At 36.6% G+C, this 57,671-nt stretch carries 54 protein-coding genes, 6 pseudogenes and 1 riboswitch (1 of these 61 cut by a window edge); of the genes and pseudogenes, 19 read left to right on the top strand and 41 right to left on the bottom strand.

Going from position 1 to position 57,671, the window contains the following annotated elements; genetic code table 11:
- Nucleotides 1-218 carry the end of an MATE family efflux transporter gene (locus IGL30_RS00880; RefSeq protein WP_430618423.1) on the top strand. It extends 1,168 nt beyond the left edge of the window, so 218 of the gene's 1,386 nt are visible here — the last part of the coding sequence; the start codon falls outside the window, past its left edge; it ends in the stop codon at nt 216-218.
- Nucleotides 219-340: 122 nt separating this feature from the next.
- Here IGL30_RS00880 and IGL30_RS00875 read toward each other — a convergent pair.
- Together IGL30_RS00875 and IGL30_RS00870 are read right to left on the bottom strand one after the other, a co-directional pair.
- Nucleotides 341-1,198, bottom strand: a pseudogene (locus IGL30_RS00875) (DUF2382 domain-containing protein).
- A gap of 336 nt (nt 1,199-1,534) precedes the next feature.
- Nucleotides 1,535-2,860 carry a hemolysin family protein gene (locus IGL30_RS00870; protein WP_123874912.1) on the bottom strand — a complete coding sequence of 442 codons (1,326 nt, stop codon included), beginning with the start codon at nt 2,858-2,860 and terminating at the stop codon, nt 1,535-1,537.
- A gap of 603 nt (nt 2,861-3,463) precedes the next feature.
- Between IGL30_RS00870 and IGL30_RS00865 the strand changes: the two genes are divergently transcribed.
- Nucleotides 3,464-4,177, top strand: coding sequence for a hypothetical protein (locus IGL30_RS00865; protein ID WP_161299240.1), 714 nt, complete (start codon nt 3,464-3,466; stop codon nt 4,175-4,177).
- A 19-nt stretch (nt 4,178-4,196) separates the two neighbouring features.
- Nucleotides 4,197-4,466: a hypothetical protein gene (locus tag IGL30_RS00860; RefSeq protein ID WP_081128322.1), complete on the top strand. Its 270-nt coding sequence runs from the start codon at nt 4,197-4,199 to the stop codon at nt 4,464-4,466.
- Nucleotides 4,467-4,536: 70 nt separating this feature from the next.
- On the opposite strand, the gene IGL30_RS00855 is transcribed toward IGL30_RS00860, so the two are convergent.
- From IGL30_RS00855 to rpsO, 4 genes are all read right to left on the bottom strand, one after another.
- Nucleotides 4,537-6,531, bottom strand: a complete 1,995-nt coding sequence (locus IGL30_RS00855) for a KUP/HAK/KT family potassium transporter (RefSeq protein WP_010736848.1) — start codon at nt 6,529-6,531, stop codon at nt 4,537-4,539.
- Between the two features lie 126 nt (nt 6,532-6,657).
- Nucleotides 6,658-6,915, bottom strand: coding sequence for a GlsB/YeaQ/YmgE family stress response membrane protein (locus IGL30_RS00850; RefSeq protein WP_010720351.1), 258 nt, complete (start codon nt 6,913-6,915; stop codon nt 6,658-6,660).
- Between the two features lie 234 nt (nt 6,916-7,149).
- Complete coding sequence (gene pnp / locus IGL30_RS00845; protein ID WP_063626433.1) at nt 7,150-9,273, bottom strand: polyribonucleotide nucleotidyltransferase; 2,124 nt, start codon at nt 9,271-9,273, stop codon at nt 7,150-7,152.
- 182 nt (nt 9,274-9,455) lie between these two features.
- Nucleotides 9,456-9,725: a 30S ribosomal protein S15 gene (gene rpsO / locus IGL30_RS00840; RefSeq protein WP_010720353.1), complete on the bottom strand. Its 270-nt coding sequence runs from the start codon at nt 9,723-9,725 to the stop codon at nt 9,456-9,458.
- A 248-nt stretch (nt 9,726-9,973) separates the two neighbouring features.
- Between rpsO and def the strand changes: the two genes are divergently transcribed.
- On the top strand, nt 9,974-10,537 hold the full coding sequence (gene def / locus IGL30_RS00835) for a peptide deformylase (RefSeq protein ID WP_010720354.1): 564 nt from the start codon (nt 9,974-9,976) through the stop codon (nt 10,535-10,537).
- Nucleotides 10,538-10,681: 144 nt separating this feature from the next.
- Here def and IGL30_RS00830 read toward each other — a convergent pair whose 3' ends face one another.
- From IGL30_RS00830 to IGL30_RS00805, 6 genes are all read right to left on the bottom strand, one after another.
- Nucleotides 10,682-11,758 carry a hypothetical protein gene (locus IGL30_RS00830; protein WP_249509787.1) on the bottom strand — a complete coding sequence of 359 codons (1,077 nt, stop codon included), beginning with the start codon at nt 11,756-11,758 and terminating at the stop codon, nt 10,682-10,684.
- A 67-nt stretch (nt 11,759-11,825) separates the two neighbouring features.
- Nucleotides 11,826-12,116 carry a hypothetical protein gene (locus IGL30_RS00825; protein WP_375371601.1) on the bottom strand — a complete coding sequence of 97 codons (291 nt, stop codon included), beginning with the start codon at nt 12,114-12,116 and terminating at the stop codon, nt 11,826-11,828.
- Nucleotides 12,117-12,457: 341 nt separating this feature from the next.
- Nucleotides 12,458-12,763: a hypothetical protein gene (locus IGL30_RS00820; RefSeq protein ID WP_123874911.1), complete on the bottom strand. Its 306-nt coding sequence runs from the start codon at nt 12,761-12,763 to the stop codon at nt 12,458-12,460.
- Between the two features lie 257 nt (nt 12,764-13,020).
- On the bottom strand, nt 13,021-13,542 hold the full coding sequence (locus tag IGL30_RS00815; RefSeq protein ID WP_088775184.1) for a transcription repressor NadR: 522 nt from the start codon (nt 13,540-13,542) through the stop codon (nt 13,021-13,023).
- Nucleotides 13,535-14,386, bottom strand: a complete 852-nt coding sequence (locus tag IGL30_RS00810; RefSeq protein ID WP_081204151.1) for a chorismate mutase — start codon at nt 14,384-14,386, stop codon at nt 13,535-13,537. The genes IGL30_RS00815 and IGL30_RS00810 overlap by 8 nt, the downstream gene beginning before the upstream one ends.
- On the bottom strand, nt 14,376-15,101 hold the full coding sequence (locus IGL30_RS00805) for an NAD-dependent protein deacylase (protein WP_010736844.1): 726 nt from the start codon (nt 15,099-15,101) through the stop codon (nt 14,376-14,378). Before IGL30_RS00805 ends, IGL30_RS00810 begins: the two co-directional genes overlap by 11 nt.
- A 221-nt stretch (nt 15,102-15,322) precedes the next feature.
- On the opposite strand from IGL30_RS00805, the gene IGL30_RS00800 reads away from it, so the two are divergent.
- From IGL30_RS00800 to brnQ, 5 genes are all read left to right on the top strand, one after another.
- On the top strand, nt 15,323-15,625 hold the full coding sequence (locus IGL30_RS00800; RefSeq protein WP_010736843.1) for a hypothetical protein: 303 nt from the start codon (nt 15,323-15,325) through the stop codon (nt 15,623-15,625).
- Nucleotides 15,626-15,950: 325 nt separating this feature from the next.
- A riboswitch (Lysine riboswitch) is annotated at nt 15,951-16,125 on the top strand.
- A gap of 249 nt (nt 16,126-16,374) precedes the next feature.
- Nucleotides 16,375-17,970: an ABC transporter permease subunit gene (locus tag IGL30_RS00795; RefSeq protein ID WP_249509788.1), complete on the top strand. Its 1,596-nt coding sequence runs from the start codon at nt 16,375-16,377 to the stop codon at nt 17,968-17,970.
- Nucleotides 17,971-17,982: 12 nt separating this feature from the next.
- Nucleotides 17,983-18,723, top strand: a complete 741-nt coding sequence (locus IGL30_RS00790; RefSeq protein WP_010720365.1) for an amino acid ABC transporter ATP-binding protein — start codon at nt 17,983-17,985, stop codon at nt 18,721-18,723.
- A gap of 271 nt (nt 18,724-18,994) precedes the next feature.
- Nucleotides 18,995-20,350, top strand: a complete 1,356-nt coding sequence (locus IGL30_RS00785) for an amino acid permease (protein WP_088745049.1) — start codon at nt 18,995-18,997, stop codon at nt 20,348-20,350.
- Nucleotides 20,351-20,757: 407 nt separating this feature from the next.
- Complete coding sequence (gene brnQ / locus IGL30_RS00780; protein ID WP_010736841.1) at nt 20,758-22,113, top strand: branched-chain amino acid transport system II carrier protein; 1,356 nt, start codon at nt 20,758-20,760, stop codon at nt 22,111-22,113.
- A gap of 606 nt (nt 22,114-22,719) precedes the next feature.
- On the opposite strand, the gene IGL30_RS00775 is transcribed toward brnQ, so the two are convergent.
- The 8 genes from IGL30_RS00775 to treR all read right to left on the bottom strand — a co-directional run bounded on the left by IGL30_RS00775 (nt 22,720) and on the right by treR (nt 28,037).
- Nucleotides 22,720-23,055, bottom strand: coding sequence for a hypothetical protein (locus tag IGL30_RS00775; protein ID WP_088775186.1), 336 nt, complete (start codon nt 23,053-23,055; stop codon nt 22,720-22,722).
- 160 nt (nt 23,056-23,215) lie between these two features.
- Nucleotides 23,216-23,590 carry a hypothetical protein gene (locus IGL30_RS00770; RefSeq protein ID WP_010720369.1) on the bottom strand — a complete coding sequence of 125 codons (375 nt, stop codon included), beginning with the start codon at nt 23,588-23,590 and terminating at the stop codon, nt 23,216-23,218.
- Nucleotides 23,591-23,726: 136 nt separating this feature from the next.
- The gene (locus IGL30_RS00765; RefSeq protein WP_123874909.1) at nt 23,727-24,191 is read right to left on the bottom strand and encodes a low molecular weight protein-tyrosine-phosphatase; all 465 of its coding nucleotides are present in this window, start codon (nt 24,189-24,191) and stop codon (nt 23,727-23,729) included.
- A 13-nt stretch (nt 24,192-24,204) separates the two neighbouring features.
- The gene (locus IGL30_RS00760; RefSeq protein ID WP_010720371.1) at nt 24,205-24,786 is read right to left on the bottom strand and encodes a TetR/AcrR family transcriptional regulator; all 582 of its coding nucleotides are present in this window, start codon (nt 24,784-24,786) and stop codon (nt 24,205-24,207) included.
- 92 nt (nt 24,787-24,878) lie between these two features.
- A complete protein-coding gene (gene ruvB, locus IGL30_RS00755) occupies nt 24,879-25,880 on the bottom strand; it encodes a Holliday junction branch migration DNA helicase RuvB (protein WP_010720372.1) in 1,002 nt (333 codons plus the stop codon).
- 12 nt (nt 25,881-25,892) lie between these two features.
- Nucleotides 25,893-26,495 (bottom strand): Holliday junction branch migration protein RuvA, encoded by a 603-nt coding sequence (gene ruvA / locus IGL30_RS00750; RefSeq protein WP_010720373.1) that lies wholly within the window; start codon nt 26,493-26,495, stop codon nt 25,893-25,895.
- A gap of 307 nt (nt 26,496-26,802) precedes the next feature.
- Nucleotides 26,803-27,246: a peptide-methionine (R)-S-oxide reductase MsrB gene (gene msrB, locus IGL30_RS00745; RefSeq protein WP_034698687.1), complete on the bottom strand. Its 444-nt coding sequence runs from the start codon at nt 27,244-27,246 to the stop codon at nt 26,803-26,805.
- Between the two features lie 77 nt (nt 27,247-27,323).
- Nucleotides 27,324-28,037 (bottom strand): trehalose operon repressor, encoded by a 714-nt coding sequence (treR, locus tag IGL30_RS00740; RefSeq protein WP_010720375.1) that lies wholly within the window; start codon nt 28,035-28,037, stop codon nt 27,324-27,326.
- Nucleotides 28,038-28,270: 233 nt separating this feature from the next.
- On the opposite strand from treR, the gene treP reads away from it, so the two are divergent.
- The 3 genes and pseudogenes from treP to pepG1 all read left to right on the top strand — a co-directional run bounded on the left by treP (nt 28,271) and on the right by pepG1 (nt 31,280).
- The gene (gene treP, locus IGL30_RS00735) at nt 28,271-30,256 is read left to right on the top strand and encodes a PTS system trehalose-specific EIIBC component (RefSeq protein WP_034698684.1); all 1,986 of its coding nucleotides are present in this window, start codon (nt 28,271-28,273) and stop codon (nt 30,254-30,256) included.
- A 465-nt stretch (nt 30,257-30,721) separates the two neighbouring features.
- Entirely contained in the window at nt 30,722-30,844 is a 123-nt protein-coding gene (locus IGL30_RS00730; RefSeq protein ID WP_374220257.1) for a putative holin-like toxin, read from the top strand.
- A gap of 291 nt (nt 30,845-31,135) precedes the next feature.
- A pseudogene (gene pepG1 / locus IGL30_RS00725) lies at nt 31,136-31,280 on the top strand (type I toxin-antitoxin system toxin PepG1).
- A gap of 215 nt (nt 31,281-31,495) precedes the next feature.
- Here the strand turns inward: pepG1 and IGL30_RS00720 are convergent.
- From IGL30_RS00720 to IGL30_RS00690, 7 genes are all read right to left on the bottom strand, one after another.
- A complete protein-coding gene (locus IGL30_RS00720; RefSeq protein WP_088745053.1) occupies nt 31,496-32,053 on the bottom strand; it encodes a Maf family protein in 558 nt (185 codons plus the stop codon).
- A 28-nt stretch (nt 32,054-32,081) separates the two neighbouring features.
- Nucleotides 32,082-34,181 (bottom strand): DNA mismatch repair endonuclease MutL, encoded by a 2,100-nt coding sequence (mutL, locus tag IGL30_RS00715; protein ID WP_088745094.1) that lies wholly within the window; start codon nt 34,179-34,181, stop codon nt 32,082-32,084.
- Between the two features lie 63 nt (nt 34,182-34,244).
- Nucleotides 34,245-36,857, bottom strand: coding sequence for a DNA mismatch repair protein MutS (gene mutS / locus IGL30_RS00710; RefSeq protein WP_088745054.1), 2,613 nt, complete (start codon nt 36,855-36,857; stop codon nt 34,245-34,247).
- Nucleotides 36,841-37,215, bottom strand: a complete 375-nt coding sequence (locus tag IGL30_RS00705) for a YlbF family regulator (protein ID WP_010720380.1) — start codon at nt 37,213-37,215, stop codon at nt 36,841-36,843. Before IGL30_RS00705 ends, mutS begins: the two co-directional genes overlap by 17 nt.
- Nucleotides 37,216-37,230: 15 nt before the next feature.
- Nucleotides 37,231-38,028, bottom strand: a complete 798-nt coding sequence (locus IGL30_RS00700; RefSeq protein ID WP_010720381.1) for a TIGR00282 family metallophosphoesterase — start codon at nt 38,026-38,028, stop codon at nt 37,231-37,233.
- A gap of 167 nt (nt 38,029-38,195) precedes the next feature.
- Nucleotides 38,196-38,969, bottom strand: coding sequence for a Cof-type HAD-IIB family hydrolase (locus tag IGL30_RS00695; protein ID WP_088745055.1), 774 nt, complete (start codon nt 38,967-38,969; stop codon nt 38,196-38,198).
- 21 nt (nt 38,970-38,990) lie between these two features.
- Nucleotides 38,991-39,626 (bottom strand): DNA alkylation repair protein, encoded by a 636-nt coding sequence (locus IGL30_RS00690; RefSeq protein ID WP_088745056.1) that lies wholly within the window; start codon nt 39,624-39,626, stop codon nt 38,991-38,993.
- Nucleotides 39,627-40,073: 447 nt separating this feature from the next.
- Between IGL30_RS00690 and rpsD the strand changes: the two genes are divergently transcribed.
- From rpsD to IGL30_RS00675, 3 genes and pseudogenes are all read left to right on the top strand, one after another.
- Nucleotides 40,074-40,685 (top strand): 30S ribosomal protein S4, encoded by a 612-nt coding sequence (rpsD, locus tag IGL30_RS00685; protein WP_010720384.1) that lies wholly within the window; start codon nt 40,074-40,076, stop codon nt 40,683-40,685.
- A 324-nt stretch (nt 40,686-41,009) separates the two neighbouring features.
- Nucleotides 41,010-41,558, top strand: coding sequence for a biotin transporter BioY (locus IGL30_RS00680; RefSeq protein WP_010736828.1), 549 nt, complete (start codon nt 41,010-41,012; stop codon nt 41,556-41,558).
- A 260-nt stretch (nt 41,559-41,818) separates the two neighbouring features.
- Nucleotides 41,819-41,956 (top strand): annotated as a pseudogene (locus IGL30_RS00675) (transposase); the annotation flags it as partial.
- A gap of 187 nt (nt 41,957-42,143) precedes the next feature.
- On the opposite strand, the pseudogene IGL30_RS00670 reads toward IGL30_RS00675, so the two are convergent.
- The 6 genes and pseudogenes from IGL30_RS00670 to IGL30_RS00645 all read right to left on the bottom strand — a co-directional run bounded on the left by IGL30_RS00670 (nt 42,144) and on the right by IGL30_RS00645 (nt 46,524).
- Nucleotides 42,144-42,653: pseudogene (locus IGL30_RS00670) on the bottom strand (QueT transporter family protein).
- A 192-nt stretch (nt 42,654-42,845) separates the two neighbouring features.
- Entirely contained in the window at nt 42,846-43,607 is a 762-nt protein-coding gene (locus IGL30_RS00665) for a 3-oxoacyl-ACP reductase (protein WP_010736826.1), read from the bottom strand.
- Nucleotides 43,604-43,825: a DUF2829 domain-containing protein gene (locus tag IGL30_RS00660; RefSeq protein WP_010720389.1), complete on the bottom strand. Its 222-nt coding sequence runs from the start codon at nt 43,823-43,825 to the stop codon at nt 43,604-43,606. Before IGL30_RS00660 ends, IGL30_RS00665 begins: the two co-directional genes overlap by 4 nt.
- A complete protein-coding gene (locus tag IGL30_RS00655) occupies nt 43,815-45,350 on the bottom strand; it encodes a helix-turn-helix domain-containing protein (RefSeq protein WP_010720390.1) in 1,536 nt (511 codons plus the stop codon). Before IGL30_RS00655 ends, IGL30_RS00660 begins: the two co-directional genes overlap by 11 nt.
- 63 nt (nt 45,351-45,413) lie before the next feature.
- Entirely contained in the window at nt 45,414-46,115 is a 702-nt protein-coding gene (locus IGL30_RS00650; protein WP_010720391.1) for an LrgB family protein, read from the bottom strand.
- Complete coding sequence (locus tag IGL30_RS00645; protein WP_010720392.1) at nt 46,108-46,524, bottom strand: CidA/LrgA family protein; 417 nt, start codon at nt 46,522-46,524, stop codon at nt 46,108-46,110. The genes IGL30_RS00650 and IGL30_RS00645 overlap by 8 nt, the downstream gene beginning before the upstream one ends.
- A gap of 314 nt (nt 46,525-46,838) precedes the next feature.
- Between IGL30_RS00645 and IGL30_RS00640 the strand changes: the two genes are divergently transcribed.
- Nucleotides 46,839-47,573: an MIP/aquaporin family protein gene (locus tag IGL30_RS00640; protein ID WP_088745058.1), complete on the top strand. Its 735-nt coding sequence runs from the start codon at nt 46,839-46,841 to the stop codon at nt 47,571-47,573.
- A gap of 148 nt (nt 47,574-47,721) precedes the next feature.
- On the top strand, nt 47,722-48,858 hold the full coding sequence (locus IGL30_RS00635) for a hypothetical protein (RefSeq protein WP_123874906.1): 1,137 nt from the start codon (nt 47,722-47,724) through the stop codon (nt 48,856-48,858).
- Between the two features lie 152 nt (nt 48,859-49,010).
- On the opposite strand, the gene IGL30_RS00630 is transcribed toward IGL30_RS00635, so the two are convergent.
- The 3 genes from IGL30_RS00630 to IGL30_RS00620 all read right to left on the bottom strand — a co-directional run bounded on the left by IGL30_RS00630 (nt 49,011) and on the right by IGL30_RS00620 (nt 50,934).
- Nucleotides 49,011-49,910 carry a metallophosphoesterase gene (locus IGL30_RS00630; RefSeq protein WP_088745060.1) on the bottom strand — a complete coding sequence of 300 codons (900 nt, stop codon included), beginning with the start codon at nt 49,908-49,910 and terminating at the stop codon, nt 49,011-49,013.
- Nucleotides 49,911-49,935: 25 nt separating this feature from the next.
- Nucleotides 49,936-50,292 (bottom strand): iron-sulfur cluster biosynthesis family protein, encoded by a 357-nt coding sequence (locus IGL30_RS00625; protein ID WP_010736822.1) that lies wholly within the window; start codon nt 50,290-50,292, stop codon nt 49,936-49,938.
- Nucleotides 50,293-50,364: 72 nt separating this feature from the next.
- On the bottom strand, nt 50,365-50,934 hold the full coding sequence (locus IGL30_RS00620; RefSeq protein ID WP_088745061.1) for a GNAT family N-acetyltransferase: 570 nt from the start codon (nt 50,932-50,934) through the stop codon (nt 50,365-50,367).
- Nucleotides 50,935-51,171: 237 nt separating this feature from the next.
- Between IGL30_RS00620 and IGL30_RS00615 the strand changes: the two genes are divergently transcribed.
- Nucleotides 51,172-51,468, top strand: coding sequence for a hypothetical protein (locus IGL30_RS00615; RefSeq protein WP_010736821.1), 297 nt, complete (start codon nt 51,172-51,174; stop codon nt 51,466-51,468).
- A 324-nt stretch (nt 51,469-51,792) separates the two neighbouring features.
- Here the strand turns inward: IGL30_RS00615 and IGL30_RS00610 are convergent, their stop codons facing one another.
- The 5 genes and pseudogenes from IGL30_RS00610 to IGL30_RS00590 all read right to left on the bottom strand — a co-directional run bounded on the left by IGL30_RS00610 (nt 51,793) and on the right by IGL30_RS00590 (nt 56,901).
- Nucleotides 51,793-52,998, bottom strand: a complete 1,206-nt coding sequence (locus tag IGL30_RS00610) for a hypothetical protein (RefSeq protein WP_123874905.1) — start codon at nt 52,996-52,998, stop codon at nt 51,793-51,795.
- 278 nt (nt 52,999-53,276) lie between these two features.
- Nucleotides 53,277-54,229 (bottom strand): annotated as a pseudogene (locus IGL30_RS00605) (siderophore ABC transporter substrate-binding protein).
- A 21-nt stretch (nt 54,230-54,250) separates the two neighbouring features.
- Nucleotides 54,251-55,006: an ABC transporter ATP-binding protein gene (locus IGL30_RS00600; protein WP_123874904.1), complete on the bottom strand. Its 756-nt coding sequence runs from the start codon at nt 55,004-55,006 to the stop codon at nt 54,251-54,253.
- Nucleotides 55,003-55,958 (bottom strand): annotated as a pseudogene (locus IGL30_RS00595) (iron chelate uptake ABC transporter family permease subunit). Before IGL30_RS00595 ends, IGL30_RS00600 begins: the two are co-directional and overlap by 4 nt.
- Nucleotides 55,951-56,901 carry an ABC transporter permease gene (locus IGL30_RS00590; RefSeq protein WP_010736816.1) on the bottom strand — a complete coding sequence of 317 codons (951 nt, stop codon included), beginning with the start codon at nt 56,899-56,901 and terminating at the stop codon, nt 55,951-55,953. The pseudogene IGL30_RS00595 and the gene IGL30_RS00590 overlap by 8 nt, the downstream one beginning before the upstream one ends.
- A 145-nt stretch (nt 56,902-57,046) precedes the next feature.
- Between IGL30_RS00590 and IGL30_RS00585 the strand changes: the two genes are divergently transcribed.
- Entirely contained in the window at nt 57,047-57,493 is a 447-nt protein-coding gene (locus IGL30_RS00585; RefSeq protein ID WP_010720405.1) for a YueI family protein, read from the top strand.
- Nucleotides 57,494-57,671 lie beyond the last annotated feature (178 nt).

Here is a 57,671-nt window from a genome sequence, read left to right as displayed (position 1 = left end):
GAATGATGGAATTAGTCATGCGTTCATTTGCAGCAATCATTTTAACTGGTTTACTTGGTTATACGGGTGCTGCAGCTGCTTCACCACTTGCTTGGGCAGGATCTGTCGCTGTTCTACTATACTCTTACTTGCGTTCAATGAAACAACTTAAATCTTTCGAGAATGAACAACAATACGCTATGGATGATCCTGAAATCCAGTACAATAGTATCCAATAAAAGAAAAAAAGACATTTCTCTCATCGATCAGATAAGCAGAAATGTCTTTTTTATTAGCAATTTACATGATGTTCCGTTCAAAAAACGAAGGAGTCTGGTTAGATGATTTTAGCGATCAATTATTATATATGATCATTTTTACGAGTATTTTCATCCGTATCTTCTACTCGAACATCTCCTTTTGTATCAATATCCAACTCTTCACGACTTACTTCTTCCGTCACTTGTTTCATATCTTCATGCTCTTTTTTGTGAATACCTACCTCTTCACGTACTACAGTATGTTTATTGACATCAATTTGTTCTTCTTTAAGAGGAATTGTAATCGTTTCGTCTTCCAAAGAATCATCTGAAATATTATCGCTTGCTTCAGCATTTACTGGTTTTCTTTCGATAACGATTTCTTCACGCTTTACAGGGACTTCCACTGTTTTAGTATCATTAACAACGTGTTTATGGATATCAACTTCCCCAGTTGTCACGTCATGGGTATTGACATCTAACTGTTCTTCTTTGAGTTGAATATTTTCATTATTTGTATTTAGTGTATCCGTTGGATCGGGCATATTTTGAGTCCGATCGTTTTCAACAACTGCTTCATTTGGCGCTTTGTAATCTTTAACCGTAATCACTATTTTCCCAGCGGCAGTATCCTCTTTGTATGAATACAATGGATCATCGTTAACAGAATCATCCGCTTTTTCTGTATACGAATCTTCCTCATAGGTGTTAGAAGTGAACGTATCTTTGATCCGTTCCCATAGCGAGCGTTCTTCATGCGTGCCTTCAACCTCATCCACATTCGTTTCTACATCAATTCCTGATAAACCAGAAAAACCAAAATTTTGAGCAGCATCTTTTGTCATATAGATAATGATATCGTCTCGATCGTATCCTTCATCACGCAATTATTCGATCACTGATAAAGCTTCTTCCCTCGTACTGTAACTACCAATAACTGTTAGATTTCTTTCATTCATGTGAATCCCTCCTGTTAATAGTATGTCTGTATTTAGTGATTCCGCTTACAGGTCTATTCTATCGGATATTTTTTTTTAGAACAAATATATGGTTTACAAAGTAAAAAAGATGCCAATCCATTCAGCTAAGTCGAATGGATTGGCATCAGTTCTATCGTTTAAAATCTTATGATCAAGAGATCCGTCCACCAAAATGAGTAGGAAGCTTCCGACTAAGGGACAAAAAGAAAGTATAAACATCGGTTTATTCGTTTTTGGTAGTGGTTAGAATGTTTTGTCTTACTTCTCTCATTTTTTTTGATCGTGAAATGTAGGATTTTGTTTATCCCAGATTCTTCATTCTGTTTTATTCGAATCGATACTGTTTTCTGCTATTTCTTGTTTTTTGATTTTAAAATAGTCCACATGCGTATGGTTATATTCTAACACCGTAAATTGAAAAGAATCAATTTGGATCACTGTACCTGTCTTGATGTTTTTTTCATGGTTCGACATAAATCCAGATAGTGTGATAAAAGTAGACTCTTCAAATTCAGGGATCGTAACGTGGAAATAACGACCAAAATCATCTAACGTCAATTTTCCTGAAACAATATAGCTCCCATCTGCTTGTTTCGCTATCAATGCTTCATCCAAATCCGTTTCATCCCGAATTTCCCCTACGATTTCTTCTAAAATATCTTCAATCGTCACTAAACCACTCGTTCCCCCGTATTCATCTTTTAAAATAGCAATATGTTTTCCTTTTTTACGCATGATCGTCAACAGTTTTTTGATGGGAATCATTTCCGAAGTAACGATTGGTTCTTCCACCAACTCATCCACTGTTAATTGATCGTCTTTAAACGACTGCTTAATCAAATCTGGTAAAGTAACATAACCAAGGACGTGATCCTTTGACCCAGAAATAACGGGGTAGCGGGTATGACCTCTTTGAATAGAAGCTTGAATCGCATCTTTCACTGTCTCACCAGCTTCAAAAACCTGCATAGAGGTTCGATCCACTTGGATATCTTTTGCCAACGTATCATCAAATTCAAAGACATTTTCTAAATAATAGTACTCTTCTTTCGTCAACTCTCCTTTTTCATAAGAATTCATAGCCACTAACGTCAATTCTTCTTGAGATAATGTCTCTTCTCCTTCTGAAACTAATTTCACACCTAATACTTTTCCTAAAGCCGCAGCAGAATGATTCAATACCCAAATAAAAGGAAACATTGCTTTATAAAAATAATGCAACGGACGTACAACAAATAAGACCACTTGCTCTGTATTCACGATACTATAACTTTTAGGTAAAAGTTCTCCGATCACCACATCGATATATGTCACTAAGATAAACCCTAACGCGACAGAAATCGTTCCGCTCAATGCTGAGCTAAACGGCAATCGACCGATCCAAGGCTCTAGTAACGCCGTCACTGAGCCTTCGCCAACCCAACCAATGATCAACCCAGTCAAGGTAATTCCTAATTGACTAGCCGACAAGTAGTTATCTAAATGATGCGTGACATGTAATGCTAATTTGGCATTCTTTACATTTTCTCTTTCTAATTGTTCTAAGCGTGAACGTCTGATTTTAACTAATGCAAATTCACTAGCTACAAAAAAAGAAGTCACCGCAATCATCAAAAATAATATGGCAAAATTAAGTACCATAACTTCCCACCTCTCTTCTCTCCCCTATTGTACCTCTTTTCGAAAAATAATTTAAATCAACGATCCACGATCACATCGGAGGTTGAGACAAAAGTGTTTAGCATCAAGAAATAAGAAGAAATTTCCGAAAATTGACAAGAAACACAAATACTTGTTTTTGATGTTGATTGTTACCTACTCGGTGCTTCTCAAATTTTTGGTAAATTCCGGCTTATTTCCGAAGATGCTGCTTTTGTCTCACCGTGAACAAGAGGTCGTGAAAAGAGTGTTTTGACCTGAGCGTTAAGGATGGAAATCTCGAAACAGCTCCCCATGTTTTGAGATTTTTTGACTTATCGCCGAAGGTCAGCTCTTTGAACACCGTTTATTCGTTTTCAGAGATACTAGAAGAGACTGAGACAAGTTTTGTCCCAGTCTCATCTTGAACAACAAAACTCTTTTAACTTAGCAAGCTTTGTCAAGCTTTTATCCAAAACTAAAATTTCATATAGCCGAAAAAAGAAGACTCTTTGTCTGATCGATTCCTTTACAATAGTTCTAGTAAAAAAATCAAAAGGAGATTATCTTATGCCCCTTAGTCAAGTTTTGAAAGAACACAAGTTAATGAAAGTATCAGAAAATAGTATTCACTTGTGGAATCGAATGTTGAAAATTCACGGCTTAAGCCAAACCTTAGCCTATTTAACTACATTTAATTATGAAACTGAAAGTATCAAAAATATTATAAACAACCTTCATTTGCCAGCAGGAACAGATAAAGAACAGATTGAAACCTTGTTAAATGTTCTGGGCAAAACGGTGGTGGAATCAGGTTTTTCATCTGATCAGGAGTTACTAACCACAATTGACCAGTGGAACGCAATGCTTAAACTAAACGGTGCTGATGAAACCTTCGCTTTTCTAGCTACCTGTAACTATAATGATTCAATGATCAAATTTATCATAGCGAATCTTTACTTACCAGAAACGATAAATCCAGTCATTGAATCAGATAAAATCATTACGGCAGAGCGATCAACTATCACTTCAGATTTTCAATCCAACCAAGAACTACTAAATACGATTGACCAGTGGAACACGAGGTGTAAAGAACGTGGCCCAAACGAATGCTTAGCATCTTTGTCTAAATTAAACTATAAAGCCAGAAGTATTAAATTTATTATGGCTAACCTCCAGTTACCAAAAACAATGGACCGATTAGCCAACACACAAAAAATAGTTGAAGCAAACAAAATGAATATAATATCGAATTTCAATCAAAAAATAAAAATAATCGCAAAAAAAAAAAACGTTACACAGCCTAAACCACATCATTAATAACCTTGAATTACCAAAGTTGGATGCTGAAATACTAAGAAAAAAAATCATTCTAAAAACTCAAAAAGTAATCGAAATTGGTGTTAAAAAACACCTCGCTAAGATGAATTTCGCATATAAAAAGACGCAAACCCAAGTTTACATAAAGCAAATGCAACAAGAACCAAATGAAATTGGCATCTACCTAGGAAAATCTCACCTAAAAGATTTAAAAAGAAAAGCAATCAATAGTATTTCAAATAAACATCTAAGCGAGCCTAAAAAAGCTAAACTCTCTTTGCAACGCTAAATAGCCCAAAAACAATGGGAGAAACATTCCAAGAAATGTCTCTCCCATTGAATACTTTATTCGCTAAAGTTTAATTTTTCCGTTCTTTTAACCACGTTTTTCTTGTTACACCAATTAGTAACGGTACTGTTTCATGCTTTACTTCACTATACTCTAAACCAAACCAAGTTTCTGGCGTGGTCGCAATTTTTTTAATTGCAAGTTTTGCTTGCATGATTTGTCGTTCCCATTTGCTGAGAGTCGTCACATTTGAGATCACTTCATCAATCAAGATAAATTGGAAATCACCGACTTCTCTTCCCGGAGTTAACGAGTAAGTCTGCGGTTGTTTTGGTAATCTTCCTTGTTTCATCAAATCATGAATGATTTGACGAACATAGACATTGATTTCTTGTTGTACTCTGAATCCTAAGAAGAGATTCACTTGTACGACAAAATCAGTATCCATCATATCGATTTGGTATTCTTTCGTATAAGGTTCATCCGTCACTTCCACATGTACGAACCAATATACACGTGCTCTTTTTGGTCGTTTGTCCAGAATCGAGTAGACAAATTGTCTACCAACTTTTCCTTCGGCCATATCTGGTACTAAGAACACCACATTAGTTTGATAAAGTGGCAATGAGTGATCATCTCTTAATTCCGCTAATTGTGGAATGTAATCTTTTAATGCCACATCTTCCGCAGCAGACTCACGGATGATATTTCCTTGTTCCCAAATAAACATGACAGCTAAAATAATGATCGCCATCAACACCGCAACAAATCCTCCGTGGAAAAACTTCACGATACTTGAGATGAAAAAGATGATCTCGATCGCACCAAAAAAGAAAGACACAATCCAGGCGAACCATTTGGAATAGTTGCTTTGGATCAAATAGAAATAAAGAAGTACCGTCGTCATCAACATCGTGACAGTAATTGAAAGTCCATAGGCTGCTTCCATATGATGTGATGTTCGGAAAGTAACCACGATCAACGAACAAGCCAACCATAAAATCAAATTAACCGCGGGAATATACATCTGACCGATACTGTTTCCTGGATACATGATTTTCAAGCGTGGTAAGAGTTTTAACTTAATCGCCTCTGATACCAATGTAAATGATCCAGTAATCAAAGCCTGTGAAGCAATGACCGCAGCGATCGTAGCAAACCCAACGCCAATAATCAACCAACCTTTAGGTAACATTTGGAAAAATGGATTGAGATTATTGATTTGTTGCACCTCTTGATTTTGATAAATATTCAGTAACCAAGCCGCTTGTCCGAAGTAATTCAATACTAAGCAAAGTTTAACGTAAGGCCAACTTAAACGGATATTTAATTTCCCCACATGCCCCAAGTCAGAATACAATGCTTCCGCCCCTGTCGTAGCCAGAAAGATGTTTCCTAAAATAAAGAGACCTAATCGATTGTCTGGACTAAAAAGTAGGCGAATCGCGTAGTAGGGGTTCAACGCTCGGATCACCGTCCAGTCTTGGCTGAAATTTATTAAACCCATCACACCTAAAAAAGTAAACCATAAAAACATGATCGGGCCAAACGCTTTTCCTACTATCTCGGTACCGAATCGTTGAACCATAAATAATACGAAAATGATGACTAATGTAATAATGACAATAATATTTTGATTGTTACCGAATCGATCAAAAAATTGTGGGATACCTCTTAACCCCTCGATTGCTGTCGTGACAGTCACCGCTGGGGTCAATACTCCATCAGCAAGTAAAGCAGCTCCACCGATCATTGCCGGAACGATCAAGTATTTGCTCCCTTTCCTGACCAGTGTATATAAAGAAAAAATCCCACCTTCACCGTGGTTATCTGCATTTAACGCAATCACCACATACTTGATTGTGGTAAGTAATGTTAGTGTCCAAAAAATCAATGACACCGAACCAAGGACAAATTCAGGATTGATACCTCGTAGTCCTCCGTTATCTTCTACGATGGCCTTCATTACATATAGTGGACTCGTTCCAATATCTCCGTAAACTACGCCCATCGCAACTAATAGACCAGCCATTGAAATTTTTTTAGTGTTGTGTTTTGTTGTCAATTGTCCCCCTCTTTTCTACTTTCGTTCACTATCGTATTTTCTTCACAAATCATTGATCTTTTATTTCATGTGATTTACTTAACTAGAGACCCCTACGAAGTGTCAAATCATTATACAAGATTTCATTTAGTAATGTCGACGGATATAGTCTGCTAAAAATGAATACACACCGAGACAAAAAAGAGCTCCTAGCAATGAAGGGATGAGGTAGAATCCTTTGATCGAGGGACCTAATTCACCAAGAACAAATTCTCCTAACCAGCTTCCTAAAAAACCGATCACTACATTTCCAGTGACACCGCCAGGTACATCCTCATTTAAGATCAATCCAGCGAACAGACCTAAAACGCCACCAACGATCAAAGTCAGAAAAAAATAAAGCATCTCGTTCCCTCCTTAAAAAATATACCTTTATTTTACGTTATTTTGAAAATTAGACCAAAGATTATGAATAGCTTTTATCCAAGTAAACTTTCCATAGGGATTTTAGCTATAAAAAGAAGGAGTAAGACATTGTCTCACTCCTTCTTTTTCAATGTAGCAAAAACAAGTATTTTTCACTGGCGTAGGCATTTCACCCTTCAGATTACTCTTTTTGCTATTTTATCGCTTAAACGATTATTTTGTTTCTTTTTCAGAACCATCTTCTGTTAACATCGCTTTTCTAGAAAGATTTACGCGACCTTGTTTGTCAATCTCAGTTACTTTGACAAGGACTTCATCACCCAATTTGACTACATCTTCTACTTTATTGACACGGTCATTTGAAAGTTGAGAGATGTGAACCAATCCGTCTTTTCCTTTGATCAAGTTAACGAAAGCACCAAATTTTTCAATACGAACTACTTTTCCTAGATAAACCTCACCGACTTTTACTTCTTTGGTTAAGTCTTCAATGATCTTGATTGCTTTTTGGATCATTTCTTTATCAGATGAAGCAATACTTACTTTACCATCTTGATCGATATCGATTTTCACACCAGTTTCTTCAATGATACCATTGATTGTGTCGCCACCTTTACCGATCACATCTTTGATCTTCGCAGGGTCGATTTGGATCATTTCGATTTTCGGTGCATATGGGCTTAATTCTTCACGAGGTGCTGCAATCGTTGAAGTCAATTCTTCTAAGATTTCCATACGTGCTTGTTTTGCTTGGGCTAGCGCTTCTTTTAGGATTTGTTCCGTAATCCCTTGGATCTTAATATCCATTTGTAGAGCAGTTATCCCGTCTTTAGTTCCAGCCACTTTAAAGTCCATATCTCCCAGATGATCTTCTAATCCTTGGATATCTGTTAAAATCGTATAGTTTTCGCCATCTGAAACAAGTCCCATTGCAATCCCTGCAACTGGTGCTTTGATTGGTACACCGGCATCCATCAATGCTAATGTCCCAGCACAGATACTTGCTTGTGAAGAAGAACCATTCGATTCTAAAACTTCTGCCACTAAACGGATTGTATAAGGAAAATCTTCTTCTGAAGGAATCACTTGTGCTAGTGCACGTTCACCTAAAGCACCATGTCCGATTTCACGACGACCAGGTGATCCCGCACGCCCTGTTGAACCAACAGAAAATTGTGGGAAGTTGTAATGGTGGATAAATCGTTTGCTAACTTCTACTCCCAGTCCATCAATAATTTGGTGTTCACCTAGTGGCGCAAGGGTACAAGCAGATAATGCTTGAGTTTGTCCTCGAGTAAACAAACCTGAACCATGCACCCGTGGCAACAAGCTTACTTCTGAAGCTAGTGGACGGATTTCGTCCAATTTACGCCCATCAGGACGGATCTTGTCGATCGTGATCAATTCACGAACTACATCTTTTTCTAAGTCCTCAGTAATTTGTTTTACTTCTTTTAGTAATTGATCTTCCTCTTCATGCCCGATAAATTTTTCGGCATAAGCTTCACGAATATCGATTTTTACTTGTTCGATATTGTCTTCACGAGCTAGTTTTTCTTCTGTCATAACAGCCGTTTTCATCGTTGCATAAGAAGCATCAAAGATTTCTTTTTTCAAATCTGCATCTACTTGTAACAAAGAAACTTCCATTTTCTCTTTGCCGACAGCTTGGACGATTTCTTCTTGGAAAGCAACTAATTCTTTGATTGCATCAAAACCAAATAGTAATGCTCCAAGCATATCTTCTTCAGAAACTTCTTTCGCACCACTTTCAACCATGTTGATTGCTTGTTTTGTACCTGCAACACTTAGTTCAATATCTGTTTGTTCCGCTTGTTCAACTGTTGGATTCAAGACATATTCGCCATTCACACGGCCGACTTCGACACCAGCAATTGGTCCATCAAATGGAATATCTGAAATTGATAATGCTAAAGAAGAACCTAGCATTGCAGCCATCGCAGGTGAACAATCTGTTTCAACACTCATCACGATGTTGGTTACTTGAACTTCGTTACGGAAGCCATCCGCAAACATTGGGCGGATCGGACGGTCGATCAAGCGAGCCGTTAAAGTTGCTTCTGTACTTGGACGACCTTCACGCTTGATAAATCCTCCAGGAATTTTACCGGCAGCATACATCTTTTCTTCATAGTTGATCGTCAACGGGAAGAAGTCAGTATCTTTTGCTTCTTTTGAAGCAACTGCCGCACTTAAAACTACAGTATCTCCATAGCGAACTAAAACTGCTCCGTTCGCTTGTTTTGCTAATTGACCGACTTCGATTTGTAAGGGACGGCCTCCCCATGTCGTTTTGAATATTTGTTTTTCTGACATAATTACTCCTTTTCTTTCTCGTGAAAGCAAGACGCTACTAAACAAATGAAAACCGCCAAACGTCGCTTATCCAGCTTTCATTTGGTTAGTAGGAGTCTATCATGCTTTTTTCGAGAATGGTTGTATTAGGTATTACAGTAAAAAAAGTGAGATTCATTTGAACCCCACTCTTTTTGTCAAAATTAACGGCGTAGACCTAAGCGTTTGATCAATTCGCGGTAACGTTGTACATCAGTCTTACGTAGGTAAGCTAACAAGTTACGACGGTGACCAACTTTTTTCATTAGGCCACGGTATGAATGATGATCTTTTTTATGCATACGTGCATGTTCATTCAAGTGGTTGATTTCTTCCGTTAATACAGCGATTTGTACTTCTGGAGAACCAGTATCCCCTTCATGGCGTGCATAGTCTTTGATGATTTCATTTTTACGTTCTTTTGAAATTGCCATTTCTTTCACCTCTTTCGATTATTCCCCTGTGACTGAGTAAAACGTTGGTGATTCGCTTAACCAAGTAACAGGCGATATGCCTTACGCATACAGCTATACTTTACCTGAATCTACGGGAGAAATCAAGTGAAGAATCATTAAGAAAATTTAGTTTTTAAACAAACTTTCTCCTACTTTTTAAATTTTATGTTAAACTATAATGCGAAAATAGACGTATAACTGTCTAAAAAGAAAGGGGTACATATTCCATGATCACAATGGATAATATCATCCGTGAAGGAAATCCTACTTTGCGGGAAGTAGCTGAAGAAGTTGCTCTCCCATTAAGCAAAGAAAATATCGACCTAGGAAAAGAAATGCTCGAATTCCTGAAAAATAGCCAAGATCCAATCAAAGCGGAAGAATTAAACTTACGTGGAGGGGTTGGTTTAGCTGCTCCTCAACTAGATATTTCTAAACGCATCATTGCTGTACACGTGCCAAGCCCTGATCCAGAAGTAACAGAACCCACGCTAAGTACGGTAATGTATAATCCAAAAATCCTTAGTCACTCAGTTCAAGATGCTTGCCTTGGCGAAGGAGAAGGCTGTTTATCTGTTGACCGAGAAGTACCTGGCTACGTAGTCCGCCACGCTAAGATCACGGTTTCTTATACAGATATGAATGGCGAGAAACATAAAATCCGCTTGAAAAATTATGAGGCAATCGTTGTCCAACACGAAATTGATCATATCAACGGCGTGATGTTCTACGACCATATCAACGAAAAGAATCCATTTGCCCTTAAAGAAGGCGTATTGGTGATTGAATAAAAATGATTGAAAGTTGTATTTCAATCTAAATGACTCGTAAGAAATTGAACTAAAAAGCAACATCTTCGGAAATCGCTACTCATTTTTTCGAAGATGTTGCTTTTTGACGTGGGGAGCCCCACTCCTTTTTTATATTACTAAGAATCAGCGATGTGTTCGTTGTCCATTAAACTGGTTTCTGTCTTTACTATGTCTATTTTCTCCCAACTTTTCTTCTTGTCGTTCAAGTTTACCTCCCGCTCTAGTTGTGCCTTCTACTATCTTTTTCTGCCCTAGATTCTCTGGAGATGGGCTTAACGTCAGATTCTTTTCCAACTCCAATAGGTCTATCTTGTTTGTTTTTGCCCAACGTTTTATTTCACCAATCATTTCCATCCATTTGTCTAACTGTTGTTCTCCGTTCTGTTGCGCATAGCATTGATTCTCTCGCTGAGCACGAAGTTGCTGAGTCAAGATTTTTAATTGATCTTTGCGTTCTCCTATTAGCTCATCTTTTTGCATTAATTGATTTTTAGTAATTTCTGTCTCTAATTCAGAATTTGATACTTTTAATTTATTGATCCCAACTTTAATTTTTTCAATTTGACCTTCTATTTTTTTTAATACATGTACTATTTCTGGAGTAGTTTTGCATTTTATATTTTCAATTATTGTTTCTGCTTCAGATCGTAACGCAAGATCTTTCTCGCATCTTTTTCTAGCCATCAAATTAAAGAGCGTGGCATTATTACTCGGCAATTGTTTTATTTTATCCTCAACTGTATTTTTATCATATAGATCAGGTTGTATCAGAACAGCCTGCGACTTGTATATTTCCACCACGAAACTTTTCCACTTCTCTAATTCTTTTTTTGCAGAATCTAGGTCCCGCCAGTCAAATTCAGAAGAGTTTAATTCGATTTCTTGTAGTTTTGTTTGTATTTTAACTATTCGTTCTGCCACTGCTCTTAAAAATGCATTTATTTCTGAAACAGGTCGCTTATTCACCTCATCTTGTAATTTATCTGCTTGTGCTCTAAATTCTAGATCCTCTTGACAAATGGTAAGGTTCTTTGTTAAGAGAGCCTTTCTACGCCCACTTCTATCGAAATCCGATCCCCAGTTTTCATCGAACCAACTGATCGTTTGTTCAACGGTGCTTTGTTCGTATAAAAAGGGGAATTCTATTATATTTCTTTTCCGCTTTTCCAACATTTCAATACTCTTTAATTCAGATAGCAACTTTATTGTACCCCTTCCAAAAACTAGCTTGTTGTTCCAGTACTTTATCTCCAGAATTCTTTGTCTTTCATTCGATGATTCGCTGTTCTGCTATATTTGCATATTCAGCAAGCTTTTCTTTCGATAGATAACTAATATCTTTCTGTGCATAAATTTTCATAGACAAGCGTTGAGATTGTTCTTTTATTAGCTTAGATTGAGCATCCTCCGATTTATTTAGGAGGCTTATTTCAGTCTGATTTTTATTTGAACATGCATTGAATGTTGCTATTCGTAAGTTAGCTTGCTTTAAATTTACGCTAATTTCATCATCCAAAAAGAGAATCACGTTTCCAAACTGATAGATCCATCCTATCATGCGCTTCAACTCCTATATTTTATTTATGTCACGAATGCTTCTGTAAGAAGTAGTATCAAAAAACAAATTCAGCTACAAAACTTCCTATTGTCCCATTTTACTTAGAAAATGAAACTAGTTTCTTCCTTCTTTTTCCCAAAAATAAAATAACTGGTACGATTCGTAAATGGATAAATCATACCAGTTATTTATTATTTAATGTTCTTATATATTCAGCCCAGGCAACTCTTTTCCTCGCTAAGCCGTTCTTTGTTTCATTAGTTTCAAGTACGTAAACTCTTGTACTACAATATTATTCTCTTAGTGTAACGATCTTGGATTGACTATTCCACTTGTTTTGTTTAACTCGTTGAATTTGTTACTAATTTCCTCAATATTCTGATTCTGATTTTTTTACAGAGGCTAATGAAGCTTTGTTTTGCTGCTAATTCTTGTTCTAATCTTTGTTCTAATTTTTGTTCTAATTTTTGTTCTACTTCTTGAATTCCCCATTGTAAAGTGAAAATTTCTTCTATTTTTTGCTGGATAAAAGGCATATTGGAATTTACTTCTTTTTGGTCTTTCACTTCTGCGTTTTCTTGGATGTTTGCTGTGACTTTAGCCTTTTCACCATTTCCTTGTACTGTTTTGCTAGTGAATTTATCCATTTGGTTTAACTCCTTTACTTTAGTATGTATTAAAAACATCTATTGCTAAACTTGGTTCCCACTATTTTTTTATTATGTAGAAGAATAGTGCTTGAATTATTCATATTCCGTATTATTGTAATTTATAAATAAAATAGTCGAACGCTTATTTTTTCAAAAAAATAAAATAACTGGTACGATTCATAAATGGACAAATCATACCAGTTATTCACTATTTAATGTTCTTATATATTCATCCCAGACTACTCTGCTCTTCATTAGCCTTCATAGAGAATTCCTGCTTTTATCAACTGTTGCTTAATCGTTCTCAACACATTAGTATCTGGATAACGGATGGTATGCAGATGAATCCCATCGGTCAGCTCAGATAACAACGTAGCATTACTTTTTTTATAGCGTTTCATAAACAATTCAATTTCTTGAGTTGTTTGGATATGAAGCATGCCTGTCAACTCACCATATAAGGGATGTTCTACAATGACATCTAAAACTTCGCCACCAGCTTCAACGATCAAGCGCAACTCTTCTTCTGTTTGCTCACGACCATGTTGGACAGCAATCTTGCTCACTAAGCCGTTCTGTGTTTCATTGGTTTCAAGAACGTAACCTCTTACCGTTGCAATAATAGTCGCACCTGATGCTCTCAACAACGCAATATCTCCGACAATGATTTGACGGCTCACTTGAAAACGTGAAGCGAATTTGCTGGCACTGACCGGTTTTTCTTCATTTGCCAGGGTATGCAGAATCTCTTTGCGCCGTGCTTCTCCATCAATCATCCACTTTCTCCCCATTCAATTCATTTTGATAATCACGAGAATGTTTCATAAGATCGATATATGTCGCTGTGATCGTTTCTTTATATTTCGTATTTTCTAACCGACTAGCGATTTTTTCTAATACTTCTTGCTCCCTTTTTTCGTCATAGACTGCTTTTTTCGATGCTTGTTTGGTTTCGCCAATTTTCGTTACCGTGTCCATACGTTTTTCTAGTAATTTGACGATTTGTTGATCAATCTGATCGATTGTTTGACGTAAGTCTTCAAGTTTTTCTGGTTGTTGATCTTCTAATATTTTTTTGATTACTCGAGCAGGATTACCTGCAATCACTACATTATCAGGAAAAGATTTAGTTACAACAGAACCCGCTCCAACTACGACATTGTTTCCTAACGTAACACCTGGCGTAACGATCACACCACCACCAAGCCAGACATTATGACCAATTTTGATTGGTTTCGCATATTCTAAGCCACTATTTCTTTTCACTGGATGAAGTGGATGAGTGGCTGTATAAAGTTGAACATTTGGCGCAAACATGCAATTGTCGCCGATTTCGATCGTACTTACATCTAAAAATGTACAGTTGTAGTTCGCATAGAAGTTTTCACCTACACGAATATTGTAACCATAATCAAAATTGATCGTTGGCTCCATGTAGATTTTTTCTCCCGTTTTTCCAAAGGTTTCTTTTAGTAATTGAGAACGTAGCTCTGCTGTTTCTGCTTGGTTGATGATCGTACTTTGGCTTCTTGCGTATTGACGATCCGCTACCAATTCCGGATCATTAGCAAAATATAATTCGCCAGCAATCATTTTTTCTTTTTCTGTTCTAATGGTCATAATTTGCTCCTTTTGATAATTTTTCAAATACTATAGCACCGTCCGTTTGCAGAAAATCATATTCTTGGTCTAACTGGATTGGCTCTTGGTTGATTACTAAGATTTGAGACTTCGTATTACGAAATTGGATTAAGTCACAAAACGGGTGTACTTGAAAACTCGTTCCGACGATGACGATCAACTCTGCTTGTTGAACAGCCGATGTTGCTCGCTCTATGACTTCATCATTAAATCCCTCCCCATACAACACGATATCTGGTCGAATTTGTCCCCCACATGTTGCATGTTGATCTGTTTGTAAATAGGTTTCCCAAGAAACGGTGTTCCCACATTTCCTACAATAGCAATGATAAAGATTTCCGTGAAAATTCACAAGTTTTGGACTTCCCGCTTTTTCATGTAATCCATCGATATTTTGGGAAACTACCCAAACTTGCTTTTTTGAGGCTAACTTTGCCATTTCTAAGTGAATAATATTTGGTCTTGCTGTTGGATGATAGATTTTTTTCACAAATGAATAAAATTTTTGTGGCTCATTGTTCATTGCTTCATGACTTAGAAGGTATTCGGGTTGTTCCAATCCATGATAGATTCCTTTTAACGATCGATAGTCGGGAATACCAGAAGGCGTTGATACCCCAGCGCCAGTTAGGAAAGTGATTTTTGAACTAGTGGCTATTGTTGCTACCGCTTCTTCAACGGTTACTTTTTTCATTTCCTTTCACCTCTCTCTTATTATACATCTATCTTTCGTTTATTGATTGATCGTACTTTTTATTCAAACGATTTCATTTTTTGAGAAACATCTCACAATATAGACTGACAAACCAATGAAAACGTGCTACAATACTGCTAGATTCTTCGGTATGATCATCACTATTGCTATCTAATAGTACGATAAACCAAGCATATAGAACAAAAGTGAGGTGAGTTGGTATGGTACCATCCATTATTTACTGGGGCGTGATTTTAGCTTGTATCGCCTGGTTAGCATTAAGTATTTATTTTTCAATTTTTTACCTTGCTCGTAAAGAAAATGGAAATCTTTGGGCATTTGCATTTTTCAATGTACTTGCTGCGATCGTTTTAGCGATTACCTTAGTTATTTTCCGAACATGGGGTTGGGGAATCACTCAATATTCAAGTCTGATTTATCTAATATTGGCTATTTATGGCGTAACGATTATTCTTCAAGCAATCTTAGGTCGTGAAAAAAAAGTAGTTAGTAAAACAGCATAATATACAGAAAGTCAGGATCGAAAATGATTGATTGGGTCAGCTATTGCTAAGCAGCTCATCTTTTCGACTGCTTTATTTTATATAATAAGTAGGAATTAGGACACTTAAATAGATTCGTGTCCTAATTTTTATTTATTTAATGAATAATTATTCTTTTACAACTCTCGCTCTTTTTGAATATCATTTTTCTTATTTTTTGTATAATTATAGAAATTTTCTATAGCTATCAATACTTCACAAGAAAACTTCTGTTATAGATTGACAAAGTGCTTTGTCTATCGTAAACTATTTTTTGTATAAATAACTGAATACGAGATACCTCAATCAATGAGGTAGAGGTCGCGAGAATCATTAACCCTGTGGAGTGAAGCAAACACTGTGAAGCAGGACTAGGGAAGATCGCCGAAATGTACTCTTCTTTGCTTGAAGTTTACGTTGGGACACAAGTTAAGAGCTTGTGGACTGTCTTAGCAGTGATGCTAAGTTGCGCTATGTTTTGTGAGAGGTTTATCACTTTTGTGAAATGTTAGCGACCCTTTTATATTCTTGAAGAGGTCGTTTTTTATTTCTCCTGATAAGCTACTGCAACGCATTTGTTTAACCGCTCGTAAAAAAATTATGCGTAAACAGTTAATTTGATAAGTACGTCTATCTGACAGTAAAATTAAGTTAGCTGAAGCGGAACTTCGCCCGTTTCATTCCTGATGAAATCGTCGAGCCGTATGTGTAAAAAGAAAAGGAGAAAGATTATGAAAAAAAGTTTAGTTACACTTACCCTATTGATGGCATTTATTTTTTCATTCTTCCCTGTAGGAAGTTTCGTGAATGCCGATGAGAAAACACCAACAGATGAGTTCCGTGTAGGTATGGAAGCGGGGTATGCCCCTTTCAACTGGTCACAGCAAACAGATGCCAACAACGCTGTACCGATCCAAGGTCAAAAAAGCTATGCTGGTGGTTATGATGTCCAAATTGCCAAAAAAGTTGCGGATGGATTAGGGAAAAAATTAGTCATCATGCAAACCAAATGGGATGGATTAGCCCCTGCGTTACAATCTGGCAAAATCGATGCGATCATTGCTGGGATGAGCCCCACAGCAGAACGTAAAAAAGAAATTGATTTTACCGATCCTTATTATGAATCACAACTTGTTGTAGTCGTCAAAAAAGATAGTAAATATGCCAATGCAAAAAGTTTGGCGGATCTATCAAATGCTAAGATTACTGCTCAATTGAATACTTTCCATTATAATGTCATCGATCAAATTCCTGATGTGCAAAAGCAACAAGCAATGGATAACTTCTCTGCGATGCGTACCGCTCTTGCTTCAGGTATGATTGATGGTTATGTCAGCGAACGACCTGAAGGGGTAACAGCAACTAGCGTCAATAAAGATTTAAAAATGTTAGAATTTACTGGTCAGAATGGTTTTCAAACAAATCCTGAAGATGTCCAAATCGCTATTGGAATGCGTAAAGGTGACCCAGATATCCAAAAAGTTAACCAAATTCTTAGCGGTATCTCTCAAAAAGAACGTACAGAAATTATGGATCAAGCAATCAAAGATCAACCCGCTTCAACAAATACAGAGGGAGAAAAAGCTGGCTTGTTCACTGATTTCAAAACGATTTGGGATCAATATGGGAATATGTTCCTTCGTGGTGCAGGACTTACGTTATTTATTGCATTGATTGGGACAGTTATTGGAACTACCTTAGGCTTGTTGATCGGTGTTTTCCGTTCTATTCCTGAGTCTGACAATGCCGTGACACGTTTCTTCCAAAAGTTAGCAAATTTACTACTATCGATTTATATTGAAATATTCCGTGGAACACCAATGATGGTTCAAGCTATGGTCGTCTTTTACGGATTAGCATTAGCCTTTGGAATCTCCCTTGATCGTACAATTGCTGCCTTATTCATTGTATCGATCAATACTGGTGCTTATATGACTGAAATCGTCCGTGGTGGTATTTTCGCTGTCGATGAAGGACAATTTGAAGCAGCGCAAGCAATTGGTATGACACATGGACAAACAATGCGAAAAGTAGTTGTTCCTCAGGTCTTACGTAACATCTTACCTGCGACCGGGAATGAATTTGTTATCAATATCAAAGATACAGCAGTCTTAAGTGTTATTGGTGTAGCTGATCTATTCTTCCAAGGGAACTCTGCTGCAGGAGCAAACTTCCAATTCTTCCAAACATTTACAATCGTAGGTATCATTTACTTGGTTATGACCTTTACGATTACCAGAATCTTGCGTGTAGTGGAGAAAAAAATCGATGGTCCTTCAGCCTATACAAAAATTGAAGAAGTTGACAACGCCAACTTGCAGGAATAAGGAGGAAGAATCATGAGTGAAGAAATCATTAAAATCAATCATTTAAGAAAAAGCTTCGGTGAAAATGAAGTATTAAAAGACATCAGCATGGATATCCATAAAGGTGAAGTTGTAACCATCATTGGTTCTTCTGGCTCTGGTAAATCAACTTTCTTACGCTGCATCAACCTTTTAGAAAAACCTACTGGTGGCGAAATTATGTATAATGGTGAAAATATTCTTGCGCCAAAATATAACTTGCCTAAATATCGAACAAATGTCGGAATGGTATTCCAATCGTTCAATCTTTTCAATAACATGAATGTCTTAGAAAACTGTATGTCTGGTCAGACGACTGTCTTAAAAAGAAACAAAGACGAAGCTCGTAAAGTCGCTCTTGAAAATCTAGAAAAAGTTGGAATGGAACGTTATATTGAAGCCAAACCTTCTCAATTATCAGGTGGTCAAAAACAACGTGTGGCAATCGCTAGAGCCCTCTCAATGGACCCAGATGTAATGTTATTTGATGAACCAACCTCAGCACTTGATCCTGAGATGGTCGGAGAAGTATTGAATACCATTCAAGACCTAGCTCACACTGGTTTAACGATGATTATCGTGACACATGAAATGGAATTTGCAAAAGATGTTTCTGATCGTGTCATCTTCATGGATAAAGGTGTTGTTGCTGAAGAAGGAACCTCTGATGATATTTTTGTTCATCCAAAAGAAGAACGTACCAAAGAGTTTTTATCACGTATCTTAAAAAAATAGAAGAAAGCCTTTATCCGAAACGACAGGTTCGTTTTGATAAAGGCTTTTCCTTTTTTGGGAAATGATTCACTATTTTCTCATGTTTATCTGCAATCTATTTGAACACCATTCATTAATTCATCAGTCGATCAGTCCTCTCCTCTTAGATTGATTGGTCTGATTGCATTTGTTTGAAAATGAATTTTTGAATATTTTCTGAATTAAGTTGTAATTTTTAGAAAATTCTATTAATATAGAAATTATCAAATTTTTTAGTTAGGATGATTAAACAATGGTTGAAGAGCAACAAGAACTACAGCGTGGACTTAAGAATAGACACGTTCAATTGATTTCGATTGGTGGTGCGATCGGAACAGGTCTTTTCTTAGGAGCAGGAAAAACGATTCAATTAGCTGGTCCCTCTATTTTACTGGCTTATCTTATTACCGGGTGCGTTTGTTTCTTTATTATGCGTGCCTTAGGTGAACTTTTATTATCTAATACAAATAATCATTCATTTCTTGATTTTGTTGCAGAATATCTTGGAAAAAAAGTTGCTTTCGTAACAGGTTGGACTTATTGGTTTTGTTGGGTTGCGATCGCCATGGCGGATTTGACAGCGATCGGGATGTATGTCCGTTACTGGGTTCCAGGAGTCCCACAATGGCTTCCTGAATTGATCGCTCTGATTTTACTGCTTGGTTTAAACATGGTGGCTGTTTCACTATTTGGTGAATTAGAATTTTGGTTTGCTTTGATCAAAGTCGTTTCCATTATTGCATTTATTATCGTTGGTATTTACATGATTCTTACCCATTACAAAACAAGTGCTGGACCTGCTAGTATCACCAATCTCTGGTCACATGGCGGCTTTTTCCCAACTGGTACGAAAGGATTCATTCTTTCCTTTCAGATGGTCACATTTGCCTTTACAGGAATCGAATTAGTCGGTTTGGTTGCTGGTGAGACCAAAAACCCTGAAAAAGTCTTACCCGAAGCTATCAATAATATTCCTATTCGAATCATTCTTTTTTACCTTGGTTCTTTGTTCGTTATCATGTCTATCTATCCTTGGAATAGCTTAGATGCGAACAACAGCCCATTTGTCGAAGTGTTTTCAGAAATTGGGATCACCGTAGCCGCTTCTTTGATTAATTTAGTCGTATTGAGTGCTGCGGCTTCTGCTTGTAACAGCGCGATCTACAGTACAGGACGTATGTTACGCTCTCTTTCACAAGAAGGTAGCGCGCCTAAAAAATTCCGTCAGTTGACTTCTCACCGTGTACCAGGAAATGCGTTAGTTTTTTCAACTATTGTGATTTTTATTTCCGTTCTCCTAAATTATGTGATGCCTAGTGAAGTATTTACACTCGTCAGCAGTATTGCGACTACTTGCTTTTTATTTATCTGGGGAATACTCGTTTACACTCACTTAAAATATCGTAAAAGTATGTTAGGTAAAAAAGAGCATACGTTCAAAATGCCTTTTTATCCTTATAGTAATTTTCTTGTTTTTGCCTACATGATTTTCATTTGTCTAGTTTTATTTCTTGGCAAAGACACACGTATTGCCTTACTCTTAACTCCTGTTTGGTTTATTGGGTTATTGATCATTTATCGAATGAAATACGAGAAACAATCACTTTGAAATACAGACAACAATCCATACTAAAAAAAATAGATTGATAAAAGTATGTTAGGACTCTCTTTTTTATAAGCCGCAAAAAATCTTTAGAATATGAGATTGAGACAAAAGTGTTTCGCATCAAGAATAAGAAGGAATTTCCGAAGATGCCACTTTTGTCTCACCATTTATTCGGTTTTAGAGCTTCTAGAAGCGACTGAGGCAAGTTTTGGCTCAGCCTCCAGATTTTTTGGTCAATTACTTATAGAACATCTCCCCTTCAATTACTCTCTCACAGAACCACTCAGGATATAATGATTATTTCAACTCAAGATCAATACTTTATACTCATTATTTGATTAGAAAAACATTGCTAAACTACGTTATTTTTGTTACTTTAAAAAAAGTATAAATAAGTAAAGGAGAAATCTATGACAAAAAAATTGACGTTCAAAGAAAGTATGTTTATCGGTTCAATGTTATTCGGTTTATTTTTTGGTGCTGGTAATTTGATTTTTCCCGTTCACATGGGACAAGAATCTGGCTCTGCCGTTTTCTGGGCCAATCTTGGCTTCTTAGTAACTGGGATCGGACTACCTTTTTTAGGTGTAATTGCCATCGGTGTTTCAAAAACATCAGGGGTTTATGAATTAGCAGAACGGATCGGCAAAAAATATGCTTTGGTTTTTACTGTTTTGCTTTACCTCGTCATCGGACCGTTTTTCGCCTTACCAAGATTAGCAACTACCTCTTTTGAAATTGGTTTAGCTCCATTTATCCAAGCCAAGCAACAACATGTATTTTTAGTTATTTTTAGTATTTTATTTTTCTTCACTGCTTGGTGGTTATCCAGACGGCCTACTAAAATCCTTGATTATGTAGGAAAATTCCTTAATCCTGCCTTTTTGATTTTACTAGGAATCTTGTTGGTACTTGCTTTTATTCATCCATTGGGTGCAATCGATCAAGCTACTGTCCAACCTAGTTATCAAGAACATGCTTTCTTTACTGGTTTTACCCAAGGATATAATACGTTAGATGCACTTGCTGCCTTAGCATTTGGTATCCTTATTGTTACTACGATTCGCAATATGGGTGTAACAAAGCCTTCTGAGATTGCTAAGGATACGATCAAATCTGGTGCAATCAGTATCGTTTTGATGGGAATCATCTACACATTACTTGCTTATGTGGGAACAATGAGTCTCGGTGGATTTGCTTTAAGTTCAAATGGCGGGATCGCCTTAGCGCAAATCGCAGATCATTATTTAGGAACTTATGGCAGCATCTTGCTCGCTCTTATTGTGATCCTTGCTTGCTTAAAAACAGGGATTGGACTAATCACTGCTTTCGCAGAAACCTTTACCGATCTGTTTCCTAAAAGAAATTACATTGTATTTGTGACACTAGCTAGTGCACTTGCTTGTTTGGTCGCTACTGTGGGATTGACAAATATCATCCAAATTTCATTACCTGTCTTGATGTTTATTTATCCTTTAGCAATGACCTTGATCTTACTCGTTCTTGTGGGTCCATTGTTTAAACAACGTCCTGCTGTTTACCGCATGACCACTTATTTTACACTAATTGCTTCAATTTTAGACGGTTTAAATGCTTGCCCAGACGGAATCAAGCAAACCAGCTTTGTCAAAACGTTGTTAGACTTCGCAACGAATTATCTGCCATTCTTTAAATTAGGAATGGGTTGGATCGTCCCAGCATTGATTGGTTTAGTAATTGGCTTGATTTGGAGTATGGTTAAAAAAGAAACACCTGTTGTAGAGTAACGGCATCTAGAACGATCATTCTTCTAAAAGAAGGAACGGTGTGCTATCATCACTTCTGTGAAATGAACAGAGCATATTTGAAGTAACTTTCCATTATTAGATTGCATCTAACAGTGGAAAAGTGCTTCAAATATGCTCTATTTATATATACAAGAAGGAACCTGTGTATTTTACTTCTATTTTCGGCTCTGAATTTTTTACTAAGTCATTAGAATCAACAGATAACTGACAAAATTACTTTTTGAATGAATCCATTGGATGTATTTAACTATTTAGTCAAATGGCTAGCAGAAATATATTTTCCTAAAAAAATTACCAACTTCCAAAAACTTTCGTCACAAAAAATTCACAACTCCTGAGTAATATATAAGCATACCAACAAACAACCCTAACAACACTTTTTCATTTTTAACTCCTTATCCTGCTAGCTCCCCGGCTAGCAGGACTTTTTTATTGAACTAGAAATGGCTGAGACAAACCTGAAAAATAGTTTTGTCTCAACCATTTTGTGTTTTAGTTTATCTATCACCAACCAGCCAGCTTTTGTCATTCCTAGTAGTCTTGCCAAATTTTCAAAGTATCATTCTTGTTTTTCGTTTTATCGTATCAAAAAAACTGCCAATTCATCCAAGTAGGATTATGAAAACCTGTAAAGTAATAGAGGCAGAAATAAATTACCCAAACACTGCCAACTAAGACATCGATTCGTTTTCCAACTTTAGATTTTACTGATTCTCCCAAGCCAACAAACACCATCATCAGACCAATCAAAAATAAATTTAATGCGTTTGTATAATAGTTATCCAAATCTGGAAATAGGACGAACACTATATTTAAAGAAACAACGATTGCAGCTACAGAAAGGAATAAAGAATCAAATATATTCCATCCGGCTATCTTCCAATTTTTGGTCATATAATTAATCAAACGATTCTTTGGCACCCATAACACCTCTCTATTGATTGATAAAATCCATCTATCCTCATGACTTAATTATGTACTGCTCTAGTATTGATTTTAAGTTTTCTCTTCGCCAACATCATATGAAAAAAAGCAAAAAGCGACGGAAAATGAAGAATCTATTCCATCGCTTTTTTTGCTTCTATTTAGATAACCGCTCTTGATCTCCTGCTGGAGAAAGACTGGTGATTTTTTCGATTTGATCAATTGGAACCATTCGTATTTGTTGTTCCTTGTTTTGTAGGCGAATCATGACTACTTCTTTTTCAACATTTTTTGTAGCTACCCAGCCTGAAATCGTTTCGTACTTATTACTTTTTCGATTGGCTCTTACTTGTAAAATCACTAAACTATGTTGAGTAGCTGCTTTTTGCAGCTCTAAAACAAACTTTCCTTGCAAACGTACATTCTCTGCTATTTTTTCAGTGTCATTTACAAAAGAATCAAAAAGCTGATACGACGTATGCGTGACTAACTTGGTCAATTTCTTCATTGGTGATACTGTTTCTTCGTTCATTGAATGCACTCCTCCTTTAGCTAAGAAAGTGTTACTTAATTAACTATATTCTACCTAAGATTTAACGAAATAACAAGAATATTATCTATACTGAGCAACCAAAAGAAAGCGTTACCTATATAGATATATTGTTATTTTATTTATCTTTTTTCCATTCTTGCATCCAATACTTGAGCCCTTCAGTCAATAATTGGTAAGTTTCGTCAAAGTTATCGGTATAGTATGGATCAGGAACATTTTGTGTTTCTTTTCCAGGAACCCGACTTAAAAATAAATGGATCTTATGTTGTGCGTCGGTCGGTGCCATCCGTTGTAAATCCTCTACGTTAGATTGATCCATGCCAATGATCCAATCAAATCGTTGAAAATCTTCTTCTGTGATTTGGCGTGCAATCATTTGACTCGTATCTACGTTCTCATTTTCTAAAATTTTCTTTGTTTCTTTATGAGGTGAACGCCCCACTTCATAAGTGCTTGTCGCTGCAGAATCAATCAAAAATCGATCAGATTGTCCGTCTTCAGCTACCATTTTCTTCAACAAACCTTCTGCCATTGGTGAACGGCAAATATTTCCTAGACATACAAATAAAACTTTCGTCATGTTTGCTCTCCTTCTAATCATTCGTTTCCAGCTCTTCTTTTGCATACAACCGATAGGAATATAATTCTGTATCTTTGGCTAAGCGGAACAATTGGACGGCGATTTCTAGAGGCGTCTCTTCGTAATCATGTGTAATCCAATTGATTAGAACCCCACTACATCCATAAGAAAAAAAACGAGCATAAAACAATTTGTCCGCTTTTGATAACTGCTTTTCTTCATCCATTTGATCAAAAATCTTAATAAATGATTGCTGGATAACAGCAGTAAACTCTTTTTGTAGTATTTCTTGGTCAGATGTAACAGTGTTCGCATAAAATTCTTTTTGTGCAGCAATTGCCTTCAACATTTTTAATGCTTGCTCTTCCCAGTTGTCTAAAGAAAGCGAATGAGGATCTAAATAGCATAAACAATCTTCGTAATACACCCATCGCAACAAATCGTATTTATCTGTAAAATGGTAGTAAAATGTTTGGCGATTGATGCCTGCCTCATGGGCGATTTTCTGTACACTGATCTTTTGAAAAGACTGCTTTTGACATAAATCAATCAATACGTTTTTAATCAATTGCTTAGTATGCGGTGTATCGCCCATCTCATCATCTCCTATCTTCTTTACAAAAACTTCTCATTCTACGATTTTTTTGAAAAAGTATTTATATGGACAGTCGATTCAAGTATCACTTTTTATACTTGATAATCATAACCAAAATGTTCATAGGCATACGGTGTGGCGATCCTTCCACGAGGTGTCCGTTTCAAGAAACCTTTTTGGATCAAAAAAGGTTCATACATATCTTCAACAGTTTCTCTTTCTTCACCAATATTGACAGATAATGTACTCAATCCAACTGGTCCGCCACCATATAATTCAATCATCGTACGTAATAGTTTCTGATCGACATAATCCAAACCTGCCTGATCGACTTGTAACAACGTTAATGCTTGATCGGCAATAGTTTGATTGATCTTGCCATCTCCCTGTACTTGTGCAAAATCACGTACCCTTTTTAACAAGCGGTTAGCAATCCGTGGTGTTCCTCTTGAACGTCTAGCAATTTCCAGTGCACCTTCTTCAATGATCTCTGTTTGAAAAATATCAGCAGAACGAATCACGATTTCTCTTAAATCAGCTTCTTCATAATATTCCATATGAGAAATGATCCCAAATCGATCACGAAGTGGCGCTGAAAGCATACCTGCACGAGTTGTTGCGCCAATTAATGTAAAAGGTGGTAAAGGAAAATGAACAGGATGAGCAGTTGGTCCTTGTCCAACCATAATATCAACGTAAAAATCTTCCATGGCAGAATAAAGCATCTCTTCTGCTACACGAGGTAATCGATGAATTTCGTCAATAAATAAAACATCGCCAGCTTCTAACTCATTTAAAATAGCAACCAGATCTCCTGGTCGCTCGATTGCGGGACCACTAGTTGTTCGTATATTGACTGCCATTTCATTCGCAATCACCATTGCCATTGTCGTTTTCCCTAATCCCGGCGGACCATATAACAAAACGTGATCCAACGGCTCTTCCCTGTGACGGGCAGCTTCAATATATATTTTGAGTTCCTGTTTCACTTTCTTTTGACCAATATATTGGGAAAGTAACCGTGGGCGGAGGGTCTTCTCTAAACTTAATTCATTCTCGCCCGTTTCAGGGGATAATAACTGTTCATCGGTCATCATTTTCCCTCCTTATTTTTTCATCATTAATTTTAAAGCTTGGCGTAAGTATTCATCTGTTGTGAGATTTTCTACTTCTTTTAGTTGTTTCTCGACCCGCTTGACCTCTTTATCACTATATCCAAGTGCTGATAAAGCTTCCATTGCTTCTGATAATGCCGTCGCATCTTGTGCTGTACTTTCATCAAATAAATTGAAGGGCGTATCGATACTTAATTCGCCAAATTTTCCTTTTAAATCTAAAATCATTTGTTGAGCTGTTTTTTTACCCACACCAGGGAATTTGGTCAGATAAGTCACATCCCCTGTTTCAACCGCTTGAATCAATCCTGAATGATCATCACTAGCCATAATCGCTAAGGCACTTTTTGGTCCAATTCCTGAAACACTAACTAACCTTAAAAATAATTGTTTTTCTTCTAAAGAATCAAATCCGTACAGAAGATGTGCATCTTCTCGAATGACCTGATGGACGTAAAGTTTGATTTCTTTGTTTAGCTTACTACTATAACGATAGGGATTGCCTAATGCAATTTGATAACCGATCCCATTTGTTTCGATTACTAAATAATAAGGATTGATAAAGGTTACTACACCTGTAAGATATTCATACATCTGTTATCCTCTTTCTTTCACACACATATGTTCGCATATTTTCTTCCATTGTAGCATACTTTTTCTTTTGAAAAAAGAGAACAGAAGATCGAGCTACGCTTCTCCTTTTTAACGTAAGTTTATCAAGGTTTTTAGGATAAACATTTTTTGCAAGAGATTTTAATTTGAACGATCAGAGTTTCAGCACTTTCCTCAAAACAAAGGATCAATATTCAGGAAACAACGCTTCAATAAAGATAAATAAGAAAAAACCTTGAAACAATCAAAAATTGTCTCAAGATTTTTTACCCAAAAATAAAGCTCTTCCTTATTCAACTTGTGATAGATATTCTCCATATCCTTGTTCTTCCATTTCTTCATATGGAATAAACTTTAAAGCCGCAGAATTGATGCAATAACGTAGTCCGCCTTTTTCAGCAGGACCATCATTGAATACATGCCCTAAATGAGAATCTGCTTGACTGCTTCGCACTTCCACTCGGTGCATACCATGAGAAAAGTCGGCCTTTTCTTTAATATCTTTTCTAGTGATTGGTTTACTGAACGCCGGCCAGCCACATCCCGCATCGTATTTTTCGGCTGAGCTAAACAATGGCTCCCCACTGACAATATCGACATAGATCCCTTTTTCATAGAAATCATCATATTTCCCACTAAATGGTCTTTCTGTTGCGTTTTCTTGCGTCACAGCATATGAAATTGGAGATAATTCCTCTTTTAAATCACGCTCATTTTTCTTGAAATCGCCCACTAAAAACGCCTCCTTTTTCTTTTAATCATAACGACAAAAGTATCAGAAGCAAACATTCTGCTCATAGTAATAATTGCTTAGACTTTACGACGTCTAGCAAACTCGACGAAACGAAATTTATCTAAACGGTGAATTGATTCTGTATACTCGAAACACCTTGTATCTTCGAGGTGAACCAGTCCTCTTACTACCACGACATAGCGATCTCCATGTAGATCCATCATCTCTTCGATTTCAGGAGTTACTTCTTCAACGGTAATTTCTTTCTGGGCGTAAGCAATCGTTAGTTGCAATTCATTTTCAAAGTATTCGTAGATCGAGCCAGCAGCTTGTGTTGCTGTTAAAGTTGGTACCACATTTTTTAATAAATAATCACGATCTAATATGACCACTTCTCCATTGATTTTCCTTTGACGAATCAAATGCCAAACCGGCGTTTTTTTCTTCCAGCCTGTTATTTCACTCAATGATTGGTCCACTTCTGTTTCTTCGATTAATTGAACGATGGTTTCACTTGGGATTCGTTGTGTTTCCTGTAATTCTTTGTAGCTTGTTAATCCTGCAATTGGAAAATCAAATCGATTGCGATCTAAAACAATCGAACCCTTTCCTTGTTTCTTTTGGATATAACCTTCAGTCGTTAACAGGTTAAGCGCTTTTCGAATTGTTTCTCGTGAAACACCATAAATTTGAATCAGCTGATTTTCACTAGGGAGCAAAGTATGCGGAGGATATTGTTGATCCAAAATTTTTTGCTCTAAATCTAAAAAAATTTCATTAAATTTATTCATTACATTTCCTCCACTTAATATTTAATTTCTTTTATTCGCATATAAACTATACTACAGCTTTTTTGTTATTTCAATCGCCCCCTCTTTTCACATATCCCTACACTAAGCCAAGTGTAACGATTACATTTTTTCATTTTTCGCTTGTAAAACGCTTGCAATAGTAGGAAGAAACAAGTATAGTATGGATAAGATAACTTGTGTATACAAGTTTAAAAAGAAAGGGGTTTATTCCTATGGCAAAGTACCAAGCAGATGCTGAGAAACTGTTAAAGGAAATTGGTGGAAAGGAAAATATTGCTGCAGTTAGTCATTGTGCCACTCGGATGCGCTTTGTCTTAAATGATCCAAAAAAAGCCAATGAAGAAGCAATCGAAGATATTCCTAGTGTGAAAGGGATGTTTACCAATGCTGGGCAATTCCAAGTCATTATTGGTAACGATGTTTCAACCTTTTACAACGACTTCGTTGCTGTATCAGGTGTTGAAGGCGTATCCAAGGAGCAAAGTAAAGTTGCTGCTAAACAAAATCTCCACCCTGTCCAACGAGCAATCGCTGTTTTGGCAGAAATTTTTACACCATTGATTCCAGCCATTATCGTAGGGGGACTGATTTTAGGTTTTCGGAACGTATTAGAAGGAATCCAATTTGAAAGTCTTGGTGGAACAATTGTTGAACACTCTCAATTTTGGAACGGCGTAAACGGCTTTTTATGGTTACCTGGCGAAGCAATTTTCCATTTCTTACCAGTTGGTATCACTTGGAGTATCGCGAAAAAAATGGGCACTACACAAATATTAGGAATTGTTTTAGGGATTACGTTAGTTTCACCGCAATTATTAAATGCCTATAGTGTCGCATCAACAGCTGCGGCTGATATTCCATTTTGGGATTTTGGTTTTGCTCAAGTTGATATGATTGGTTATCAGGCACAAGTCATTCCAGCGATGCTTGCTGGATTTATGTTAGCTTATCTTGAAATTTTCTTCCGTAAATATATTCCACAGTCGATTTCTATGATATTTGTTCCATTGTTCTCTCTACTCCCAACAGTCTTAGCTGCCCATGTCATCTTAGGGCCTGTGGGTTGGACAATCGGTAGTTGGATCTCAAATATTGTTAATACTGGCTTGACTTCTTCAATTAGTTGGTTATTTAGTGCCGTCTTTGGTTTCTTATATGCACCTTTAGTAATCACCGGCTTACACCATATGACGAATGCAATTGATATGCAATTGATTGCCGATTTCGGCTCTACGAATCTTTGGCCAATGATTGCTTTATCAAATATCGCACAAGGTTCGGCAGTTCTTGCGATCATCTTCTTACATCGCGGAAATAAAAAAGAAGAACAAATCTCGATTCCAGCAATGATTTCTTGTTATCTAGGGGTAACTGAACCTGCAATGTTTGGGATCAATCTAAAATATGTTTACCCATTTGTTGCCGCAATGGTTGGTTCAGGTTTAGCTGGAATGTTTGCCAACTTGATGAATGTACGTGCTAATGCAATTGGTGTTGGTGGACTACCTGGTATTCTAGCTATCCAAGCAGAAACTTGGGTTCCGTTCATCATTTCTATGATCATTGCAGTTATTGTTCCATTTGGTTTAACCGTAATCTTCAGACGTCAAGGGATCTTAAATAAAATCGATCCTGCTGTACCCGTAGAAGACACAACTGGCTTACAACTACAAACAGCTGATGGAAACAACGTTTCACCACAAAAATTTGAAGCTGCCAATGCAACAGCAGTTTCTGCTCCGACAGAAGAGTTATTCGCTGTAGCAGATGGACAAATCAAGGAAATCACCGAAGTAGCAGATCCTGTTTTTGCTCAAAAAATGATGGGTGAAGGTTATGCTGTACTACCTTCCAACGAAAAAGTTTATGCTCCAGTCGCTGGTAAAGTAACAAATATTTTTGATACACAACATGCGATTGGTCTTTTAACTAATGAAGGTCTGGAAGTTCTCGTTCATATGGGTCTAGATACTGTCGAATTGAATGGGCTACCTTTTACGATCCATGTAAAAGAAGGCGATTCAGTCACGCCAAAAACACAACTAGCCGACATGGACCTCACAGCAATTGAGCAGGCTGGGAAGAAAACGGACATCTTAGTTGTATTAACAAATAATGAAAAAGTTGCTGCCTTAACATTAGATCAAACAGGTCTCGTTCGTCATAGCGAACAAATTGGAAAAGCGCAACTAAAATAAAAAATACTACTGTATAAAAATAACCTGAAAAAATTCTTCTAGTGAATTTTTTCAGGTTATTTTTCACTCTTTAAGCATTGGTACTTTCATCAACACTTTAGTCAGTTTGATCGTCACTATGCTTAAAAACGACAAAAAGAAATAGCCGTCACTTTAACCGAAGTCTGGCTATTTCTCTTTGAAATATCTGATTAAACGGTCACCGTCTTTCGCGGTGCTGTCCAGGGGAGTTGTTGGTCGCAACTCCTCTTTCGTTTTCATTATACCAATTACTTCAGGTATTTACAACTTTCGCAAAGATAGAATTCCTCTTAAAAAACCCTAAATAAAAATAACATTTTTATGTTTTAAAAAACACATTTCTCGTGGCGATAATATGCTACAATAAACTCGACAGTAAAGTGGATCGACGGTGGCAACTTCTCACAAAGGTGGTGGTGCTTATGGGAATAAGTACTAAAATCTATGAAAGGAGTTCGCTTTTTGTCTGCATATGAGATCGTTCAAACGATGCTTGGCTTTGGTACTTTCACCATCGCTTTAGTCAGTTTGATCGTCACTATGCTTAAAAACGACAAAAAGAAATAGCCGTCACTTTAGCAGAGTATGGCTATTTCTAAACCAAAATAAAACTTTGCCACCGTCTTTCGCGGTGCTGTCTAGAGGAGTTGTTAGCGCAACTCCTCTTTCATTTTCATTATACCAATTACTTCAGGTATTTACAACTTTCGCAAAGATAGAATTCCTCTTAAAAACCTTAACTAAAAATAACACGTTTATGTTTTAAAAAACACGTTTCTCGTCGCGATAATGTGCTACAATAAACTCGACAGTAAAGTGGATTGACGGTGGCAACTTCTCACAAAGGTGGTGGTGCTTATGGGAATAAGTACTAAAATCTATGAAAGGAGTTCGCTTTTTGTCCGCATATGAGAACGTTCAAACCATACTTGGCTTTGGTACTTTCACCATTGCTTTAGTCAGTTTGATCGTTACTATGCTTAAAAACGACAAAAAGAAATAGCCGTCACTTTAGCGAGTATAGCTATTTCTTTTTGAAATATTAAACTAATTCGCCACCGTCTTTCGCGGTGCTGTCTAGAGGAGTTGTTGTCGCAACTCCTCTTTCGTTTTCATTATACCAATCACTCATACACTTTGCAATTCTAAATATGACTGAAAGTAGTGGACACAAACTTGAACGTTCCTATCTCAATTTCTGATTTCCGTCAACTGCAGCTACATAAATTTTTTCAAACCTTGGTAAACTGGACCGATTGGAAATCCAACAATACTATAATAGTCGCCTTGGATCTCTTTAACAAATGCACCTGCAAAACTTTGAATACCATACGCACCTGCTTTATCCATATAATCACCGGTTGCTAAATAGGCTTCGATATCCTTAGTTGTCAAAGGATAAAAGGTCACCTTAGCTTGTGCTAAGATTTTTTCTTCTTGATCACCTTTCGTCAGCACCACGGCTGTATATACTTCATGCGTTTTCCCACTAAGTTTTTGAAGGATAGCTTTTGCCTCTTGTTCATCCGCTGGTTTACCGATGATCTCATCATTGAAAACAACTGTCGTGTCACTTGCAATCACCAATACATCATTATCGTATTGATGTTTGACTACTTTTGCCTTTTCAGTTGCCATTCGCTCAACATAATTTTTAGGTTTTTCTTGAACAAAAGGTGTTTCATCGATATCAGCCGGATGAACATCAAATGCACTAACCAGTCGCCCTAATAATTCTTTTCTTCTAGGGGACTGCGAAGCTAACACAATTTTCATCTGTTTCTTCTCCTTTTCATGAGGCTCATTAATGTGGATCTTGGATGCGTTTAAACATTCTTTCCATATCTGAATTAGTAAAATGGATCAACACAGGGCGTCCATGAGGACAATTAAAAGGATTTTCACATTGGGCTAAGTCCTTCAATAAAACCCTCGCCTGAGCTTCATTCAAATAATGATTTGCCTTGATTGAACGTTTACAGCTCATCATGATTGCTGTGGCTTCTCTAAATTTCTTCACGCTAACACTACCCGTTGTTAATAACATATCGATCATTTCTCGAATAATCGCTTCTTCCTCTCCAGCTGGATACCAAGTAGGATGTGCTCTGACGATAAAACTATTTTGACCGAATTCTTCTAGATAAATACCTGCTTCTTCAAGCAATTGTTTTTTCTCTTTCAGTTTCAAAGCATCACTATTGGGATAATCTAATACAAACGGCACAAGTAGTTCTTGTAGATCGTTAGAAACTTCGCCAATTTTTTCTCGAAAATATTCATACTTGATTCGTTCTTGCGCTGCATGTTGATCAATAATGTATAAGCCATCCTGACTTTGAGCAAACAAGTACGTTCCATGCATTTGTCCAAAATATTCTAATTGTGGAAAGCGTTGTGTTACCTGCTCATTTTCTAATTTCTGAATCGCTTGATCTAATGAGCGCCCATTTTGACTTAAATCAAACTCTGGATGTAGCGCTAAATCCTCACGATAAACTGTTTCTGAAGAAGTTTCTTCTTCAGCTGTTGTTTCATGCTCGTTGGAAAAGTTTTCAACAGTGGATAACTCATTTTCACTCTTATCCACTGGTTTTTCTACATAGTTATCAACAATATCACCAGAGTTATCCACTGTTTTTCTTTTGCTTTCTGGATAACTAGTAGTTTCTTCAGAAAACACAGGAGAGTTTTCAACATTATCCACAGACTTATCAACAGATTCATGCACAAACTCGCTTTGTTCTTCCGCTACAAAAAATGTTCCGGTTGTTTGATCAAAATTCAAGCTTTGCGGTTTCTTAGGTTTCGCTTCTTCAAAAGCGTAAGATAAATCAATTTCGATTTGTTCCGCTTTTGGTTGATCAGCAACCTTTTTCTTGAATCGCAAATTGTCAGCTGCACTGGGAATTAAGTTCTCCTGTACCAATGCTTTTTGAATCGCTTGAGTAATTAGCTCAGTTAATTCCTGTTCCTTCGATAAACGAACTTCTTGCTTTGTTGGATGGACGTTCACATCCACTAACAATGGATCCATTTTGATTTCCAGTACAGCGATTGGAAATCGCCCTACCATTAGTTTTGAACCATAGCCGGCTACAATTGCTTTATTCAAGGAAAAATTTTTGATAAAACGTCCATTAATGATGGTTGAAAGATAATTACGACTAGCACGAGTCACTTCAGGTAAAGAAATATAACCGAAGATTTCAAAATCTAAATCTTTCGCTTCAATCTTCAACATTTTCTTTGCTGTATTCAACCCATAGATTCCGGCAATCGTTTGTTTCAATTCGCCATTTCCTGAAGTTGCTAACATCTTATTCCCATCATGGACTAATCGAAAAGCAATTGCAGGGTGACTTAAGGCTAAGCGATTAACAATATCACCGATATTCGCCAATTCAGTATGCAACGTTTTGACATATTTTAAGCGTGCTGGTGTATTAAAGAAAAGATTGCTGACTGTGATTTTCGTTCCTTGCCTTAAAGGAGCTGGGCGGTGTTCCATTACCGCACCCCCCTTAAGCTCTAAATAGGTTCCTTGCGTTTCTTCTTGATTGGCTGTTTCTACCGTCATCTCTGAAACAGAAGCAATACTAGGCAATGCTTCTCCTCGAAACCCAAGCGTACGAATTCGGAAAAGGTCGTCACGATTGTGGATTTTACTTGTTGCATGACGTTTAAAGGCGTTCTCAACATCTTCTGTCAAAATACCTTCTCCATTATCAATCACTTGGATCGTTTTTAATCCTGCTTCTTCAACTAAAATATCGATTTGACTACTTCCTGCATCTATGGCATTTTCCACAAGTTCTTTGACTACCGAGGCTGGACGTTCGACAACTTCACCGGCTGCGATTTGATTGGCTAAGCGTTCTGATAATTCTTGGATTTTCGCCATCATTCTACGCCTTCTTCCTATATAGTATTTATAGTTAGCTTACTCTTCTTATTTATCGTTGATTTACAGCTGTTTTTTCAATTCATATAGTTGATTCAATGCATCCATTGGTGTCATTTCTAACAGATTCATTTGTTTCAATTTAGAAATAACTGCTGTTTCGGCATCGCTTAATTCACTGAACAAGGACAGTTGTTGCGTTTCTTCTTGTTCTATCGATACAGTATCAGTTACTGGTTGTGCTATTGCTTCAAGCGGCTCACTTGTAACAGCCACGGAATGATGGCTCACTTCTCCTGATTCTAATGTATGCAAAATATCTGCAGCTCTTGCTAATAAATTAGAAGGTAGCCCTGCAATTTTCGCTACATGGATCCCATAGCTTTTATCAGCTGGGCCATCCATCATCTTATGCAAAAATACTACTTCGCCGTCTTTTTCAACAGCTCCTACATGTACATTTTTTAATTGAGGTAATTCTTCCTCTAGAACTGTTAACTCATGGTAATGTGTAGAAAAGAGCGTTTTTGCTTGTACATGTTGATGGATATATTCAATGATCGCTTGAGCTAATGCCATTCCATCATAAGTCGCAGTTCCTCTACCTAATTCATCAAAAAGAATTAAGCTGTTTGGTGTCGCATGCCGCAACGCTTGATTGGCTTCCATCATTTCCACCATGAACGTACTTTGTCCAGCAATCAAGTCATCACTTGCACCAATCCGAGTAAAAATCCGATCAAAAATTGGTAAGATCGCTTTTTGCGCAGGGACGAAGCACCCCATTTGAGCCATTAAAACAGTTAATGCTAACTGACGCATATACGTACTTTTCCCTGACATATTCGGTCCAGTTATCAATAAAATCATTTCGTCTTCAGCCATATCCACACTATTGGGAATATATTCTTGATGTCCTAATACTTTTTCAACGACTGGGTGCCGACCTTCTTGAATCAGTAATTGGTGTCGATCCGAGACCATCTCAGGACAAACATATTGGTATCGCTCACTGATCGTAGCAAAACTTTGCAGAACATCGGCTGTACTGATTGATTTTGCTAAAATTTGTAATGGTTTGATCGCTTTTTTGACTTCTTCTCTCACTGCTAAAAACAGCTGATATTCCAAATCAACAGACTTTTCTTCTGCTTCTAAAATTTGCGTCTCTAACTCTTTTAATTCTGGTGTGATAAAGCGCTCTGCATTGGCCAATGTTTGTTTACGTTCATATTTTTCCAGTTCAACATTTGCCAGATTCGCTTTAGTGATTTCGATATAATAACCAAATACACGATTAAAGCCAACTTTTAAATTTTTGATCCCAGTCTGCTGACGTTCTCTTGCTTCTAACTCTGCTAGCCACTGCTTCCCATTAGTCATCGCAGAACGGTACGTATCTAACTGATCATTAAAACCATCTTTAATGATATTCCCCTCAGTAATTTGTAGGGGCGGGTCTTCTTGAATTGCTTGATCAATCAAATGAACCAGGTCATCCATCGGTTGCATTTCCTTCAATAAGTCAGTCCACTGACCTTGATCGATCCCTTCGATCAGTTGACGAATCAGCGGTACTTGTTCTAAAGAAGTCTTTAATTGAATCAAGTCACGCCCATTGACATTTCCAAAAGCCACTCTTCCTGCTAGGCGTTCTAAATCATAAACCTTCGTCAATGCACTTTGTAGATCAAGTCGTTCAAAATAGCTATTCAAAAGAGAAGCTACCATTTCTTGTCGTGCCTTGATTTGATTGAGTTGAATCAGCGGACGGTCAAGCCATTGTTTCAGTAAACGCCCGCCCATAGCTGTTTTCGTTTCATCTAGCAACCATAAAAGCGTGCCGTGTTTTTTTCCTGTACGTATGGACTGGCTTAGTTCGAGGTTAAACTTAGAATAGTAATCCATTTTCAAATAGTGATCCGGTTGATACTCGATCGCTTTTTGGATATGCGCAAGACTTCTTTTTTGTGTCACTGCTAAATAAGTAAGTAATTTTCCGGTCACTTCTTTTTCAAGTGGATCGGATAGCTCACTGGTTAAGAAATTAAACTCTGCATTTTCTTCACTTGTTTCTTGTTTTGAGAAAACTAATCCTAATCGATTCTTTAATTGCTCAGCAAGTTTTTCACTAATTTCATTTCCTAAAACAAGTTCTTTTGTTTGCAAAGCCGTCGTTTCGTTCAGTACAGCTTCTTCATCAAACAAATGAGCAGTTTTTAACTCCCCTGTGCTTAAATCAGCATAGGCAAATCCAAATTCGTTGCCTTGGCTAACAATTGCTGTCAAAAAATTATTGTCTTTAGCAGATAGTCCCTTACTATCCATGACTGTTCCAGGTGTCACTAATTGAATCACTTCACGTTTAACCATCCCTTTGGTGGTCTTAGGATCTTCTACTTGTTCACAAATAGCCACTTTGTAGCCTTTTTCAATTAAAATATCAATATAGCCTTGTGCTGCATGATGGGGTACCCCACACATTGGGATTGGTTCGTCTGCATTACGATTCCTGCTGGTTAATGTTAACTCTAAAATTTGAGACGCATTGATGGCATCTTCATAAAATAATTCATAAAAATCACCTAAACGATAGAACAAAAAAGCATCTTGGTATTGGGCCTTGATGCTTAAATATTGTTCCATCATTGGAGTATTCTTAGTTTTTTGAGGCATTGTCTTCCTCCTCTATCCAATTATTGATTTCATCTTGCAGCATTTTCGTCAAATGATGCAATAAATCATTTGCTTCAAGCAATTGTTTCCGATAAGCTACTACGATCGGATGTTGATCAAATTGTTTCGTCAATTGTTCGATCCGACCATTCGCTTCTTTTTCTGCTATTCTTTTCCCATAATAAGCATAATTTGCTGCTTCTTTTTGTGCAGATTTGATATCTTCCGTTAACTTTTCTAAATAGGAACTAGTTTGTACTTTTCGCTCTAGTTCGTGGTAGCGGATGATCGTTTCATGTTCACTTAAAAGTTGAGCTAATTTATCCGCTTCTCGTTGAATATTCGGCTCTTTATGCAAAAGATGTCTCACTTTCTATTCTAAAAATGGACGGTCCTCGTTGATCTGGATTAATTGGATGGTTTTCGCTTTACCAGTTGCATCATCAAATTCCAGTAAACAGCCACTCAAAATACCTCGTCCTCGTTCAACGACTTCAAAACGTTTCGGCAAAGCTGTTAAAAATTTTTCGATAACTGGTTCTCGGCGCATACCTAAAATTCCGTCATAAGGACCTGTCATACCTACATCAGTTAAATAGGCAGTTCCCTGCGGTAGAATCCGAGCATCATTGGTTTGTACATGCGTATGGGTCCCAATGACCGCTGAGACTTTTCCATCTAAGAACCATCCCATAGCTTGTTTCTCACTTGTCGTTTCTCCATGAAAATCAACGAAAATGATTGGCGTTCTTTTTTTTGCTTCGGCAATCAAGCGATCCATCTTGCGGAATGGATCATCTAAGTCGACCATAAAAGAACGTGCTTGCATGTTGATTACAGCTAGTTCTACTTGATTGACTTTCACGAATACCATTCCTTGACCTGGCGTTCCTTCAGGAAAGTTTGCTGGACGAACGATTTTTTTTGCTTGATCGATAAATTCAAAAATATCTCGGTTGTCCCAAGTATGATTGCCCATCGTGACAACATCTACACCGTCTTGTAAAAACTTTTTATAAATTTTTTCAGTTATTCCTCTTCCAGAAGCTGCATTTTCTCCATTTACAATTGTGACCTGTGGTTGATATTTCTTTTTTAAACGAGGAAGATAGGTTGTAATCATATCTCTTCCCATTGAACCTACTACATCACCAATAAATAAAACCCGCACACGTTTTCCTCTTCTCTTTTAACATCATTCTATATTATAGTTGTTTTTTTGTAGAAAGAAAAGGGCAGAAAAATCCTCTGCGTAACCCTCATCTGAAACTACTAAAAAACTAGCTGAAGTCAGTCTCCAACTAGTTCTTTTTACTATCCTAGATTATACTTGTTTATTTAAATCATGGAAAGTTGCTTCAATGCTTTCCAAATTCCATCTTCATCATTTGTATCAGTAACCAACTTCGCTTCTGCTTGTACCTCTGGAACTGCATTTCCCATTGCAACACCAATGCCTGACATACGCAGCATCTCCCGGTCATTTTGGCCATCACCGAAACTAATGATATCTTCTTGCGCAATTCCGACTTGTTCTGCTAGGTGTAAAATCGTGGCTGCTTTTGAACCGTCATGTGGAACAACATCCACACTTTTTTCATGCCAACGAACAAATCGAATCTTATCGTAACTAGAAAAATGATGATCGTAATTCTGATCAAAAAATGCTAAAGCTTGATAGATATCTTGTTCTTCCACAAAGTACTGATCAAGTTCAGGTAAAACAGCACCAAAAGAATGCATTGCCTCTTCCATCATTCCCACATGATTGGAAGAATAACGTTTGATATTATCTAGACTCACAAAAGCAGTATCGATATTTTTATCTTGTGCTTCTTTGACAAAATTGTCTAATTGTTCACGGTCAAGCAAATTTTTATAAACTTGTTCATGATCTAAAAAACCAGCAGCGCCATTACATAAGATATAATTTGTAAATGCTAGATCTCGGATAACCTCTTGCGCATGGAAACGACTACGCCCAGTAGCAATCGTTACCAAATGTCCTGCTTTACGTAACTTATCCAAGGCTTCTCTTGTGCTGTCTAATGCTTGTTTATTTGTGTTCAGTAGCGTCCCATCAATATCAAAAGCAAATAATTTACGTTTCATTTTTTTAGTCGACTCACTTTCTTATAAATACTTGCTTGCTTCTCTTCTTGTCAAAGCAGACCATTCTTTTGTCAATTGTTCTTTTACCCAAGAAACATTTGTCTTGCTATAATCGCGCAATGCCCACCCAATCGCCTTTTGAATAAAAAATTCCTTTGAGGAGCGATCTTCAGTAATCACTCGATCCAGCAACAGCTGATTGGTAGCTTCTTTAAATCCTAACTGTAACGTAATTGCTATTCGCCGAAGCCAAAAATCTTCTTTTTTTTCAAACAAAAGAGAAACCGTCTCTAATTGTTCCATATGAAGTTTACACCATGTAGCATAAACTTTCCGCCAAGTATCAATCGTATCCCACCATGCTTTTTCCGGTACCAATACAGACAATTCGACCAACTCATCCAATGATAAACGTTTGATGTTTTGTTGAATCAAATCAATCGCCAGGTACTGATACTCCCGTTCTTTTTTTTCATAATAATAGAAAACAAGGAAAAAAAGGTCTGGAACATCAAGCACTTTGCTTTCACGCAAAAGTGTTTGTTGCAATTTCCAACGTTCTGGTTTGGGCACACCTGCAAATGAGAACTGATTTCTCATATACATTTCCATTGGATGTGCTTTTTCTTCATTTTTTTGAAAAACTAAAAGTTCCAAGACAGTCCTCCTTGAAAAATCAAGCCCGTATCTTAGGTGACAGCTGAAAAATCACTGTCACTACCTTTTAGTGGCTCTGTAGGTTGAAAATAGGCTGTGCTTAAACAAGCATGATCCTTCATTTATTTCTTTTTAAGATTGGTACGTTTATTTTTCATTCTTTTAAAAGATACCCTCTTATTTTATAGAGTGAAACAAGGTTTGTAAAGCGTTTTTAAAGAGAAACGTACTTGACAGTTTCACCTTGTTTCCCTTATACTGGACTTTGTGTAAAATAATGCAGCGGAAAAATAATAATTTCGTCCCTAGTTCATTGCCCCGATTCGGGTTCAATTGCGTAACCGCGGCTGCAAAGGTGAAGATTGAAGAATGGACTACACGATTATGAATTTTTTATCGGATTATTTTACTCCAAAAACTAAATTTATTTTATTGGAGGAAATTTTAATGTCTCGTTATACAGGACCATCATGGAAAATTTCTCGTCGTCTAGGTATTTCATTATCAGGCACAGGAAAAGAATTAGCACGTCGCCCTTACGCTCCAGGTCAACATGGACCAAACAGCCGTGGCAAACAATCAGAATACGGTATGCAATTAACTGAAAAACAAAAACTACGTCACATGTACGGAATGAACGAACGTCAATTCCGTAACTTGTTCGTTAAAGCTAGCAAAATCAAAGAAGGTAAACACGGGGTTAACTTCATGATCTTACTAGAACAACGTTTAGACAATGTTGTTTATCGTCTAGGTCTTGCAACTACTCGTCGTCAAGCTCGCCAATTAGTTAACCATGGTCATGTGATGGTTGATGGCAAACGCGTTGATATCCCTTCATACCACGTTGAAGTTGGTCAAGTGATCTCAGTTCGTGAAAAATCACAAAACATGACAACAATCAAAGAAGCTGTTGAAGCAACTGTTGGTCGTCCAGCATTCGTAAGCTTCGATGCTGAAAAATTGGAAGGTTCATTAACTCGTTTACCAGAACGTGACGAACTATATCCAGAAATCGACGAAGCTCTTGTCGTTGAATACTACAACCAAAGCCTATAATTTTCAAAGCTTTGGCTTACAAGCCCACTATCTATTCGATAGTTGGGCTTTTTTTATGTAGATTTCCCTCTCTCTTTTCTAGCTCTCTTCTTTATTTGAATTTGATTCGCCTGTGTCACTTCTTGGAATCATGTATTGAGACCTGCAAAAAAGTTCAAAAATAAAACAACGTTTAAATGAACATATAACCTATCCTCAAAGGGAGACAGACTAATGTTTTGAAAGAATACTTCGTTTATTTAAAAAATATACTTTACAAAAAATAATTTTTCTTATACAATTTCGTTAACTTAGAAAATAAAAATGGTTAACAAAGGAGAACTTATGACAAAATCACTCAAAGAACTCATTCTTGCTGCAGAATTTGCAGCGATCATTGCCGTTCTTTCACAATTCACTTTCCCTTTAGGTCTAATTCCTTTGACTGGACAGACTTTTGCCATTGGGTTAACTGCTACTTTCCTTGGTAAGAGAACAGGAACTGTCTCCGTCTTGATCTATCTTTTATTGGGTCTTATTGGGTTACCTGTTTTCTCGGGGATGTCTGGAGGGATTGGTGTATTATTTGGTCCTACTGGTGGCTATCTAGTTGGTTTTATCCTCCAGTCTTGGCTAATTGGATTTATCATGGAGAAAGTCGGTTCTCGCTATCCTCTGACAATATCCGCAAACTTAGTTGGTTCAGCAGCCGCATTATGCTGTGGCATGCTTTGGTTAATGATCAGTAGCAGTCTTTCTCTTCACACTGCATTTTTAAGTGGATTTCTTCCTTTTATAATCCCTGAAGCAATCAAATCGATTGCTGCCGCTTCGGTAGGTTTGTTTCTAAAAAAACGTTTGTCTCGACTTCAGTTGTTTAGTATGGATAAATAACTAGACAAAACAACTACTACGTTGTATTCCTTTACGAAAAATTTTTTAAAATAAAATCGTCACTGATTCAAACTGATTGTGACATTACCTAAATTCCTTGAATTGTTGATAAATAAAAAAAGCTTACAATCGTAAGCTTTCAGACTATAGACAAAGTGCTTATTTATAGTGCTTTGTCTTTTTTATACGTTAAAACAGAATGATAAATTGGAGCTGTACCCTATGCTTTCAAAACAAAGTAAGTTTAAAGATCTCTATAAAAAAGAGAAGAAACGATTGAGCGAATATTCAGCACCACAAAAGAATTTCATGGGTTACGTTATACCAATCAAATAGGAATTGTAAAAATGCACATGAAAATCGGGCTTACTTTTGCTTGTCTAAATATGAAAAAGCTAAATCAAAAAATATCAAGCAAAAAAAGAGTATTTTTCTAAAGAAAAGAAGACAAATTTTTCTTTTGTTTTTGAAAATAGACATAAAAAAAAGACAAACCTTATTTTTACATAAGGATTGTCTTCAATCTGAAAGCTTTCAATCGTAAGCTTTTTTATCTTCTATTTTTAGCCTTAGCTAAATCGTCGTTTATTTTTTTAGATCTACTTTTTGTCCGACCCAATAAATGATGACTCCTCCCACTAGCATGGAAGCTAGCTCACCCAAAGCAACAGTTCCCCAAGTGAAGAAAAAGGGTAATTGATAGAATAGCTTCAATTGTCCAGCAACTGTAAACATAGAAAATGCAAAGACCAAAGCTGTAATCATCATTTTTATTTTCATGTTTCTTACTCGTTTTGTTATCTCATAGTTAATCAATAAGACGAGTAAGGTGCTGATACTACCAACTACTACATCAATCCATCCCAATGGTGAGGAAAGATTGGCTAAAGCAACGCCTAGCGTGATAGCCAAAATATACTTTTTATTATAGAGCGACAAATAATTGAACATTTCGGAAAGACGTATTTAAATAGCACCAAAACTGATAACTGACAACACGAATGTAACTGCCACATATAAGCCTGTTACAAGTGCCATTCGAGCAATTTCTGCTGTGGTAAAACGATTAGTAGAACGAATTTTCTTTTGATCCATATTCTTTCTCCTTTACAAGGTCGGGATACAATCGATCATCCTTGTGGTCAAAAATGCCACAAAAGATCTCGTCTCTCTCAACTCTTGGTAATAACTACGACCAAAGGATGGGAATTGACTTCCAACTGAAGTGCCGTAGTGCGAATAAATTCGCTAATCATAGCTTATCTGAAAACAATAAAAAAGACAAAATCATTTTAATAACCAACCACCGTCGATTGGAATGATCGTCCCTTGGATATAGCTTGCTTGAGGGGTTGCCAAAAACAACGTTAGTTCAGCAACTTCTTCTGGTTGTGCCCACCGTTTAACAGGTGTTTCATTCGCCACCCATTCTGCCATCTCACCATTTCCTGCAAAATCAGCTGCATTCATAGGTGTTTGAATCGCGCCTGGTGCAATCCCTTTGATACGAATGCCTTGAGAAGCATAATCTAATGCTAATTGCTTCGTAAAGCCAACAATTGCATGCTTTGCGCTGGTATAGGCAATCCCGCCCCCACCACCGACAAAGCCAGCAATTGATGCCATATTGATGATTGTCCCTGTTTCTTCCTCAAGCATGTCTGGAAGGATCAAGTGCGTTAGCTGAAACATACTCTTGACATTAACAGCAAACACTCGATCCCATAAAGCTTCATCTGTTTCCAACAATGGCTGGTACTCATCTAAAATTCCTGCTGTATTCAGCAAGATCGCAACTTTTCCAAACGTTTCGTGACACTGTTCAACCGCCTTTTTTAACAAAGAATGATTCGTGATATCACCTAAAAAATAAGCAAAGGTTTCAGAAAATTGCTGGGATAGATCGTCCATTCGGCCTAATTGCTGATCAAAACCAAACACCCGCGAACCTTGTTCTAAAAAGGCTTTAGCTTGTGCCTGTCCGATACCTGAAGCTGCTCCAGTGACAAAAACAACTTTCTCTGTTAGATCACTGTATCTATTTTTCATTCCACAATGATCCAATCTTCAGCTAAAATGTCACAGACTGTAGGCGCAAAACTGGAAAATCCTTCGTCACTTGTTTTGATTAAAAAGTAAGGGGTAACGGGACAACCGTCAAATTCTTCTCCTGAAACAAGAACGACATACAATTCAAAACCACTCCAACCTTTTCGAATCACTTTATTCCCTTTTTTTAATGCTGGTAAAATTTCTTCAAATGTCATTTATTTCGTTCCTTTCTTTGTCTTTTCGGTCTTGGATCAACACAAATTTTTGGTACAATTGGATATAATCGTTTAACTGTAACTCTCCAGTCACGATAAAGTATTCTAAATCAGACCATGGCTTACGATGCACTTTGCTCGTTGAAAGTAATAAATCAACTTCTCGTCCCCGATAATCTGTTGGTAAAAATTTCAAACAATAAACATTTCGAAAAAAACGATGTAAGTCTTCTATTAACAACTGCTCTTCAAATAGAGGGAAATCTGTCATCAAAAGAATCGTGATCTGCGGTAACTTTGGTGTAAATGCACCCATTGTCTTTAAAACCGTTAAATAACGCCCCATCAAAAAAGACGTATTTTGAAATGCTAGCTGATCCACTTTTTGCTCGGTCTCAAAAAACAAATCGAGCCACTGGATAATTTCACTATTTTCGATCATCAAATGATTTATAAAGTCACTATCGTTCCCATCAATGGTTTCCTTAGCTTCTGGAAAAAGATAGGCAAATAAATGACTACTAAAAAGATAGGTTTCAGCTTCTTTTGTTAAGGGTTCTTCTGACAACCCTTGTTCCACTTGATAGAGAGCTAATGCTTCTTTTGCTTCATAAAGTGCATGGTAGGGTGGTGTTTGTCTCCTTCGATGGAAAGCAAACATTTCTTCTCGGATGTCTTCATCCGTATAGTACTCTTCTCGTGTCATCAAAACTAAAAATAACGCACCTAATTCTTCTTCATTTTGAAAATAGTTAGGAAACACTGGTTGCATCCAATGACAAAATTTTTGAAACATAGGATTATCAGTAATCAGTTGTCGCTTTCGTTCGTTTAACGATACGTAATGCTTCTGAGATTTACGCAAGAAGAAAGCTCCTAACATATACTCTAGTCTTCTTTTTTTGATCTCATTAAGGTGAACATTGAAAAAAGCCATGATTTGTTCAGCAATTTTTTTCACATCTAATTGTGAAATCGTTACAAAAGGCCAAATTTTCCCACGAAACAACTGCCAAAACGTCATGTGAAGGTAAAGCCGGATGATTTCTTCTTCTCCTTGCACCACATAAGTCCCACGTTGTAAATAAATCCCGTAATTTTTTAATTGTTCTCTCCACTCGTTGATCTTTCGACGCGCAGTTGATTCGCTGATATATTGTTTTTGAGCAAATTGATAGATCGTATGAAACTCTTCAAAAAAAATATCGTGCAATAGCTGGTATTTCAGCGTACTTTGCACGAGAAAAATCAAAAAACGCTCATGTTCGATAGAATCAAGCGTATCATAAAAGGAATAGCCAGAACGAGGGGTTTTCATAAACAATGTTTGAGAGCTCTCGTTGAACTGATGGTAATTTTTTGTTAATTCGTTTAAGTACTTAGCGACACTTCTTGCATCTAATTGGACTGTTTGTGCCAGTTCAGCAATCGTGTGCCACTGATGATCCTCGAAACTTTCCAGCAGGAGAATTTTATAATAAAGGTCTTTATCAAATCGTTTTAAATATTCAGATGACAAATACAACTTTTACCACTCCTTTATGCTAGAACGTTTTTTTCATTGTAGCATAAATCCTGGGAAACAACATCAAAACAGGTTAGTAAAAAACTGAAATAATAATGGTAATAAAAAGACGGTCAGCATGCCATTGACGCCAATGGCTAAGCCTGAAATAATCCCTTCGATCTCACCCAATTCGATTGCCTTTGCTGTACCAATCGCATGAGAGGTACTTCCTAACGCAACCCCCTTAGCAATCGGACTGCTGATCTTAAAAAGACGAAAGATATGAGTAGCGATCAACGACCCAAAGATACCAGTAGAAACAACAATTGCAAGCGTGACTGCATTGATTCCTCCCATCGTATGAGAAAGATCAACAGATATCGCTGTTGTCACTGATTTAGGTAGCAGAGAAATGACCATCGCTTTTTTTAATGTAAATAAATAGCCAATACCCACACTGACTAAGCAATTAGCTACGATCCCCGCTAAGATTGCCGCAATGACTGGGAAAAAATTTTCTTTTAACAAATGAAAATTTTTATATAAGGGAATAGCTAATGCAACTGTTGCTGGCGTAATCATCATGGTCAAAAAATTCCCACCCACATTATAATCCTGGTAACTGATTCCAGAAAAATGAAGAAAAAGAATGATCACTAAAATAGACAATACCAACGGATTGATAATCGGCAATTTATACTTGCGTAAAAATTTATCTGATAATACGTAGACACCTAACGTTAAGCTTAATCCAAATAATGGGTTACGAATAAATTCAGTCAATTTGTTGCTCCTTCCTTTTGATTTTCTGCAACTTTTGGCTACTTGTTTGTTTCAATTGAACAGATTGTAACATTTTTTCTACTACTTCTGCCGTTTTGCCTGCTACGACCATCGTTACGATCGAACAGATCACTACCGCACCTAATAAAATAGGCCAAATTGTCGCAATATCACCAAAATAGTCAAGTAAACCTACCCCTGCCGGGACGAATAAAATCGTTAAATTATTTAATAAAAAATCACCTGTTCCTCCTAAATGCTCAGGCTTTACTAGTCGCATCTCAAAAGCTAGGAACAAAAATAAGATGCCTAGGATGCTTCCAGGAATTGGTAAATGGAACAATACACGAGTTCCTTCACCTAAAACTGAGAAAAAGAGGATAATAAAAAATTCTTGAAAAAATTTCATCTATGAAACACTCCTTATTGTTAGCTTTCATTTTACTAACAATATTTTTCTGAAATTTTCAAATTGTGCTGTTTCTAAAGTACAATATTTGAAAAATATAATCGTTTTTTTTTGGTATATTTATAATTAAGGTTGGTGTTTTGTGGGAAAGTTCCATACGTTGTTTTGGAAGTTGGTCAGATTTCTTTTATACATAGAAATCATTTTTTTATCTGCACTTATTTATGACCAATAAAAACGTCGGATGCGAAGCACTACACCTATTGTGTTGTTGTTTCTTTTTTTTTGCATTTTTATAAATTTTGGAGGTATATATGGATTATTCACTTATGACCCGTCTTGTGGCGGAAATGATCGGTACAGCTTTATTAATCATTCTTGGGAATGGTGCTGTAGCAAACGTAGATTTAAAAGGAACAAAAGGTTATGGAAGTGACTGGATGTTGATCGCTGTAGGTTATGGCTGTGGTGTAATGATGCCAGCAATGATTTTTGGTGGTATCAGTGGAAATCATATTAACCCAGCGTTCACAATTGCTCTTGCCTCAAATGGTTTATTCCCATGGGCTGAAGTATTACCTTATATTGCTGCTCAATTGATTGGTGCCGTAATTGGACAATTGATCGTTGTAGCTTGCTACAAACCTTATTATGATCAAACAGACGATGTAAACCATGTATTAGGTACTTTCTCAACAATCAACAGTGTTGGTTCTAAATTCAATGGTTTTGTTAATGAATTCTTTGGGTCATTTGTTTTATTCTTTGGTGCACTAGGAATTACTAAAGCACCTTTCTTCCAAGACAATCTTGGTACAGCACACTTAGCTCTTGGTTTCTTAGTATGGACGTTAGTTGCTTCTCTCGGCGGACCTACTGGACCTGGTTTGAACCCAGCACGTGACTTCGCACCACGTTTAGTCCACGCATTGTTACCATTAAAACATAAAGGTTCATCACAATGGGGCTACGCATGGGTACCTGTTGTTGCACCAATTTGTGCAGGTATCGTTGCTGTCTTCTTATACAAATTCTTATTTATGGCTTAATCAAAAAAACTTGGAATCGAAGTGATTCCAAGTTTTTTTATTTGGAGAAAAAATTGATTTCTGTCCTCTTTTAACCTATGTCATACTAAGTAAGCACGCAAAATAAATTGCAGACTTTACTATTTATTTTATAAATGGAGGAACTCCTATGCCTTACGAAACAGAGCTTCAACGACATCTTGATATATTTGCTCTTTCTTTATCATTAAAGAAAAATAATAGATGGTCTCCGGAAGATGATAAAGTGAATTACCCACTTTTATTTTCTATTTATATTAAAATGATCCAACAAGATGAACAAGAATTTTTTGTACGTAAGCAAGACAAATTAAAAATGATTCAGTCACTCAACCGAAGCAAGGATTTCTATTCTTTTACTCGTCACACACAACTTTTTCATACTTTAAAGCGGATGATTTCAAATGATCCTCGAGATTTTATTCTTTTGCCCTTATCTTATAGTATAAAGAAAAATAAAAAAAGTGGTCATGTTTCCGGAGCACTCATCTACAAAGAAACGAAAAACTATAGAATTATTCTAGTGGATAAAAGGAAGCACCTGTCAAACTCATCTGTAAATATGGTTAAAATTCCTTCGGAGAAAATGGCTCCCCTTTGTAAAGAATTGTTTGCACAGAGAGATCATCCTAAACTCGAAACTTGTTATGATATTCTGTACAGAATTATTGACCATTCCTCTTCTAACAGCTTTTCGTCACTAGACTATACGATGCATGAACAAAAAGAAGGAAATTGTGTGGTCAAAGAAATAGAAGCTACTGCAAAAACTGCGCTCCTACATTGCCGCCATGACCTTCTCGCTTCACAAGGTAAAAAAAAATTAAAATGGAGTGATGTTCCCGAGTCCACTTTGGAGATGCAAAAACGTTTTTTAACTGTGATCAAATCAAAATACATAAAATCTTCTCTTCCTGATTATTTCTTTGAAATTTACAAATTGAGAAAACGAGCGAATGATGAACATTCGCCTTTAACAACGACAGAAAAAAAAAGAATACATGAAATATACAAAAAAATATTTGCCGATCATCCAGAAATTCAAGAAATCTTCAAAGAAACGCCTTCTAGTAACCTTTCAAAAGTAGAGAAACCAATACACTTAAACAAAGCAATTATAGCAGATCCGAAAATGGGTAAGTATCCAAAAGCTGGCAATACCAAAAATATGATCAATATTTTTGAAAAAATAACTGACGAAAAAAATAGGATAGCTAACGGACTAAGAACCGAAAAAAGGACACCAAAAGATGAGTTCATTCGCTAAAGAGGATAATGTGAATCAATAATCCGGTTGTGCTCAACAAGAAAAAATAAACGAGTGCCTAGCTCCGCAATAAGTAGTAAGACTGTTCTAACCCTATTTTCAAAAAATGATATTACTCGTTGACAATGGAATAAAAAGCCATAACGACCATTTTAATAAGAAATGGTCGTCATGGCTTTTGCAAACTCTTCGTACAAATGTTCATTGCGGTAGCGATTAAACTCTGGGTCGTGTTTTCGTAATAGCGTGCGTAACTTCATGGGATGATAACTATCGATCAAGTGATTTTTTCGTACAAACTCCCTCGTCAATTGCCATTCATAATAATAGCCAAAAGGACGGCAACTATAGCGGGTACCATGAATGATTTTATCTTCAAAACGACGATGGGTATGTCCAAAAACAACCTGTTTGATATTATCGTATTGATCTAATAGTTGTCCAAAAGAAGCGGAACCTAAAAAAGCATTTAAGTTGTTCCAGCGTTCGTATGGAGCGTTTTGATAGACAATAAAGTCTTTTTTAGGAACAAAATGTGTCACTAAAATAACGTCCAGTTTTTTTGCTTCTAACTGGTCTAGTAACTTTTTCATTGCTATCAGAACTCGAGCGTTGACTTCAATGTCACTTCCCTCTCGTTTAATAAAACGATCATACCAGTAAAGGTTCTTCATACGCAGAATTTGTTTATTTTCTTTTAACTCTGAGAATTGATAATCATACCAACCATTCATCCCAAGTAGGACTGTCTGCTTATTCAACGCCAGATATCGTTCATTTAAAAAGTGAGAATCCGGGAAATGATTCATCATTTCTTCTCCCTCAACATCTGCCAATTCATGGTTCCCAAAGTTGAACGTTGTAGGAATTCCTTTTTTGGCAAAAAATTCAACAACTGCTTGGCAAAGATCGACTTTATTCGCCACATCTCCTGCTAAGTGAAGCCGTGTGATCCCTTTGTCTGTGAGAACCTTCCACAAAATCAGCCATTCTTGTTCACTAAACTGATTGATATCTACATGTAAATCGCTGATAATTGCCAAGTTTCCCATACGCTTACCTTCTGTCTCCTATTTTCTACTCGTGATGTATGATTTGAAGATTACCTTTTAGTAATCCACTGGGGCCTTTTAACTGTAAACTCTTATAAGTCGGTTCAACTGCAATTGTCGTCGGATCATCTAGATACATCAATGCACTTTTTTTGATATAGATTGGTCCAACAGCTGTTTCTACTTTGACAGAGTATAAACTCAAATCTTTTGTTGTCTCTTTCTTTACGAGAATCAAACGAAAGGATGTATCAATCTGACAAGTTACTCGACTGTCGGCAAAAGGACCATCTCCGTCTTCAATATCAAGTAATAACTGTTCATCTTCATTTTGTTGTGCTAATAATTTTTCTTTTGCTTCATCTGTTAGTAATAATTCCATTCTTATCACCTCAAACTTAGCTTAATGATTTTACAACTCAGATGCAACTAACTTGTTTATGCTACACCTTTATCAACTTCTACCTGCTTGCCATTCTTGTCGTGTCAATCCTCGCAAGACAACTGAAACGATTTTTCCTTTGAAACGCCTTGCATCAGGGATGATTCCTTCTTTTTTCATCCCAAATTTTTCCATTACACGCCCCGACTTAGGGTTTTCTGCATCGTGATAAGCAAAGATCCGAACCAAGTTTAACTCTTCAAATCCTAATTTTATCAATGCTTGACTCGCTTCTGGAACAAATCCTCTTCCCCAATAGTTCTTATTCAGTGCATATCCGATCTCTGCGTTATCTTCATTTTCTTGTACTCTTAAATCAATTGTCCCGATGAATTGTTGATTTTCTTTTAATTCAATACCGTACTTCCCTAAAGGTGCTGACATAAAATAATTAGCGATGCTGTTTTTCGTATCTTCAACGGATTGATGTGTTGGAAACACAAACCGTGTCGTTTCTTCATCATGAGCATAGTCATACATGTCTTTTGCATCATTTAATGTAACGGGGCGTAAAATCAAGCGCTCTGTTTCAATACGTTGATGTTGCGCAAAAACCAAATTTCGATTGACCAATTGTTCCATAGCTATCCTCACCTTTTGCTTTTTCGTTTTCTTAACTGTAGCGAAATTTGTTATAACTTTCAACTACTTCCGTCGAAAGAATTCTTAAACCTGCCTAAAATAAAGGACTGGAAAGTTCAAAATAAAAAATCCTTAATCATTGCTTGAAAAAGAATAATTTTTTGTTCACGTTTTATTAACATCTTTTCGTTATCGTTGAAATAACCAATAAATACAATGGATATCGGAGGAGTTCCTATGAGAGAATATACGAAAAAAATCTATTTTATTGAAGAAACCCAAAATATTGAAGGATCTTATATTGAAGTAAAAACCTTATTTGTCAACGAGGATAAAGAACAAGCCCTCACGACATTTAAACAATTATCAAAAAAACTAATGCCTTCTTTTGGCTTGGTACTAGGTGAGTATAAAATCAAAGCCGGAAAAAGTTATTTTTCCCAATTGTTAAAACGGTGGGCACATTTACCAGCTGAATTTTATCGTACAATGAAGATTCTGAATTACCAAACATTAGCTGAAACGAAAATGTGAAAAAGTTAAGTTTTATTTATGATTCGTTTAGTATCCTTATCAACACCATAGGAGGCGAACGAGATGATAAAAAAATTTTTCACACGATTATTTTCCCAGCATCAACCTAGAATTAATCCTTATGAAGTCGAAAATGAATTTATGTTGAAGACAGACTTCCCTAAATGCTACTAATAGCTTGCTTTATAACCAAAAGAGAGACTGACAGATTATTTTCTGACAGTCTCATTTTTTCTCCTATTTAAATCTTCTAAATATATATCTATATACAAATCCATAACCATTAATCTTCCTTAAAAAAAAATATACTTTTATTAAACAAGCTTATGTTCTAGAAAAGTATTTCTCTTGCTTTACAACATATGATTGTAACGAAGGCTCAGTTCTTTGTTGTCTAGGTAAGGTAAGAATATCTCCCATTTTTTTTAATTGAGGTATAGAAGGTGGCATTTGTTCATTGTTGATTCCTACAATACGAGAATCTTTTTTAAATTCTTCAACAATTTTATTCCGTTTATAAAGCCTCCAATTTCTTTTATAAATATTGTTATATCTTCTTTTTAAAACTATGTATTTTATTTTTTTATATATATTATTTTTTCTTTGACTTCGTATTTTTTCTAATTTCATCATCTTCTGTTGTAATTTTACATTTTTTGGATGATTTTTTCGCTTCAGATAATAATTGTTAAAAATATAGTCAAAAGACTTATTTTGTTCATGTTTATTAGTTTTCAAAGCCTCAAGAAATCGTTTTCTCATCTCTAAATTTGAATTAGGGCAAGAGTTCCATTTAGGTCTCAATGTTGGTTTAGAATGAGAATATGACAGAATACTTTTTTGACAGTTAAAAAGAGCTACTTTAAGTGTAGATTCTACCTCGTTAACAATGCAGTTTCCAACATTTTGAGGTGACATATCAACGTTAAGCCTAGAAACACACTTTTTTGTTGATATGTGAACTAATTTCTTTAATTCTTCGAAAGGTTGTATCGTTGGTAGAGCAAACTTATTACTTAAATAAAGTACATGATTAAGCTGATCTATTCTTTCAGCATAGATGGTTACAAGTCCAACAGGAAATTGATGATTAAATAGTTTCGCTTTATCAACCATTACTACGTCATAACAATTTCCCTGTTTATATATTATTAATCCAGAACAATGTCCTTTACCAGAATAAAGAGGATAGGCAAGTGGTACAATCAAAAATGACGTAGGATCATTTGTTTTAAGACTTTCCAGTATTTGTAACGATGCAGTAGTACTTGGTGCATTACAAAAATCTAGTGTTTTTGTTAATGACGAAAGAATGTGTTCTTTCCTATTTTCATCAATAAAGAACCCATCAGTATCCTGTTCAATCATTTTTTTGTAGGTAGAAAGTAGCATCACTTCGTCCTCTGTGCCAGTATCACCGTCTCTCTTGTGCTCTTTGACAGCATCTTCCATTCTATAGTATAAGTTGGTATTACGTTTTAACCCTAAGGTCAGGGCTAAAAGCTCATAACGACGTTGATAATCATCCATATAATTCAATTCCTTTCATATGTAGAGATTAAGATGAATAATTTAAAAAAATTTATTCGATTCATTAGTGGGAGTTGCTAACAAATATAGCATAGTTGAAGATATAATATTCATTAATTTTTTTCCTCAAGAAAGAAATAGTCGTTCTAAGCTTACATAAATATGAGCACATCCCGTTATGACTATAAAAAAGATTACTCCACCATCTATAGAATCTAATATTTTTTTATATATAAAGAAAATGAGACCGATAACAATCGTCCCATCTCGTTTTTACTTTATTTCAAGGCTTGAGCAACATCTTCAATCATTAATTTCATGGATTCTAAGCCTCCACCACTTAGATACCAAACGTCTGGCTGTAGCGAAATCACTTTATGATGTTTACCTGCATCCGTTTGTACAATCAACTCATTCGCAGCGACATTATCCTTACTGTCATCGCCACCGATCGCTTTCGTACGATCTACCATAAAAAGAATACCAGGATTTTTGTCTAATACATATTCATAAGAGACGCTTTGTCCATGAGTAGAAGCTTCAATATGTTCATCTGCTTGTTTAAAACCAAAGACATCATGAACAAGTCCGAAGCGTGATCCTGAACCATAGGCGGATAATTGTCCTTCATTGACTAACGTCACTAACGCAGTTTGATCAAGATTACTTGTTTTTTCTTTTATCTCATTGATTTTTTTAGTTAAATCGGTAAGTCCTGCCTCGGCTTGATCTTCTCGATCAAAAATCTTTCCTAAGGTTTGAACATTTTGTTGTATCGATTCCCATGGCTTGCTTGAATCAACAGCTAAATATAAAGTAGGCGCAATTTTGTTTAATTCCTCTTGATAATCGCTTTGTCTCCCTGAGATAATGATCAAATCAGGTTGCATTTGGTTGATTTTTTCTAAATCAGGTTCTTTAAGTCCGCCTGCGGAATCCACTTCTTTATATTTTGCCAAATAGTCTGGTAAATTCTTCGTGGCCGCACCAACGACTTTATCCCCCACTCCTAATGCATCCAAAGTATCTAAAGAACCATTATCAAAGACGACGACTTTTTGAGGATTTTTTTAACTTCAATTTTCTCACCATTACTGTCTTTTACGGTCAAAGAAGATTGCACTTCTCCGCCACTGGTTTTCGTATTTGTCGTAGTACTTCCCGCATTGCTACCACATGCTGCTAACGCTACTGTTGCTACTAATAAAAAACTGACAACTAATTTTTTCATTCCGATTCTCCTTCTGCTATTTTAAAAATAAAGACAGAATCTGCGTCCTTCAATCTCGCAAACTCGAATGTCCATTTCATATAATTCATCTAAGATGTTCTTTTGAATAATTTCATTGGTGGCTCCTTGAATAAACAGTTCCCCATTTTTCATGGCAATGATCTCATCCGCATAGCTTGCTGCAAAATTGATATCATGAAGCACAATAATGATCGTTTTCCCTAAATCTCGAACTAAGTGTTGTAAAATTTGCATGATCTGAACAGCAAAATTCATATCCAAATTATTTAACGGTTCATCAAGTAAGATATAATCAGTATCTTGGGCTAACACCATCGCTATATAGGCTCGTTGTAGTTGCCTACCCGAAAGCGTATGGATCATCTGTTTTTTTAAGGAGGTTAAACCTAAGTGTTGCAAAGCTTCCGCCACAATTTGTTGATCCTTTGTAGTTAGCTTGCCTTTCGTATAAGGAAAGCGCCCAAATTCTACCAGTTCTTCCACTGTGATTTGCATACTAATGCCATTTGATTGGCGTAAAATGGCTAATTTTTGAGCTAATTCTTTTGATCGCCAGGCTTTCACTTCGTTATGATTAAGATAGATTTCCCCAGTATCTTTCGCAATCAAACGACTAATCATGGATAAAACCGTTGATTTACCAGCACCATTGGGACCAATAAAAGCCGTTAATCTTTGTTCATGGATTGATACATCGACGTCTTTGACTACCCGTTTGTCATGGTAACTTTTATTGACCTTTTTTAAATCGATCATCCAATTGTCTTCCTTTCTCGAATCAGTTTGATCATAAAGTACAGTCCTCCTGAAAATTCTACGATGACACTGACAGTGGTATTCCATTTAAAAATTTGTTCAACCAGCAGTTGTCCCCCCACCAAAAACAGTAACGCAACCAAAAAACTACCTAAAAACAACTCTCGATGCCGATAAGTCGCAAATAATCGATAACTAACATTCGCTACAATAAAACCTAAAAAAGTTAATGGTCCTACTAATGCCGTTGCTGTCCCTGTTAAAAGACTGACACCGCACAGGATTAAAAATTGAAATCGCTCTGTATCGATTCCTAAATTGATTGCCTGCTCTTGCCCTAGATGAAAAACATCTAAATAACGACTTTTATAAAACAAAAAGAGCCATGTACCACTAATCAATATAGTTGCTGGTACTAGATAATGACTAGGGATGTTCCCAAAACTAGCAAATAATTTTCCTTGTAATAAATCATATTCGTTTGGGTCCATCACCACTTGTAGAAATGTACTCACACTTCTGAACAAAGTCCCTAAGATGACACCAGTCATCAAAAGCAAAAACAAGTTCGTTTGTCCTTTCTTTAGTAAAAAGAAAAAGAGTAATTGACTCAAGCCAACCATTAACGCAATATTTGTCAAAAAAAGCCTGTCCCTGTTTGCTGAAGCATGGTCACACCCCCAACGACAAAGAAAAGGACCGTTTGAACTAAGACATAGAGAGAATCTAGTCCTAATACTGAGGGTGTCAGAAACTGATTTTGGGTAATTGTCTGAAAACTGATCGTGGCACTACTGGTGGCTAACGCAACAAGTAAAAAAGCAACGATTTTTTTACTCCGTAAGGCCCAAGCAAATTGCCAATTTCCATAAGTGTTGATCGTTAAATAGCTCATAATCACTAAGAGGACAAGAAGCAACAGTCCAATGAATACGCCCCTTTTTTTAAGCATATTTTTTCCTCCTAACCAACAAATAGAGAAAAATAATTGCCCCGAAGATCCCCACGATCACACTTACTGGGATTTCGTAAGGGTAGATCACCAAGCGAGCAACGATATCACAAAAAAGTAAGAAAACACTTCCCAACAATGCAGTAATACCAATTGTTTTATGTACTTGATCTCCATATAAACGGGCTGTGATATTTGGAATGATTACCCCTAAAAATGGAATACTTCCCACCATGATCAAAACAATCGCACTAGCCAAAGAAACGAGACCGATCCCTAGTAACTGCATTTTTTTATAGTCAATCCCTAAATTGACCGCAAATGACTCCCCCAATCCAACAATCGTAAATCGATAAGCAAAGAAAGAAATAACGATTAATAATGGAACGGTTACATAAAGCAATTCATAATTTCCACGTATAATCGTGGCAAAATTCCCCTGTAACCAAGAAGACATATTTTGGATCAATTGAAATTGATAAGCAAAAAAAGTGGCAATGGAGCCGATGATATTACCTAACATGACACCGATCAATGGTAACATCAGTTGATTCTTTTGAGGTAACGTTTGTGCCAAAAAAAGAAATAAAAGTGTCCCACCAAAAGCAAACAAAAAAGCAGTAAATGAACGTAAAAGCAACGGTGCATTTGGTAAAAAAAGCATCACCACTAAAATACCCAATCTTGCACTATCCATCGTTCCAGCTGTGGTAGGCGAAACAAATTTATTTTGCGTCAAATGTTGCATGATCAAGCCACAAATACTGCTAGTTGCTCCTGCAAGGATCAGGCAAACCGTTCGTGGCAGACGAGTGGCAAGAAACAATTGCGTGCTTTGTCCTTTGAATTGAAGCAAATCAATTACTTGAATCGTTGAGACACCAATAAATAATGAGCTGATAGTCAGTAAACCTAACAACCCTATGAGCCAACCGTAGCGCATCAAACCCCTCCTGTAATTGATAATGATTCTCATTCTTATTCTAAGTGAACAGATGAACAAAAGTAACCGCTTTTTTTCCTTTCAAACTTCAATTGTTTGTATGTTATACTTTTATTAGCTATACAATGAAAAGGAGGATATTTTGATGTCAAAAGATGATGTACAAAGCCACTTAGATAAGGGGATGTATGGTACACCATTAGTTAATCCGGAGGAACAACATAAATATATGGGGACATTCCGTGAACGTTGCTATTTAAGTATGACTGTAGCTGAGATGAAAGATCCTATAAACAAAGAAAACTTTCTCAAAGAAATCGAAAAACAACCCGATGTTACGGTTCTTCTGAATGGCTCGCTACCTTTAACGATCCAGAATCAATATATCCAACTTGCTACCAAACAAAATGTACGCTTTACGATCGTTAATGATTATGTATCTGATGATCCCAATAGCTTTGGTTTATTAGTCGCTGCTAAAGAAGCGGTCAACGAGCCAGTCATTGATGTAGAAAAGAAATATCCCAAACAAGAGTCTCTTTCTCCAAAAGAACAGCCGAAGAAAAAAAGTTTTTGGGAACGACTATTTTAAGCTTATGCTGACTGTCATATTTCCCATAAAAGGCATGATACTCAAAACAATCTCTAAAAAAGAGAAGATACTAAAATTGACAAGCAATTTAAGTATCTTCTCTTTTTTTGGCGTTGAACACTATTTTCAATCTACAACATACCTCATTCAGTAAAAAATCTTTCACCTATGTTATCCC

The organism is Enterococcus sp. DIV1089c, assembly GCF_050530965.1.
Lineage (GTDB): Bacteria > Bacillota > Bacilli > Lactobacillales > Enterococcaceae > Enterococcus_B > Enterococcus_B hirae.
Note: the sequence above shows the minus strand (reverse complement) of the source record. Positions and strands in the feature narration are given on the sequence as shown.

What these genes read in the sequence shown, in the direction of transcription:
- IGL30_RS00615 (WP_010736821.1), top strand. Translation starts at nt 51,172, where the DNA reads ATGAGAGAATATACGAAAAAAATCTATTTTATTGAAGAAACCCAAAAT.
- IGL30_RS00730 (WP_374220257.1), top strand. Translation starts at nt 30,722, where the DNA reads ATGAAAGGAGTTCGCTTTTTGTCTGCATATGAGATCGTTCAAACGATG.
- IGL30_RS00665 (WP_010736826.1), bottom strand. Translation starts at nt 43,607, where the DNA reads ATGAAAAATAGATACAGTGATCTAACAGAGAAAGTTGTTTTTGTCACT.
- IGL30_RS00770 (WP_010720369.1), bottom strand. Translation starts at nt 23,590, where the DNA reads ATGAACGAAGAAACAGTATCACCAATGAAGAAATTGACCAAGTTAGTC.
- IGL30_RS00785 (WP_088745049.1), top strand. Translation starts at nt 18,995, where the DNA reads ATGGTTGAAGAGCAACAAGAACTACAGCGTGGACTTAAGAATAGACAC.
- mutL (WP_088745094.1), bottom strand. Translation starts at nt 34,181, where the DNA reads ATGGCGAAAATCCAAGAATTATCAGAACGCTTAGCCAATCAAATCGCA.
- IGL30_RS00640 (WP_088745058.1), top strand. Translation starts at nt 46,839, where the DNA reads ATGGATTATTCACTTATGACCCGTCTTGTGGCGGAAATGATCGGTACA.
- IGL30_RS00815 (WP_088775184.1), bottom strand. Translation starts at nt 13,542, where the DNA reads ATGATTGATGGAGAAGCACGGCGCAAAGAGATTCTGCATACCCTGGCA.
- IGL30_RS00660 (WP_010720389.1), bottom strand. Translation starts at nt 43,825, where the DNA reads ATGACATTTGAAGAAATTTTACCAGCATTAAAAAAAGGGAATAAAGTG.
- IGL30_RS00620 (WP_088745061.1), bottom strand. Translation starts at nt 50,934, where the DNA reads ATGGAACAATTGGTCAATCGAAATTTGGTTTTTGCGCAACATCAACGT.
- IGL30_RS00600 (WP_123874904.1), bottom strand. Translation starts at nt 55,006, where the DNA reads ATGATCGATTTAAAAAAGGTCAATAAAAGTTACCATGACAAACGGGTA.
- IGL30_RS00630 (WP_088745060.1), bottom strand. Translation starts at nt 49,910, where the DNA reads ATGGGAAACTTGGCAATTATCAGCGATTTACATGTAGATATCAATCAG.
- IGL30_RS00820 (WP_123874911.1), bottom strand. Translation starts at nt 12,763, where the DNA reads ATGGATAAATTCACTAGCAAAACAGTACAAGGAAATGGTGAAAAGGCT.
- IGL30_RS00810 (WP_081204151.1), bottom strand. Translation starts at nt 14,386, where the DNA reads ATGACCATTAGAACAGAAAAAGAAAAAATGATTGCTGGCGAATTATAT.
- IGL30_RS00825 (WP_375371601.1), bottom strand. Translation starts at nt 12,116, where the DNA reads ATGATAGGATGGATCTATCAGTTTGGAAACGTGATTCTCTTTTTGGAT.
- IGL30_RS00590 (WP_010736816.1), bottom strand. Translation starts at nt 56,901, where the DNA reads ATGCGCTACGGTTGGCTCATAGGGTTGTTAGGTTTACTGACTATCAGC.
- treR (WP_010720375.1), bottom strand. Translation starts at nt 28,037, where the DNA reads ATGAATAAATTTAATGAAATTTTTTTAGATTTAGAGCAAAAAATTTTG.
- IGL30_RS00680 (WP_010736828.1), top strand. Translation starts at nt 41,010, where the DNA reads ATGACAAAATCACTCAAAGAACTCATTCTTGCTGCAGAATTTGCAGCG.
- ruvA (WP_010720373.1), bottom strand. Translation starts at nt 26,495, where the DNA reads ATGTATGAATATCTTACAGGTGTAGTAACCTTTATCAATCCTTATTAT.
- IGL30_RS00800 (WP_010736843.1), top strand. Translation starts at nt 15,323, where the DNA reads ATGGTACCATCCATTATTTACTGGGGCGTGATTTTAGCTTGTATCGCC.
- rpsO (WP_010720353.1), bottom strand. Translation starts at nt 9,725, where the DNA reads ATGGCAATTTCAAAAGAACGTAAAAATGAAATCATCAAAGACTATGCA.
- pnp (WP_063626433.1), bottom strand. Translation starts at nt 9,273, where the DNA reads ATGTCAGAAAAACAAATATTCAAAACGACATGGGGAGGCCGTCCCTTA.
- IGL30_RS00790 (WP_010720365.1), top strand. Translation starts at nt 17,983, where the DNA reads ATGAGTGAAGAAATCATTAAAATCAATCATTTAAGAAAAAGCTTCGGT.
- rpsD (WP_010720384.1), top strand. Translation starts at nt 40,074, where the DNA reads ATGTCTCGTTATACAGGACCATCATGGAAAATTTCTCGTCGTCTAGGT.
- def (WP_010720354.1), top strand. Translation starts at nt 9,974, where the DNA reads ATGATCACAATGGATAATATCATCCGTGAAGGAAATCCTACTTTGCGG.
- IGL30_RS00765 (WP_123874909.1), bottom strand. Translation starts at nt 24,191, where the DNA reads ATGACGAAAGTTTTATTTGTATGTCTAGGAAATATTTGCCGTTCACCA.
- IGL30_RS00805 (WP_010736844.1), bottom strand. Translation starts at nt 15,101, where the DNA reads ATGAAAAAAGTAACCGTTGAAGAAGCGGTAGCAACAATAGCCACTAGT.
- IGL30_RS00865 (WP_161299240.1), top strand. Translation starts at nt 3,464, where the DNA reads ATGAAAGTATCAGAAAATAGTATTCACTTGTGGAATCGAATGTTGAAA.
- mutS (WP_088745054.1), bottom strand. Translation starts at nt 36,857, where the DNA reads ATGCCTCAAAAAACTAAGAATACTCCAATGATGGAACAATATTTAAGC.
- IGL30_RS00850 (WP_010720351.1), bottom strand. Translation starts at nt 6,915, where the DNA reads ATGCTTTATTTTTTTCTGACTTTGATCGTTGGTGGCGTTTTAGGTCTG.
- IGL30_RS00625 (WP_010736822.1), bottom strand. Translation starts at nt 50,292, where the DNA reads ATGGAATTATTACTAACAGATGAAGCAAAAGAAAAATTATTAGCACAA.
- IGL30_RS00695 (WP_088745055.1), bottom strand. Translation starts at nt 38,969, where the DNA reads ATGAAACGTAAATTATTTGCTTTTGATATTGATGGGACGCTACTGAAC.
- IGL30_RS00795 (WP_249509788.1), top strand. Translation starts at nt 16,375, where the DNA reads ATGAAAAAAAGTTTAGTTACACTTACCCTATTGATGGCATTTATTTTT.
- ruvB (WP_010720372.1), bottom strand. Translation starts at nt 25,880, where the DNA reads ATGACCGATGAACAGTTATTATCCCCTGAAACGGGCGAGAATGAATTA.
- IGL30_RS00760 (WP_010720371.1), bottom strand. Translation starts at nt 24,786, where the DNA reads ATGGGCGATACACCGCATACTAAGCAATTGATTAAAAACGTATTGATT.
- brnQ (WP_010736841.1), top strand. Translation starts at nt 20,758, where the DNA reads ATGACAAAAAAATTGACGTTCAAAGAAAGTATGTTTATCGGTTCAATG.
- IGL30_RS00610 (WP_123874905.1), bottom strand. Translation starts at nt 52,998, where the DNA reads ATGGATGATTATCAACGTCGTTATGAGCTTTTAGCCCTGACCTTAGGG.
- IGL30_RS00645 (WP_010720392.1), bottom strand. Translation starts at nt 46,524, where the DNA reads ATGAAATTTTTTCAAGAATTTTTTATTATCCTCTTTTTCTCAGTTTTA.
- IGL30_RS00720 (WP_088745053.1), bottom strand. Translation starts at nt 32,053, where the DNA reads ATGAAAATTGTGTTAGCTTCGCAGTCCCCTAGAAGAAAAGAATTATTA.
- IGL30_RS00635 (WP_123874906.1), top strand. Translation starts at nt 47,722, where the DNA reads ATGCCTTACGAAACAGAGCTTCAACGACATCTTGATATATTTGCTCTT.
- IGL30_RS00585 (WP_010720405.1), top strand. Translation starts at nt 57,047, where the DNA reads ATGTCAAAAGATGATGTACAAAGCCACTTAGATAAGGGGATGTATGGT.
- treP (WP_034698684.1), top strand. Translation starts at nt 28,271, where the DNA reads ATGGCAAAGTACCAAGCAGATGCTGAGAAACTGTTAAAGGAAATTGGT.
- IGL30_RS00870 (WP_123874912.1), bottom strand. Translation starts at nt 2,860, where the DNA reads ATGGTACTTAATTTTGCCATATTATTTTTGATGATTGCGGTGACTTCT.